This is a genomic window from Treponema sp. UBA6852 (assembly GCA_002449305.1).
Taxonomy (GTDB): Bacteria; Spirochaetota; Spirochaetia; order Treponematales; family Treponemataceae; genus Treponema_D.
This window is the reverse complement of record DKDI01000042.1, coordinates 1-57,671: the sequence shown is the minus strand read 5'-3', so window position 1 is coordinate 57,671 and position 57,671 is coordinate 1. Positions and strand designations below refer to the sequence as shown.

At 39.5% G+C, this 57,671-nt stretch carries 52 protein-coding genes (1 of these 52 running past the window's edge); 25 read left to right on the top strand and 27 right to left on the bottom strand.

The annotated features are described in order from the left end of the window. The 5 genes from B3209_RS09570 to B3209_RS09550 form a co-directional block, all read right to left on the bottom strand. On the bottom strand, window positions 1–25 hold the beginning of the coding sequence (locus B3209_RS09570; protein ID WP_296662098.1) for a polysaccharide deacetylase family protein. Its footprint begins 587 nt before the window's first position; only the first 25 of its 612 coding nucleotides appear in the window; the start codon lies at window positions 23–25; its stop codon lies beyond the left edge, outside the window. Then, window positions 22–798, bottom strand: coding sequence for a Fic family protein (locus B3209_RS09565; RefSeq protein ID WP_296662099.1), 777 nt, complete (start codon window positions 796–798; stop codon window positions 22–24). Before B3209_RS09565 ends, B3209_RS09570 begins: the two co-directional genes overlap by 4 nt. A gap of 28 nt (window positions 799–826) precedes the next feature. Beyond that, on the bottom strand, window positions 827–1,138 hold the full coding sequence (locus tag B3209_RS09560) for a hypothetical protein (protein WP_296662100.1): 312 nt from the start codon (window positions 1,136–1,138) through the stop codon (window positions 827–829). Further along, the gene (locus B3209_RS09555; RefSeq protein ID WP_296662101.1) at window positions 1,107–1,391 is read right to left on the bottom strand and encodes a BrnT family toxin; all 285 of its coding nucleotides are present in this window, start codon (window positions 1,389–1,391) and stop codon (window positions 1,107–1,109) included. The genes B3209_RS09560 and B3209_RS09555 overlap by 32 nt, the downstream gene beginning before the upstream one ends. Window positions 1,392–1,470: 79 nt before the next feature. After that, complete coding sequence (locus tag B3209_RS09550; protein ID WP_296662102.1) at window positions 1,471–2,193, bottom strand: hypothetical protein; 723 nt, start codon at window positions 2,191–2,193, stop codon at window positions 1,471–1,473. Window positions 2,194–2,352: 159 nt separating this feature from the next. On the opposite strand from B3209_RS09550, the gene B3209_RS09545 reads away from it, so the two are divergent. The 3 genes from B3209_RS09545 to B3209_RS09535 are packed head-to-tail and all read left to right on the top strand — an operon-like array spanning window position 2,353 to window position 5,260. Further along, entirely contained in the window at window positions 2,353–3,504 is a 1,152-nt protein-coding gene (locus B3209_RS09545) for an AAA family ATPase (RefSeq protein WP_295798921.1), read from the top strand. Window positions 3,505–3,510: 6 nt separating this feature from the next. Beyond that, window positions 3,511–4,512: a prolipoprotein diacylglyceryl transferase gene (gene lgt, locus B3209_RS09540; protein ID WP_296662103.1), complete on the top strand. Its 1,002-nt coding sequence runs from the start codon at window positions 3,511–3,513 to the stop codon at window positions 4,510–4,512. Beyond that, a complete protein-coding gene (locus B3209_RS09535) occupies window positions 4,484–5,260 on the top strand; it encodes a class I SAM-dependent methyltransferase (protein WP_296662104.1) in 777 nt (258 codons plus the stop codon). Before lgt ends, B3209_RS09535 begins: the two co-directional genes overlap by 29 nt. Window positions 5,261–5,407: 147 nt before the next feature. Here the strand turns inward: B3209_RS09535 and B3209_RS09530 are convergent, their stop codons facing one another. The 5 genes from B3209_RS09530 to B3209_RS09510 form a co-directional block, all read right to left on the bottom strand. After that, window positions 5,408–6,580 carry a phosphoribosylaminoimidazolecarboxamide formyltransferase gene (locus tag B3209_RS09530; RefSeq protein ID WP_296662105.1) on the bottom strand — a complete coding sequence of 391 codons (1,173 nt, stop codon included), beginning with the start codon at window positions 6,578–6,580 and terminating at the stop codon, window positions 5,408–5,410. A 14-nt stretch (window positions 6,581–6,594) separates the two neighbouring features. Beyond that, a complete protein-coding gene (gene hisIE, locus B3209_RS09525; RefSeq protein WP_296662106.1) occupies window positions 6,595–7,890 on the bottom strand; it encodes a bifunctional phosphoribosyl-AMP cyclohydrolase/phosphoribosyl-ATP diphosphatase HisIE in 1,296 nt (431 codons plus the stop codon). A gap of 29 nt (window positions 7,891–7,919) precedes the next feature. Next, window positions 7,920–9,257 (bottom strand): dihydroorotase, encoded by a 1,338-nt coding sequence (locus B3209_RS09520; RefSeq protein ID WP_296662107.1) that lies wholly within the window; start codon window positions 9,255–9,257, stop codon window positions 7,920–7,922. A 196-nt stretch (window positions 9,258–9,453) separates the two neighbouring features. Beyond that, window positions 9,454–11,919 (bottom strand): EAL domain-containing protein, encoded by a 2,466-nt coding sequence (locus B3209_RS09515; protein ID WP_296662108.1) that lies wholly within the window; start codon window positions 11,917–11,919, stop codon window positions 9,454–9,456. Between the two features lie 254 nt (window positions 11,920–12,173). Beyond that, a complete protein-coding gene (locus B3209_RS09510; protein WP_296662109.1) occupies window positions 12,174–14,021 on the bottom strand; it encodes a YgiQ family radical SAM protein in 1,848 nt (615 codons plus the stop codon). Window positions 14,022–14,290: 269 nt separating this feature from the next. Between B3209_RS09510 and B3209_RS09505 the strand changes: the two genes are divergently transcribed. The 8 genes from B3209_RS09505 to B3209_RS09470 all read left to right on the top strand — a co-directional run bounded on the left by B3209_RS09505 (window position 14,291) and on the right by B3209_RS09470 (window position 21,689). Next, window positions 14,291–15,280 carry a uroporphyrinogen decarboxylase family protein gene (locus tag B3209_RS09505; protein WP_296662110.1) on the top strand — a complete coding sequence of 330 codons (990 nt, stop codon included), beginning with the start codon at window positions 14,291–14,293 and terminating at the stop codon, window positions 15,278–15,280. Between the two features lie 71 nt (window positions 15,281–15,351). Beyond that, window positions 15,352–16,176: a transporter substrate-binding domain-containing protein gene (locus B3209_RS09500; protein WP_296662111.1), complete on the top strand. Its 825-nt coding sequence runs from the start codon at window positions 15,352–15,354 to the stop codon at window positions 16,174–16,176. A gap of 30 nt (window positions 16,177–16,206) precedes the next feature. Next, on the top strand, window positions 16,207–16,908 hold the full coding sequence (locus B3209_RS09495; protein ID WP_296662112.1) for an amino acid ABC transporter permease: 702 nt from the start codon (window positions 16,207–16,209) through the stop codon (window positions 16,906–16,908). Between the two features lie 12 nt (window positions 16,909–16,920). Then, a complete protein-coding gene (locus B3209_RS09490) occupies window positions 16,921–17,652 on the top strand; it encodes an amino acid ABC transporter permease (RefSeq protein ID WP_296662113.1) in 732 nt (243 codons plus the stop codon). Further along, window positions 17,646–18,398: an amino acid ABC transporter ATP-binding protein gene (locus tag B3209_RS09485; RefSeq protein WP_296662114.1), complete on the top strand. Its 753-nt coding sequence runs from the start codon at window positions 17,646–17,648 to the stop codon at window positions 18,396–18,398. The genes B3209_RS09490 and B3209_RS09485 overlap by 7 nt, the downstream gene beginning before the upstream one ends. A 109-nt stretch (window positions 18,399–18,507) precedes the next feature. Continuing rightward, entirely contained in the window at window positions 18,508–19,680 is a 1,173-nt protein-coding gene (locus tag B3209_RS09480) for a trans-sulfuration enzyme family protein (protein WP_296662115.1), read from the top strand. Between the two features lie 6 nt (window positions 19,681–19,686). Next, on the top strand, window positions 19,687–20,862 hold the full coding sequence (locus B3209_RS09475) for a MalY/PatB family protein (RefSeq protein WP_296662116.1): 1,176 nt from the start codon (window positions 19,687–19,689) through the stop codon (window positions 20,860–20,862). A gap of 41 nt (window positions 20,863–20,903) precedes the next feature. After that, the gene (locus B3209_RS09470; RefSeq protein WP_296690562.1) at window positions 20,904–21,689 is read left to right on the top strand and encodes an RlpA-like double-psi beta-barrel domain-containing protein; all 786 of its coding nucleotides are present in this window, start codon (window positions 20,904–20,906) and stop codon (window positions 21,687–21,689) included. 45 nt (window positions 21,690–21,734) lie between these two features. Here the strand turns inward: B3209_RS09470 and B3209_RS09465 are convergent, their stop codons facing one another. The 5 genes from B3209_RS09465 to B3209_RS09445 are packed head-to-tail and all read right to left on the bottom strand — an operon-like array spanning window position 21,735 to window position 25,879. Then, window positions 21,735–22,160 (bottom strand): DUF3021 family protein, encoded by a 426-nt coding sequence (locus tag B3209_RS09465; protein WP_296662118.1) that lies wholly within the window; start codon window positions 22,158–22,160, stop codon window positions 21,735–21,737. Between the two features lie 13 nt (window positions 22,161–22,173). After that, a complete protein-coding gene (locus tag B3209_RS09460) occupies window positions 22,174–22,611 on the bottom strand; it encodes a LytTR family DNA-binding domain-containing protein (protein WP_296662119.1) in 438 nt (145 codons plus the stop codon). Window positions 22,612–22,621: 10 nt separating this feature from the next. Further along, window positions 22,622–24,034: a glucodextranase DOMON-like domain-containing protein gene (locus B3209_RS09455; protein WP_296662120.1), complete on the bottom strand. Its 1,413-nt coding sequence runs from the start codon at window positions 24,032–24,034 to the stop codon at window positions 22,622–22,624. Window positions 24,035–24,062: 28 nt separating this feature from the next. Continuing rightward, entirely contained in the window at window positions 24,063–25,226 is a 1,164-nt protein-coding gene (locus B3209_RS09450; RefSeq protein ID WP_296662121.1) for a 4Fe-4S binding protein, read from the bottom strand. A gap of 20 nt (window positions 25,227–25,246) precedes the next feature. After that, on the bottom strand, window positions 25,247–25,879 hold the full coding sequence (locus B3209_RS09445; RefSeq protein WP_296662122.1) for a sulfite exporter TauE/SafE family protein: 633 nt from the start codon (window positions 25,877–25,879) through the stop codon (window positions 25,247–25,249). Between the two features lie 277 nt (window positions 25,880–26,156). Between B3209_RS09445 and B3209_RS09440 the strand changes: the two genes are divergently transcribed. Beyond that, a complete protein-coding gene (locus B3209_RS09440) occupies window positions 26,157–26,462 on the top strand; it encodes a type II toxin-antitoxin system Phd/YefM family antitoxin (RefSeq protein ID WP_295796421.1) in 306 nt (101 codons plus the stop codon). A 13-nt stretch (window positions 26,463–26,475) separates the two neighbouring features. Next, the gene (locus B3209_RS09435) at window positions 26,476–26,907 is read left to right on the top strand and encodes a PIN domain-containing protein (protein WP_296662123.1); all 432 of its coding nucleotides are present in this window, start codon (window positions 26,476–26,478) and stop codon (window positions 26,905–26,907) included. 188 nt (window positions 26,908–27,095) lie between these two features. On the opposite strand, the gene aspS is transcribed toward B3209_RS09435, so the two are convergent. The 8 genes from aspS to B3209_RS09395 form a co-directional block, all read right to left on the bottom strand. Beyond that, window positions 27,096–28,928, bottom strand: a complete 1,833-nt coding sequence (gene aspS / locus B3209_RS09430) for an aspartate--tRNA ligase (RefSeq protein ID WP_296690561.1) — start codon at window positions 28,926–28,928, stop codon at window positions 27,096–27,098. Window positions 28,929–29,048: 120 nt separating this feature from the next. Further along, complete coding sequence (locus B3209_RS09425) at window positions 29,049–30,374, bottom strand: HD-GYP domain-containing protein (RefSeq protein ID WP_296662061.1); 1,326 nt, start codon at window positions 30,372–30,374, stop codon at window positions 29,049–29,051. 63 nt (window positions 30,375–30,437) lie between these two features. Beyond that, complete coding sequence (locus B3209_RS09420; protein ID WP_296662062.1) at window positions 30,438–32,597, bottom strand: glycoside hydrolase family 9 protein; 2,160 nt, start codon at window positions 32,595–32,597, stop codon at window positions 30,438–30,440. 193 nt (window positions 32,598–32,790) lie between these two features. Then, window positions 32,791–34,275, bottom strand: a complete 1,485-nt coding sequence (malQ, locus tag B3209_RS09415; RefSeq protein WP_296662063.1) for a 4-alpha-glucanotransferase — start codon at window positions 34,273–34,275, stop codon at window positions 32,791–32,793. Between the two features lie 23 nt (window positions 34,276–34,298). Further along, entirely contained in the window at window positions 34,299–35,336 is a 1,038-nt protein-coding gene (locus B3209_RS09410) for a LacI family DNA-binding transcriptional regulator (RefSeq protein WP_296662064.1), read from the bottom strand. Window positions 35,337–35,433: 97 nt separating this feature from the next. Continuing rightward, window positions 35,434–36,279: a carbohydrate ABC transporter permease gene (locus B3209_RS09405; RefSeq protein ID WP_296662065.1), complete on the bottom strand. Its 846-nt coding sequence runs from the start codon at window positions 36,277–36,279 to the stop codon at window positions 35,434–35,436. Further along, window positions 36,276–37,124: a carbohydrate ABC transporter permease gene (locus B3209_RS09400; RefSeq protein ID WP_296662066.1), complete on the bottom strand. Its 849-nt coding sequence runs from the start codon at window positions 37,122–37,124 to the stop codon at window positions 36,276–36,278. Before B3209_RS09400 ends, B3209_RS09405 begins: the two co-directional genes overlap by 4 nt. Window positions 37,125–37,264: 140 nt before the next feature. Then, window positions 37,265–38,596 (bottom strand): ABC transporter substrate-binding protein, encoded by a 1,332-nt coding sequence (locus B3209_RS09395; RefSeq protein ID WP_296662067.1) that lies wholly within the window; start codon window positions 38,594–38,596, stop codon window positions 37,265–37,267. A gap of 470 nt (window positions 38,597–39,066) precedes the next feature. On the opposite strand from B3209_RS09395, the gene putP reads away from it, so the two are divergent. From putP to B3209_RS09360, 7 genes are all read left to right on the top strand, one after another. Continuing rightward, the gene (putP, locus tag B3209_RS09390; RefSeq protein ID WP_296663749.1) at window positions 39,067–40,584 is read left to right on the top strand and encodes a sodium/proline symporter PutP; all 1,518 of its coding nucleotides are present in this window, start codon (window positions 39,067–39,069) and stop codon (window positions 40,582–40,584) included. A 341-nt stretch (window positions 40,585–40,925) separates the two neighbouring features. After that, entirely contained in the window at window positions 40,926–41,900 is a 975-nt protein-coding gene (locus tag B3209_RS09385) for an ABC transporter substrate-binding protein (RefSeq protein WP_296690560.1), read from the top strand. A 6-nt stretch (window positions 41,901–41,906) separates the two neighbouring features. Then, entirely contained in the window at window positions 41,907–42,824 is a 918-nt protein-coding gene (locus B3209_RS09380) for an ABC transporter permease (protein WP_296663752.1), read from the top strand. After that, window positions 42,821–43,624, top strand: coding sequence for an ABC transporter ATP-binding protein (locus tag B3209_RS09375; RefSeq protein ID WP_296690559.1), 804 nt, complete (start codon window positions 42,821–42,823; stop codon window positions 43,622–43,624). The genes B3209_RS09380 and B3209_RS09375 overlap by 4 nt, the downstream gene beginning before the upstream one ends. Window positions 43,625–43,682: 58 nt before the next feature. Beyond that, a complete protein-coding gene (locus B3209_RS09370; RefSeq protein WP_296690558.1) occupies window positions 43,683–44,912 on the top strand; it encodes a dicarboxylate/amino acid:cation symporter in 1,230 nt (409 codons plus the stop codon). 1 nt (window position 44,913) lies between these two features. Beyond that, window positions 44,914–45,678 carry an RsmE family RNA methyltransferase gene (locus B3209_RS09365; protein ID WP_296663756.1) on the top strand — a complete coding sequence of 255 codons (765 nt, stop codon included), beginning with the start codon at window positions 44,914–44,916 and terminating at the stop codon, window positions 45,676–45,678. Window position 45,679: 1 nt separating this feature from the next. After that, the gene (locus B3209_RS09360) at window positions 45,680–46,924 is read left to right on the top strand and encodes a DUF763 domain-containing protein (protein WP_296663758.1); all 1,245 of its coding nucleotides are present in this window, start codon (window positions 45,680–45,682) and stop codon (window positions 46,922–46,924) included. Here B3209_RS09360 and B3209_RS09355 read toward each other — a convergent pair. The 3 genes from B3209_RS09355 to B3209_RS09345 all read right to left on the bottom strand — a co-directional run bounded on the left by B3209_RS09355 (window position 46,921) and on the right by B3209_RS09345 (window position 49,613). After that, complete coding sequence (locus B3209_RS09355; protein ID WP_295796760.1) at window positions 46,921–47,574, bottom strand: methionine ABC transporter permease; 654 nt, start codon at window positions 47,572–47,574, stop codon at window positions 46,921–46,923. The genes B3209_RS09360 and B3209_RS09355 overlap by 4 nt on opposite strands. Beyond that, entirely contained in the window at window positions 47,571–48,590 is a 1,020-nt protein-coding gene (locus B3209_RS09350) for a methionine ABC transporter ATP-binding protein (protein WP_296663760.1), read from the bottom strand. The genes B3209_RS09355 and B3209_RS09350 overlap by 4 nt, the downstream gene beginning before the upstream one ends. Window positions 48,591–48,695: 105 nt before the next feature. Further along, entirely contained in the window at window positions 48,696–49,613 is a 918-nt protein-coding gene (locus tag B3209_RS09345) for an RluA family pseudouridine synthase (RefSeq protein ID WP_296663762.1), read from the bottom strand. A 121-nt stretch (window positions 49,614–49,734) separates the two neighbouring features. Between B3209_RS09345 and B3209_RS09340 the strand changes: the two genes are divergently transcribed. Together B3209_RS09340 and B3209_RS09335 are read left to right on the top strand one after the other, a co-directional pair. Continuing rightward, the gene (locus tag B3209_RS09340) at window positions 49,735–50,535 is read left to right on the top strand and encodes a leucine-rich repeat domain-containing protein (protein ID WP_296663764.1); all 801 of its coding nucleotides are present in this window, start codon (window positions 49,735–49,737) and stop codon (window positions 50,533–50,535) included. Window positions 50,536–50,603: 68 nt separating this feature from the next. Then, complete coding sequence (locus B3209_RS09335; protein ID WP_296690557.1) at window positions 50,604–52,337, top strand: flavocytochrome c; 1,734 nt, start codon at window positions 50,604–50,606, stop codon at window positions 52,335–52,337. Between the two features lie 194 nt (window positions 52,338–52,531). Here B3209_RS09335 and B3209_RS09330 read toward each other — a convergent pair whose 3' ends face one another. After that, complete coding sequence (locus B3209_RS09330; protein WP_296690556.1) at window positions 52,532–53,056, bottom strand: hypothetical protein; 525 nt, start codon at window positions 53,054–53,056, stop codon at window positions 52,532–52,534. A gap of 292 nt (window positions 53,057–53,348) precedes the next feature. On the opposite strand from B3209_RS09330, the gene B3209_RS09325 reads away from it, so the two are divergent. From B3209_RS09325 to B3209_RS09315, 3 genes are all read left to right on the top strand, one after another. Then, complete coding sequence (locus tag B3209_RS09325; RefSeq protein ID WP_296690555.1) at window positions 53,349–54,710, top strand: PFL family protein; 1,362 nt, start codon at window positions 53,349–53,351, stop codon at window positions 54,708–54,710. Window positions 54,711–54,874: 164 nt separating this feature from the next. Further along, the gene (gene pyrF / locus B3209_RS09320; protein WP_296690554.1) at window positions 54,875–55,783 is read left to right on the top strand and encodes an orotidine-5'-phosphate decarboxylase; all 909 of its coding nucleotides are present in this window, start codon (window positions 54,875–54,877) and stop codon (window positions 55,781–55,783) included. 43 nt (window positions 55,784–55,826) lie between these two features. Continuing rightward, window positions 55,827–57,602, top strand: a complete 1,776-nt coding sequence (locus B3209_RS09315) for a dihydroorotate dehydrogenase (RefSeq protein ID WP_296690553.1) — start codon at window positions 55,827–55,829, stop codon at window positions 57,600–57,602. Window positions 57,603–57,671 lie beyond the last annotated feature (69 nt).

The following is a 57,671-nucleotide window of genomic DNA, read 5'->3' as shown; positions in this document are numbered from 1 at the left end:
CAAACGAAAGCGTTATATGCTTCATAAACTTCTTTTGTATTCTTCAATTTGCTGCTTTAGATTTTGAATATGCTGATTAAACATAAAGTCAATGAAGCTTGCAGAATCTTCGGCGTCTTGGCTTTCGGAAATTGCCTTTATATATTCAGCACGTCTTTCTTTTTTTACAATCGATGGAACAAGATTTTTTTCATATTGAACCATATTCATAAGCAAACGGCTCATTCTTCCGTTTCCGTCTGCCCAAGGATGAATTGAAGCAAGCCTAAAATGAGATTCAAAACTTAATTTATATGCGTTTTCAATGTCATCTGAATAAGTTTCTTCAAGTTCTTCATTGAGCCAGCCGCAGAATTCTTGAAGCTTGTCAGGAACTTTTTGCCAAGCAAGATAAGATTTTCCGCCGCGCCCAGCACTTACATTCAAAAGCCTTAATTCTCCTTTTGCAGAAGAAAAAGAACCTGCAACTGTATTATAAGAGGAGCCTGTATTTTTCATTAAAGTTTCAGAAAGAGAACAAAGAAAACCAACTGTTATTTTTTCGTGTTTTTTTGCAAAATCAAAGCTCTGCTCATACGCTTTTTTTAGGTCAAGATTCATAAGCTGCTCTGAAATAGGCTTTGAACAAGAAATTCCGTTGTCAAACAAAACCTGATTTTCAATTTCCGTAATCGTAGAGCCTTCAATCGCTGTTGAATGTGTAATTATCGAATATAAATAAAACTTATCGTAATCAAGTTGCTGATTTATTCCAAGAGAATTATATTCATTCAAGACCGTTATTATTTCATTTTTCATTTTCGCCGTACAATAAAATTATTTAACATTATGCAAAAACAGGACGCTTCTTTTCTTTTGCGCACTGAACAAGATAAAGGTTTATAAGATTCTGGTAAGAAATACCTGTCTCTTCCGCAAGCTCCTTGAAATAAGAAATCGCCCCCGAATCAAGATTTATAGTAACTGTTTTTTTTATTTTTTTATACCACGGCTGAAATTCCTTTAATTCTTCTTTTGTCATCGCAGGGCAATCTTCAGCAGGTGTCGCACGAGCATTTCTTATAATCGCTTTTTCAGCCTCTGTAAGTGGCGGAAGTTTTTTCAACTCATCTAAGGTCATAGTCGTCATAGTATTCATCTGTTTCCTCCTTTGTCGCTTTTCTAGCAGAAATAATACGAGTCCTGTCATTGCGTTCCGTGTACACAACAAAAAGAATGTCGTCAACCATTCCGATTACATTCCAACGATCTTCTGTATCTGTTGAATGGCTACTGTCGTATTTTTCAATACGTTTTTCATCAAGAAAAACACGGACAGCAAATTCAAAACTGATTCCATCATGATTTTTCTTGTTATATTCATTCTTTTTATTGTCCCATTCATAAATCATATTTACATACTACATACGCTATAAATATCTGTCAAGTTTTTAAATGCGTTCTTCTATTTTAGTGGCAGAAATGAATGCGCTAATTTCTTACAAATATAACAAGGTCGCCTTTTTGTTTTCTTGCTTCAAAATTGTAGTCTTTTCCGTTTTTTGAGACAATTGCAAAGTATCTAAAATTACGAAGTGTTTTTTCAATAGGAGATTCCAAGTCTTCTGAATCATTATATTCTTGCAGAGTAACACCGCCGGCTTTTTTCCAGCCTTTATCTTTATAATCTGAAGCATAGACAACAAATGAAATTCCATAATCATCAGTAAGATTTACAAATTCTATTTCGTCATAAAATCTTCCTTTTATATTGTCTGAATCAATTACAAAGGCAGATTCAAGCTCCTTTTCAAAATCAAATTCGGAATCCGGCATTACAAAAATGCAAAGGTCATTGTCAATTTTTTGCGCACGGTAGTTGTAAACTTTGTTATTTTTAGGAACTACAGCAAAATACTGTATTTGAGCAATGCGGTCTTCCATGCGGGAATCAACATCTTCTGAATCGTAAAAACCCTTTAAGAATGCTCTTCCGTAAAACTGCCAGGAATTATTTTTATTGTCATAATAGTAAACTTCAAAGCCAAGCTGCTCGTCTGTTTCGTTTATAAGCTTTACATCTTCTCTTGCTTTTCCAGCTATAGAATTGGCATCAAGGACAAACGCATTTTCAGCATCAAGGTTAAAATCAGGAGCCTGAGCAAAACAAGCAAAACTAAAAACTAGGCAGACAAAAAAAACAATCTTTTTCATATATTCTTCCATAAATGATTCATCTCTCACTGATTGAAATTTAACATTTCTAAAAAAGTTACGCAAGAAAATAGTAAGCAGACTGCGCAACAAGATTTACCAGGTCTATTTTTTAAACTCTGTCTTTAAAATCAAAGTATTCTATGATACAATTGCATTATGCAGATTATTCCAGTAGCAAGCGGCAAAGGCGGCGTTGGAAAAAGCCTTTTAAGCGCAAACCTTGCAATTGCCCTAGGACAGGCAGGCAAAAAAGTTCTTCTCATTGATTTGGATTTGGGAGCTTCAAACCTTCATCTTGTAATAGGCCATCCTAACCCAAAGGCAGGAGTCGGCACATTCCTTACAGGCGAAAGCAAGTTTGAAGACATAATTTGCCCAACAGACTACGACAATGTAAGTTTTATTGCAGGCGATTCTGAAATTCCTGGGCTTACTTCACTAAAAGTCAGCCAGAAAAACGAGCTTATAAAAAGCTTCAATAAACAGGAATCTAAATTCGACTATCTGATTTTGGACTTGGGAGCAGGAACCCATCTTACAATTCTTGATATGTTTCTTCTTTCTCCGCAGGGAATTGTTGTTACAGCTCCGACTGTTACCGCCACATTGAACGGCTATCTTTTTCTTAAGAATGTAATGTTCCGCATGATGTACAATACTTTTAAGAAAGGAAGCGCAGGCTACAAATATCTTGAGTCGCTAAAAAAAGATTCGCTTTCGCTCCAGAGGCTTTATATTCCAAAGCTTGTTGAAATTCTTGAAAAAGAAGACCCGGAAGGAACTGCATTGTTCAAAAAGCGTATAAATGAATTTCATCCGCGGCTCGTGCTTAATATGATAGATGACCCAAAAGACGCAGACAGAGCGCAAAGAATCCGCCGTTCATGCCAGCAGTATTTGGACTTGGACTTGGATCATCTTGGCGTAATCTACCGCGACACTTTGCAGGACAAGGCTCTTTCTTCAAGACTGCCAGTCATTGCTTACAAGCCGCAGTCAATTATAGGCCAGGCAATCTACAGAATTGCAGAAAAAATAATTCAGTCCGAAACTTTAAAGTTTGACGACAGCTATGACATAACCCAGGCTTCAGACACTTCATTTGAAATTGCCACAGAAGAAGCCAATGACGACTTTGGGCAAAAAATGGCTTACATAGAAGAGCTTGCAGGAACTGGCGCGCTTACTGCCGGGGAACTTGCAGAAACTTTAAAGCAGCAGCAATACGAGCTTACAAGGTTAAAAAACGAAAACAATCTATTAAAGAAAAAACTTCTGGAAGCAGCGGCAAAAGGCTTCAAGGTGTAAGACAAAATGCTAAATTCTCTTTTATATATAAAATATCCGTCTTGGATTCATCCGGAGCTTTTTCCCGGAGTTCCGCTTTTGGGACTTGTGCGCTGGTACGGTCTTATGTACATAATCGCATTTGGAACAGCTTTTTATATTCTGCGGAAAATTCAGCGTGAAGGCGCATTGGACACGCCAGATTCAAAAACTACGGAAGATGATATTTTCAGCTTTATTGCATTCGGAATTATTTTTCTTTTGGCAGGCGCGCGGATTTTTTCAACGCTTGTGTATGATACTTCCGGGCTTTACTGGAAAAAGCCTTGGCTAATTTTCTGGCCGTTCGACACAGTAACAAAAAGATTCACAGGTCTTGCGGGAATGTCCTATCACGGCGGATTCCTCGGCGGACTTGTGGGAATGCTAATCTGGTGCAAAAAACACAAAAAGCCTGCGCTCAAATGGATTGATGCAATGGCAGTTGCAATTCCGCTTGGCTACACTTTTGGACGAGTCGGAAACTTTATGAATGGAGAACTTTACGGCAGAATAACAAAAGCTCCTTGGGGAATTGTCTTTCCACGCGCAGAAACTTTTTCTTCAAGCTTAGACTGGGTAAAAGAATTTGCTTCTTCAATAGGAATGTCTCTTGGCGGCGCAAAGCTTGTAAATCTTCCGCGGCATCCAAGCCAGCTTTACGAAGCTCTTTTTGAAGGACTTTTGCTTTTTCTTCTTATTTGGTGCCTAAGAAAGAAAAAACCGTTCGACGGATTTCTTACAGCGTGCTACACGGTTGGCTACGGCTTTGTAAGATTTTTTATAGAATATTTCCGCGAGCCTGACGCAGACATTGGCTACAGAATTTCTGCAACAAAAGACGCTGCAATCTACACAAACACTTCGCTTTTAAATCTTAGCACAGGACAAATTTTCTGTCTTATGATGATTGCAGGCGGAATTCTTATGATTTTTATTCTTGCAATGCTTAACAAAAAAAATGACAGAAATAGAAAAACATTACAATAAGCACAAGGAAGAAAACAGGCTTTTAACGCGGCACGGCAAAGTTGAATTCGCCGTCGCAATGAAATACATCCATGATTTTCTTCCTACGCAAGACAAACGGCTTTTTAAGATTGCGGACATTGGAGCCGGAACAGGAAGGTATTCAGTTGCCCTTGCAAAAGAAGGCTTTGATGTTACGGCGGTTGAGCTTGTAAAACATAATCTTGAAATACTTGAGTCCAAGCACGAGCGCGTAAAATGCTGGCCGGGAAACGCTCTTGACCTTAGTTTTTTGCCAGATGAAACTTTTGATGCGACAATTGTTTTTGGTCCTCTTTATCATCTTCATAAAGAAAAAGAAAAACTTACAGCTTTAAAAGAAGCGCGCAGAATAACAAAAAAAGGCGGAACAATTTTTGCCGCGTATCTTTTAAACGAATACAGCATTCTTTCATATTGCTTTGCGCAAAATAGAATTACTGATCTTATAAAAAGCAAAAATATTTCTAACGACTTTCACATAATTCCAAAAGAAAATGAACTTTACGACTATGTGCGCCTAGAAGATATTGACCGGCTGAACAAACTAAGCGAATTAAAGAGGATAAAAATATTTTCTCCGGACGGACCTGCAGACTTTATGCGCAAACAACTGAACGCAATGACAGAAGAAACTTTTAAAAAATTCATTGAATATCAGATTTGCAACGCTGAACGCCCCGAACTTTTAGGCGCAGGCTCCCATCTTGTAGATATTCTGGAAAATTGAAAGGTTGAATACTGAATTCCTGTAAAAAAGTTATTTTACTTTCATTGTCAAAACTCAATATTAAACCTAAAAATAGATTTAGCAAGAGATTACCCAGTCAAACTGGGCAATGACACTCGCCCCGCCACGAAAATGACAAAAAAAGCATTAGTGATGGAAAAGTCTGATTCCTGTAAACGCCATAACCATGTTGTATTTGTCGCAAGTTTCAATAACATTATCATCGCGGATTGAGCCGCCCGGCTGAGCTATAACTTTTACTCCGCTTCTGTGCGCACGCTCAATGTTGTCTCCAAATGGGAAGAATGCATCGCTGCCCACTGCGACATCTGTATTTTTTGCAATCCAAGCCTTGCGCTCTTCACGTGTAAACACTGCTGGCTTTTCCGCAAAGAAATTCTGCCATGTTCCTTCAGCAAGAACATCATCATAATCATCGCTTGTATAAACATCGATTGTGTTGTCGCGATCTGCTCTTTTTATGTCTGCTTTGAATTTTAAATTTAAAACCTGCGGACTCTGTCTAAGCCACCATTTGTCTGCCTTGTCGCCTGCAAGACGTGTGCAGTGAATGCGGCTCTGCTGCCCGGCTCCAATTCCAATTGCCTGGCCATCCTTTACATAGCAGACGCTGTTGGACTGGGTGTATTTTAAGATAATCAGGGAAATCAAAAGGTTGTCGCGTTCTTCTTTTGTGAGAGCCTTGTTTTTTGTTACAATATTTTTTAAGCAATTATCATCAAGTTTTATAAAATTGTGTCCCTGTTCAAAAGTTACGCCAAACACTTGCTTCTTTTCTATTTCGGAAGGAACATAGTTTTCATCAATTTGAAGAACGCAATATCCGCCTTTTTTCTTTGCCTTTAGAATTTCAAGAGCATCATCATCATAGCCCGGAGCAATTATTCCGTCGGAAACTTCTTTCTTTATTAAAAGAGCAGTTGCCTTGTCGCATTTGTCGCTAAGAGCAATAAAGTCTCCAAAAGAAGACATTCTGTCTGCACCGCGAGCTCTTGCATAAGCACACGCCAAAGGAGTAAGCTCAACATCATCAGTGTAATAAATCTGCTTAAGTGTGCTGCTCAAAGGGCGACCAACCGCAGCTCCGGCAGGAGAAACATGCTTAAAAGATGTTGCAGCAGGAAGGCCGGTTGCTTCTTTTAATTCCTTTACAAGCTGCCAGCCATTAAGCGCGTCAAGCAAATTTATATAGCCAGGCTTTCCATTTACAACAGTTACAGGAAGCTCTCCGTTTTCCATGTAAACTCTAGCCGGCTTTTGATTCGGATTGCAGCCATATTTCAATTCAAGTTCTTTCATATTAAACTCCAAAATTATTTTTTATGTCTTCTGTCAAGCTCGTTGTAAACATCCTGCCAAGTTACGCCTTCCTTGTACATAAGGACGCTCGCAAAATAAAGCAAGTCGGCGGCTTCCCAGATTACTTCGTCTTTTCCTTCAGCCTCTGTAAGTTCTTCTGCTTCTTCTAGGATTTTTTCGCGGACACGCTTGTCATTTAAAGTCGCAGTATAGCTTCCCGGACGCGGATTTGCAAAACGTTCTGCAATTGTTCCGTAAAGACGCTCCATGCTGCTTTTTTCATCAGCCTCGCTAGAAAAACAATTAAAGCTTCCTGTGTGGCAAACTCCTCCATGCGGAATAACAGTCGCAAGAATTGTGTCCCTGTCGCAGTCAGCACGAAGTTTTACAAGCTCAAGACAATGGCCGGAAGTTTCACCTTTTGTCCAAAGAGTATTTCTTGTGCGGCTAAAGAAAGTAAGTTTTCCAAGCTCAAAAGTTTTTTCCAAGGCTTCTTTATTTGAATAGCCCATCATTAGAACTTCGCCAGCAGGACTTTGGGCAATAACCGGAACCATTCCGTTTGTCTTTTCCCAGTCAATGCAATTTATAAAGCTTTCCTTAAGATTTACAGCTCCAGTATACAATGCCATTCCAAGCTGAACATCGCAATGAAGTTTTTCAAGCTGAACAATCTGCTCAAGGGAATTTACTCCTCCAGCCGCAACAACACGGCATTTTACAGAATCACGGAGCTGCTTTACCATCTCCATATCCGTTCCCTGCATACAGCCTTCTTTTTCCACGCAAGTAAACAAAAGCTCGGAGGCGTATTTTTCAGCTTCTCGCGCGCCTTCAATCAAAGAAATGTCTGCGGTTTCTGTCCAGCCTTTTACTGCGATTTTTCCATTAATTGCGTCTACTGAAATTATAATGCGCTGTTTTCCAATTGAAGATGCAAGCTCGTCAAGGAACTGTGTATTAAGAATTGATCCGCCGTTTTTTCTATCAAGATTCCAAGCCGCAGAGCCAATTATAATTTTTTCAGCTCCAAGCGAAACAAGCTCGCGTGCTTTTTTTACAGTTCTGATTCCGCCGCCAACACGAACATTTCCCTTGCGCAAAAGAGACTTTAAAAGCTCAGTGTTCGCTGTGTTCCCTTTTTCGTCAATATTTCCCAAAGCCGCATCCAAATCTATAACTGCAACTTCGCCATATTTATTGAATTCTGAAATCAATGAGTCGGCATCATCACGCTGAAGAACAAGATCTTTTCCGTTTTTCAGCTGAACAACATGGCCGCCTTTTAAATCTATAGAAGAAATTACCATGCGCTGATTTTACCAAAAAAAAATAACTGTTACAATGATGAAAAAACAATGTTGCCGTTAAAGAATGTCGCCTTTATAAAGCCCAAAAGTTTTTTTCCTTCAAGCGGCGTAAATTTTCCTTTGCTTGCAAATTTCTGACCGCGCACAGTCCATTGCTTTTCCAAGTCAACAAGAACAAGATTAGCTGCAAATCCTTCCTTTAAAAGTCCTTCGTTTTTTAAGCCAAGAATTTTTGCTGGGTTTGCGCTCATAAGCTCTGAAAGTTTTTTTAAACTCATGCCGTGTTCTTTTACAAGCATTGTATGGCAGGCGGAAAATGCAGTTTCAAGTCCGCTGAATCCAGGACTGCCGTTTTTTTTGTCCAAAGCAGTGTGCGGCGCATGGTCGGTTGCAATGCAGTCCGCAGTTCCGTCTTTTAAGGCCTTAATCAAAGCGAGCCTGTCGTTTTCTGAGCGTAGCGGCGGATTTACAATATTAAAAATGCCTGGAGCTTTTTCTCCGTTCATAAAAATATGATGCGGCGTAATTTCAAAAGTTACGTCAACTCCTTCTTGACGCGCTTTTTTTGCAGCCTCTACACAAGCGGCAGTGCTCACGTGGCAAAGATGAATATGGCAGCCGGCATCTTTTGCAAGCCTAAGGTTTCTAAAAGTCGCAGTATCTTCAGCACAAGCCAAAAGCGAATCGGCTTTTCTTAAATTATTTGCAGCATCTTTTTTTTCAGCAGGCGAAACATTTTCTTTTGAAAGAACTTCCAATGCTGCTTTTCTAAACGGACGCGCGTTTTCTGCCAAAAAAGGATCTTCGCAATGGCACGAAACAACAATTTTCTTTTTAGCGGCAATTTTCATCGCTTCAAGCATAACAAAACTGTTGCAAACTTCCTTTCCGTCTTCGCTTATAACCGGAACTTTTTTTTGATCAAGAGATTCAAGGTGGCTTATAGTTTTTCCGTCAAAATCTTTGGTAATTGAAACAGCCTGAATTGTCCTGCATTTTCCAAATTCAAAAGCCTTTTTATTATTAAGCTCTGCCTGCACTGGACTTGAAACAACAGGATTTGTATTCGGCATAAGAACACAAGTGGAAAAACCACCAGCTGCGGCCGCACAAGAACCAGTTTCAATGTCTTCTTTTTGAGTAAGACCAGGATCTCTAAAATGCGAGTGCATATCAATGAATGAAGGCAAAACGCAAAGTCCTTTGGCATCAAGTTTAAAAATTGAGTCGTCATTTAAAAGTTTTTTTAGAGAATCTTTGTCTGGAAATGATTTAATTTTTCCGCAAGCTAAAAGAACTGCGGATTTTTTTTTATCGGTATTAGCATCAACAAGCCGGGCATTAAAAATCAAAACTGCATTTTGCATAGACCCATTATAAAATGAATCCATGCAAACTACAAGATTGAATTATTGATTGCCGCATCAAGTGCGGCAATGACAGAGTTTGTACAAATTATAAAATTAAACATTAAGGTCATTATCGGGCTTGATACTGCGATATTTCTGAACAATTGTAATTTTGATTATCAAGTCAAGCCGGATAATGACAGCAATAAATTTATTATCCAATGCTGCGGAATTTTCTGTTAAAGTCTTCTATTTCTGCCCCGGAAATCGGCTTTGAATAATAGTAGCCCTGAATATAGTCGCAATGGAAAGTCTTAAGCTTTTCATTCTGCCACTGATGCTCAACGCCTTCAACAGTAAGCTTCATTGCAAGCGAATGAACAAGACGCACAATGTTCTTTATAAAGTCGCCTTTTTCATTGGAAAGATAATTGTCCACAAGCGATTTGTCGATTTTCACAACATTAATCGGCAGGAACGTAAGATAGCTAAGAGAAGAGTATCCAGTTCCAAAGTCGTCCAAGGCAAGAGAAATTCCGCGCTTTACAAATTCATTCAAAAGTTTGGAAACCGCTTCCTTGTTTGAAATAAAGAGGCTTTCTGTAATTTCAATGCAGATAAGTTCCGGCGGAATATTATAACGCTTTAAAAGCTCTTCAAGGAAATCAACATAATGAACGTCCGAAACCTGGCTGTAAGAATAATTTATAGAAACCTTGTACAAAGGAATTCCGTGCTCGCGCCATTCCGCCATCTGCCTTACAACTTTTTCTGTAAGGATTCTGTCAATTTTTATAATCTGCCCGGTTTCTTCTGCAATCGGAATAAACTGCGCCGGCGAAACTTTGCTGTTCTTTAGTCTCATAAGCGCTTCGTATCCGTGGATTTCTCCAGTTTCAACATCAATCTGCGGCTGATACGCAACCCAAATTCCGTCGTTTGCAATAGCATCGTCAAGGATTCTTGAAATGCGGTTGTTTTCAAATATTCGGTCGCGCATTTTCTCGTTAAAGAAAACAGTCTTGTTCTTGCCTGAATTTTTTGCACGGTAAAGCGCAATGTCCGCATTTTGAATCATGTTTTCCATTTCATCGTCATTGGAATTTACAATTCCAAAACTAGACTGAATATGGATATTGTTTTCTTCATATTTTATCGGGCTTTCAAAAACAGTTCTAAGCTCTTGAATTTCAATGGAATCCTCATTCAGCTGCTTTTCAAGATAAAGAACAAGGAATTCATCTCCGCCGAACCGCGAAACAAAAATATCTTTTCCGGCAGAATAAGCCTTGAGCCTTGAAGAAATTGTCTTTAAAACAATGTCGCCACAAGCATGGGAATAAAAGTCGTTTATATTTTTAAAGTCGTCAATGTCAAAGAGTATAAGAGAAAACTTTTTTCCGGATTCCTGAATGTCATTGAACACAGCCTGAGCCTTGAATCTGTTCGGCAAATCTGTAAGCGAATCGTGTCCAAGCATATATTCCATTTTTAAGTTTGAACAACGAAGCTCATGGGAATTTCTTACTTCCGTGATTATCAAAACCAAAGAAACAGCAATAAAAATAAGAAGTGAAACTACAATTCCGATTATTCCAAACAAAATTCCGTGGCTGTTTTTTTGCATTTGATCCTGAATATTTACAAATACTGAATTCAGCGGAAATGCGGAAGGCTTTAACTTGTGCTCTTCGATTGCCTTGTAGTCAAAAATAAATTTTCCGTCTTTTATTCTTTGAAACGGAACATATTTTTCACCGTCAATAATATCAAGAGCCATTTTTGCGGCAAGAGCACCGGCTTTTTCGTAGTCAACCATTTTTCCGCCAAGAAAGCCGAATCCTACGCCGTTCGCATTGTGGCTGAATACAGGCGCGGATGTGTTCTTTACAATAAAGTCCGACTGCTCTTCCATGGAATACTTTTTGCCATTGACATCTTGCGAAGCTCCCAGATAAAACACAACAGTCTTGTCATCCAGCGCAGAAAGTTTTTGTCCAATTTGTTCTTTTGTAAGTTCAGAAGTGTCTATTCCTGAAAGCTCTACATCAGGAATTTTTTCACCGGCGTTTATAAAAACATTGTAGTTTTCATAGCCAGCGTCGGTTTTGTCGTAAATGGCAACATAATGTTCCGCAGAAGGAAAAAGTTTTCTTGCAACTGAAATTGTGTCCGCCAAAAACCTTGTTGTGGCAATTCCCCAGAAATTCTTTTTTTCGTAAAGACGTTCTGCTCTAATATTGCTTTCTATGCAAAAGAACACAATAGGAATTCCTGAAAAAAGAGTGTCGCTATTGCGCTCAACAAAATTGCACGCATTATTTCCGCTTACAAGAACGGCATTATATTTTGTGTCTTGTTGCAAAAACTTAATGCGTTCCTTTAAAAATTCAGGAAGCTTTTTATCATAGAAATCATCAGGCTCAAAATATTCAATATCAACATTTACATTGTTCTTTAGGAAAACATTTCTTATTCCTTTTTTCTGAAGCTCAACGACATAAGAGTTTGGCATTGAGCTTACAAATAGTACATTCGCCCTTGGATTTTTTAGCTTGGTATTTACAAGCGCAGAAGACAAACGGTTTTTATATAGAAAGAAACAAAGGGAAAAAACACTGCTCAAAAGAAGAAAAGACGCAATGCCCATCAGAATAGAAAAAGATCTTTTTTTTGCCATAACACTGCCTCCATAAAAAGCCAATTAAAGTCTCGCTTTATGATTAAGCTTTTTAAGCCGTTTTTACGATTTAAATAAATCCTAAATGAAAACGGCAGCCGATATGCAATTTTGCAATGCAAATTTGCAATCTATATTTGGTTATACATGGCTAAATTATATCCCACAAAAATTATTTTTACAACAGTTGCCCCCCCCCCCACGGAAATTTTTTTCACAAAAACAACTGAATTTTTGCATTTTTAAGCGGAATTTTATAATAAAATTCTTATTAAATCCGCTCTTCCCGTCTGAATCAATGCTTCTTTTACAAGCTGGGCATTTTCTTTTTTGTTAAACTGAAGCAAAGCGCGCTGAAGCCTTCGTTCGTGTCCGCCGCGGGCAACATAGACTTCTTTAAATTTTCCGTCTGAATTTTTTTCATGCGGATTAAGACCTGTGTAATACATGCAAGTGGCAAGGCTTCCCGGAGTTGGATAAAAATCCTGTACTTGGTCTGGAACAAAACCTGTTTTCTTTAAATAAAGAGCTGTTTCAATTGCTTCTGGAATTCCGGCTCCAGGATGCCCCGCAATATAATATGGAACTAAATATTGTTTAAGCCCAAGCTCTTTGTTCGCCTTTGCATATTCTGCAGAAAATTTTTCATAGACAGCGTGCGTGCTTTTTCTCATAAGGGCAAGGACTTTGTCGCTAACGTGTTCGGGAGCAACTTTAAGCTGCCCGGAAACATGGTGCTTGCAAAGCTCGTACAAGAATGTTTTGTCTTTATCAAGCATAAGATAGTCAAACCTTATTCCGCTTCTTATAAAAACTTTTTTTACATTTGGAAGTGAACGAAGTTTTTTTAAAAGCTCTATGTAATCTTTGTGGTCGGCTTTCACATTCGGGCACGGAGAAACTCCAAGGCAATCACGGTTTTTGCACGCTCCGTTTTTCTTTTGAAACTCGCAGGCATCACTTCTAAAATTCGCAGTAGGCCCGCCAACATCATGAATATATCCTTTAAAGTCTGAGTCTTGCGTCATTTTTTTAGCTTCGGACAAAAGGCTTTCGTGGCTTCTGGACTGAATGCGCCGCCCCTGATGAAAAGTTATTGCGCAAAAACTGCAAGCTCCAAAACATCCGCGGCAGCTTGTAAGACTGAATTTTACTTCGGAAAGAGCAGGAATTCCTTTTTTGCCATTTGAAGCAGCCACATCATACATCGGATGCCACTTACGTTCAAAAGGAAGCTCATAAATCGAATCAAATTCAGCCTGTGAAAGAGGAAATGAGGCTTTTTCCTGAATGACAAAACGGCTTTCAGAAGGCTCTGCAAGAACGCTTCCGTTTATTGCATCTGTGTTTTCCTCTTGAATTTTATAAGACAGGGCAAATTTTTCTTTGCTTTCTTTAGTGTTTTTGCTTACATCTTCAAATGAAGGAAGAACTACAGCATCAGATGGAACTTCATCTTTTTTGCCAGTGAACCAGCAAGTTCCTCTTACGCCGCGAATTTTCCGCGCAGGAATTCCTTTGCTAAGCTGAGATGCAATTTCAAGAAGAGCTTTTTCGCCCATTCCGTAAATAAGAAGGTCGGCTTTTGAATCTAAAAGAACAGAATGCTTTACTGTGTTTGACCAGTAGTCATAGTGGGCTGTGCGGCGCAGGCTTGCTTCTATTCCACCGATAATAACATTTGCGCCTTTATATGCTTCGCGGATTTTTGCCACATACTGAATTACAGCTCTGTCCGGACGATGACCTTTCTCGCTGCCGTGAGAATAAGAATCTTCCGAGCGCGGCTTATTATTCGCAGTATAATTTGAAACCATGCTGTCCATTGCGCCCGATGTTACAAGAAACGCAAGACGAGGCTGTCCAAGAACTTTAAAACTTTCCGCAGATTTCCAGTCAGGCTGGCACAAAATTCCTACAGTGTATCCGCGGGATTCCAAAAGCCGCCCCAAAAGAGCCGCTGCAAAAGACGGATGGTCAACATAAGCGTCCCCGGAAACAAAAACAAAATCAAGCTGGTCTATTCCCCGTTCTTCAAGGTCTTTTCTGCAAACTGGCAAAAACATTGTTTCAATATACTTTAGTTTTTGGTTAAAATCCATATTTTAAAGTAAAAATACTTCACCATTATTAATTTCCATAACGAAGTACTATCAAAAAGTTCTATATTTTGCCGATTATCGGGTCTAACCAGATAATGACATTAGTCGAATTTTCAAGTTAATTAACATTAATCAGTTATAGGTTTCTTCTATAGCTCAATATAAAAAAACAGTATAAATAAACCTATTGAACCAATAGGAAATAATCTGTATTGTTTCTTCATCGCGCGGAAAAATTCACTCTTACTTACAGAGGATTGGAGGAAAATATGCCAAACAAAAAGCAACTTGTGCTTGACGCACTGAACAATAAACCAACAGAGCGTGTTCCTGTGGGATTTTGGTTTCATTATACAAAAAACGAAATGCTTCCTGTTTCAGAAAATCCAGAGATGAGAAAGGAAAACTTGGACGGGCACAAAAAATTCGTTCAGGAATTCAAGCCGGACTTTGTAAAACTTATGAGCGACGGATATTTTTTTGAACCAAAGACAGCAAAGTTTTTGAGCAATGTAAAATCCGCAAAAGAACTTTATGAATTAAACTCAGTTTCCAAAGACGACAGCTGGATAACAGAGCAAGTTTCGCTTGTAAAGGAGCTTACTTCTTCGTTCGGAAATGAAGTTCTTACTTTTTACAACATTTTTGCTCCGGCAACAGCATTTAAATGGAGCGTTGAAGGCGCAGACAAAAAACTTGCGCAGTTCATAAAAGAAGACAAATACGCAGTTCTTTATGCGCTGAGCGTAATTGCAAAAAACACACAGGCAGTTGCAGAAGCCGTAATAAGCGAAGGCAAGGCGGACGGAATTTACCTTAGCGTGCAGACAATTCAAGACGCTTTTGTAGGACCTGATTTGTATGCGGAAATAATTTCTCCGTCGGAACTTTCTGTGCTGAATGCCGCAATTGGCGCAGGCGGAATAAATATTTTGCACGTTTGCGGCTACGAGGGAGCAAGAAACAATCTTTCGCTGTTCAAAAATTATCCTGCAAACGCTGTAAACTTTGCTTCTGTTGTTGAAGGAGTTTCGCTTGCAGAAGCAAAAAAAATTTTCGGCGGAAAAACAATAATCGGCGGATTCGCAAACACAACAGACGGAATTCTTTTTAGCGGAACAAAAGAAAAAATTCAAGCTGAAACAAAACAGATTTTAAAAGATTCTGGACGCACTGGAATAATTCTTGGAGCGGACTGCACAATTCCGCGCAACACAGATTTGCAGCATCTTGAGTGGATTCGAGAAGCCGCAGAGTAAAAAATATACAATTCAAATTGTCATTGCTGGAACAAGTGCGGCAATGACAGAAAAAATAAACGAGGTGAATTATGAAAAAAACAATTTTAGCTTTTATTGCATTGGCAGCGATTATTCCGCTTTCTGCAAAACCCAAAAAATCGGGCGGAAAAATTCAGAAAATCCGCGTGGCTCACACAAACTATTATGTTCCTTATGATTTTGTAAACGACAAAGGTGAATCTGACGGATTTGAAGTTGCTGTTCTAAAAGAAGTTGACAAGCTTCTTCCGCAGTACGAATTTGAATATTTTCCGACTTCCGACGATGACCTTTTGATTGGAGTTCTTCAGGGAAAATATGATGTTGGAACAAAAGGCGTTTGGATTACAGAAGAGCGAAAGAAAAAATATATTTTTCCGCAGACTCCAATTGGAGCCAGCATCATTGGAATTGTAATCAGAAAAGACACAGCGGATAAAATAACAGACATGAAATCGTTTGCAAAGTTTTCAGGAAAACTTGTTCCAATCGGACCTTCGAATGCGCAGTACAACATTATCGATGAATACAACAAGCAAAATCCAAATGCAAAGGTAAAACTTGTGGCAGGCGATCAGTTCGAAGCGGCAGACGGATATGTTTGGGTTGTTGAAGGCAGATACGATGCCCGGGTAGACATAAAGCTTTCGTTCCAGAACAACATTGAAAAAGAAGGCGCGCCTTACGCAAAATACAAAGACAAGCTTTCTTATGTTCCATACAAGGCGATTCCAACCTGGCCGCTTTTCAATAGAAAAAATCAGGCTCTTGCAAACGCTTATGACGAAGCAATAAAAACGCTCAAGGAAAACGGCACGCTCGAAAAACTTTCACAGAAGTATTTTGGCGAGGACATTTTTTCCTCTGTAGAATAAAAACGTTAACTTTGGGAGCACCGTAAAACCATGGACAGACCATTTTATCCTGAAAAAATTCTTGAGCTTATTCCAGTTCTTTTGCCTTATCTTTTGGTAACTTTTAGGATTATCGCAGGAACAATTTTGACTGGGCTTTTTATAGGATTTTTTCTTGCAAAAGGAATGCTTTCTTCACGCAATGCACCAAGGAAAATTTCTTCCTTTATAATAAACGCATTCAGATGCACGCCTTCTATTGTAATGCTGTTTGTAGTTTTTTATGGGCTTCCAAATTTGTTTTGGGCAATATTCAAAGTTGACATAAACAGCTGGGCAAAATCATTTTTTGTTATTCTTGCGCTGGGACTTTTGTTTTCAGCAAGCGCGGCGGAAATAATGAGAGCAAGCTATCTAAGCGTCCCAAAAGGCCAAAGAGAAGCTGCATTAACTTCCGGGCTTACAGAGTTCCAAAGCTTTTGGCGGATAATTTTTCCGCAGGCATTTGCAGTGTCGCTTCCGAATCTTGGAAACAGTTTGATTGCTCTTTTAAAGGAAGGCTCGCTTGCATATACAATCGGACTTGTGGACGTAATGGGAAAAGGAAATCTCTTTATAAGCATGAATTTTGGAGCTTATGCTGTGGAAACTTATACAGCTCTTGCGCTCATTTACTGGACGCTCACAATTTCTATTGAGCAGATTTTCGGCAAGCTGGAAAAATATTTTTCACGCGGAAGAAAAACTTTTTAACTGGGAGAACTTATGTTTGACGTGGAATTTTTCTTTAGAACATTCTGGCTTTCTTTTAAAGCTCTTCCTGTTACTTTAAAAATAACCGCCGTGGCTTTTGCAGGTGGAATTGCGATTGGATTTTTGATTGCGCTTTGCAGAATACACAAATTAAAAGTTCTTTCGCAACTTTGCGCATTTTTTGTTTCATTTATAAGAGGAACTCCGATTGTTCTTCAGATTCTTGTTGTGTATTCAATAATTCCGTCGCTTTTAAATTCAGTTTTTAAAAATGCCGGAAGCTCAATAGATGTGTTCAAAATAAATCCGATTGTCTACGCTTACATTGTATTTTCATTGAACAACACGGCGATTCTTTCTGAAGTATTCCGTTCAGCCCTGCTCACTGTAAGCAAAGGCCAGTTTGAAGCCGGAATTACTTGCGGACTTACAAGCTATCAAACCTACAGAAGAATTATAATTCCACAGGCACTGGAAAGCGCGCTCCCAAATATCTGCAATGCCACCGTAAATCTTATAAAAAATACTTCGCTTGCATTTATGATGACTGTAAAAGACATTACAGCAGTTGCAAGAATTGAAGCTTCTTACGGCTACAACTATATTGAGTCCTATCTTGATATTTTTGTAATTTACATAATTGTGTGTTCTATAGTTCAGCAAATTTTCAGGCTGGCAGAAAAGAAAGTTTCAGTTTATAGAACAGGAAGACCCACGTTAAAATTGGAAGGTGAAAAATGCTGAAAGTAAAAAATGTGCACAAGTCTTTTGGTGAAAATGAAATATTAAAAGGCGTTGACTTGACAGTTGAAAAAGGAGACGTTGTTGTAATTCTTGGACCTTCCGGCTCTGGAAAAACAACATTCCTGCGCTGCCTTGATTTTCTTGAAACTGCGGACGAAGGCGAAATGGAATTTGATGAAATACATACAAGCCTTTCTCATCCGCATAAAAAAACTGTTCTTCAAGTGAGGAGGAAAACCGGTTTTGTTTTTCAAAACTACAATCTTTTTACTAACAAAACTGCGCTTGAAAATGTAATGGAAGGTCTTGTTACCGCAAGAAAAATTCCAAAGGAAGATGCAAAAAAAACTGCGGAAGAAGCTCTTTTAAAAGTCGGACTTTTGGAACGCAAGGATTTTTATCCGTCGCAGCTTTCTGGAGGGCAGCAGCAGCGTGTTGGAATTGCGCGTGCTATTGCGGCGAATCCTGATGTTGTGCTTTTTGACGAGCCTACATCCGCGCTTGACCCGGAGCTTGTTGGAGAAGTTCTTGGCGTTATAAAAAAACTTGCAAAGGAAGGAACTACAATGATTGTTGTTACGCACGAAATGAGTTTTGCAGAAGACGTGGCGACTCAAGTAGTTTTTATGGACGGCGGAGTTGTTGTAGAAAAAGGCACAAGCGCACAGATTTTTCAGCATCCAAAAGAAGAGCGCACAAAGAAATTTCTTCAGCGTGTGTTAAAGCCAATTGAATATATAATTTAAATGTCATTCCCCCCCAGGAGAATCGGGAAATCCATTCAAGATTGTCGTATCAACTATGACAATGACATTAGATTCGAAATTTAGACAATAAAAAAATTAGGCGGAAAAAATGGCGTTATCAATAGAAACAAAATGCATTCACTTGGAAGACGAGGACAACTGTAAAAATCACTACGGCGCGGTAAGCTTCCCGATTTATCAGACAGCAACTTACGCGCATCCGGGAGCCGGAAAAAGCACAGGCTTTGATTATTCGCGGTTGCAAAATCCAACTCGTGAGCAGCTTGAAAAAATTGTTGCTTCACTTGAAAACGGAATCGATGCGTTTGCGCTTTCAAGCGGAATGGCTGCAATAAGTCTTTTGATGGAACTTTTTTCTCCAGGCGACAATCTGATTGTGGATTCCGATCTTTACGGCGGAAGCATAAGGCTGTTCGACAACGTTTCAGCAAAAAACGGAATAAAATTTATCCGCACAGAATTCAGCAAAGTTTCTGACGAAAATGGAATTGAAAATTTAATCACAAAAAGTACAAAGGCGCTTTACGTGGAAACTCCCACAAATCCGATGATGAACGTTTCTGATATTTCGCTTCTTTCTAAAATTGCAAAAAAGCACGGACTTCTTTTGATTGTGGACAATACATTTCTTTCGCCGTATTTTCAAAATCCGCTTAACCTTGGCGCAGACATCGTAGTTCACAGCGGAACAAAATATCTTGGCGGGCATAACGATACGCTCGCAGGATTTATTGTTACAAATAAAACTGAAATTCAGGAAAAACTTAGATTTCTTATAAAAACAACAGGAGCTGGACTTGCGCCATTTGACTGCTGGCTCATTTTGCGTGGAATAAAAACATTGGCTGTAAGAATGGAACGCGCGCAGGAAAACGCATTTAAAATTGCAAACTGGCTAAAAGAAAATCCGCTTGTTAACCGCGTAATTTATCCTGGTTTTTCAGAGCATCCGGGACACAAAATAATGAAAAGGCAGGCAAGAGGATTCGGCGCAATGATTACATTCCAAGTAAAGTCGCAAAAACTCGCGCTTTCGATTCTGGAAAAAGTTTCGCTTATCCGTTATGCTGAAAGTCTTGGTGGCGTTGAAACTTTAATAACTTACCCTACAACCCAGACGCACGCTGATGTCCCTGAAGAACTTAGAATAAAAAACGGAATCACAAACGCAACATTGAGGCTTTCTGTTGGAATTGAAAACTGCGATGATCTTATAAAAGAATTTGAGCGGGTATTTTCACAGGCGCAAAAAGAGGAATAGAATTTTATGGAACGGAATCTTGACTTTGACACAATCGTAGACAGAAAAAATACAGACTGCTTAAAATACGATTTTGCAGTTCGGCGCGGACTTCCAGAAGATGTGCTTCCGCTTTGGGTTGCCGACATGGACTTTAAAACTTCAAGCTATGTAACCGATGAACTTAAAAAAGTCTGCGAGCATGGAATTTTTGGATATACAGAAACTCAAGGTGAATACTTTAACGCAGTTTCTAGCTGGATGAAAAATCAGCACAACTGGAAAGTTCAGGAAAAGTGGCTTATAAAAACTCCGGGCGTTGTGTTCGCACTTGCAATGACGGTAAAAGCCTTTACACAAAAAAATGATTCCGTTATTTTGCAACTGCCGGTTTACTATCCGTTTATGGAAGTAATCCGCGACAACGAAAGAAAAGTTGTAAGCAGCGATCTTGTTTTAGGCGACGACAATCGCTACCACATTGACTTTGCTGACTTTGAAAATAAAATTATTCAGAACAACGTAAAGCTGTTTTTTTTGTGTAGTCCGCATAATCCTGTGGGAAGAGTCTGGAACAAGGAAGAACTTTTGCACCTTGGGAAAATTTGTCTGCGTCACAAAGTCATTGTTGTAAGCGACGAAATTCATAACGACTTTATTTTTGAAGGGCAGCACAACGTGTTTGCTTCGTTAAATGAAGAGCTTGCAAATATAACTGTAACTTGTACTTCGCCAAGCAAAACCTTCAATCTTGCAGGAACGCTTATTTCAAATATTTTTATTTCAAATCCTGGGCTTAGAAAAAAATTTAAAAGACAAGTTGACGCTGCAGGAATAAGCCAGCTGAGCGTGTTCGGAATAAAAGCTTGCCAAGCAGCGTATCAAAACGGAATTGAATGGTTCACTTCTGTAAAAAAGTACATAAAGGCAAATATTGATTTTATTGAAGAGTTCACGCAGAAAAATCTTTCCAGCGTAAAAATGATTCACCACGAAGGAACTTATCTTGCTTGGCTTGACTTCCGTGGAACTGGACTTAATGCGCAGGAACTTGAAGACGTGATTATCAACAAAGCAAAACTTTGGCTTGACAGCGGAAAAATTTTCGGAACATCGGGAAACGGATTCCAGAGGATAAATGCCGCCTGCCCTCGAAAAACTCTTGAAGAAGCAATGCAAAGAATTCAAAAGGCACTTCAATAAATTTTGTTGAAAAAGTTAAACAGTGCTTTTATAATCTTTGCATGAAACATTTTAAATTATTTTCTTTATTCAAAGCCATTGTTTGCATTGCCGCCTTATGGGGGGGGCTTTGTAGCTGCTCAGGTTTAGACGGAATTTTTTCAGATGACAAAGATGACAATAGCTCAAAAGAATCTTCATTTACAGGAAAATATACAGAACCAACAACAGGAACTGTCACTTTTTATGAAGGGTACGATGCGGCTTCTGTGGCATATTATGTTCCGCAGATTGAAAACGGATTTTATAAATGCGCAGTTTCTGAACCAAAACTTGCAGAGCTTCCGCCGGGAACTGCCCTTGAAATAACTTACAATGGAACAACAATTCATGCTCTTATAACTGACCTCTGCCCTTCTTCATTAAACAGCAACTGGACAAGCAAAAGTTCATATTTCTTTGACCTTGCAAAAGACGCATTCACAAAACTTGCGGATGAAAGCCTAGGGGTCATTGACGTTACATTCAAAACAACTCCATACCCAACAAAGTCAAATATTTTCTTTCAGGCAAAAGACGGAATCAATGAAAATTGGCTTGCCGGAAGATTTTACAATATGCGCTATCCGCTGCAAAAAGTTGAAATCAGCATTAACGGTTCTGCGTACAAACAGATGACACGACTCTCTTCGCAAAACAACTGGTACAAAGTTGACGGGCAAAACTTAATTTCTGGGAAAAAGAAATTCCGCCTAACAGACGTTTACGGACAAGTCATAGAAACAAACGAAATTTCTTATGTTGCGGCAATGGGAACATACAACTGCGGAAAAAATTTCGGGTATTAGGCTAGCATTGAAAATGGAAAAAAATATAAACATCTGTAAATAAAGTTATTCCTTTTGACGGTTAGCAATCTGCAGGTTCATTTTTTTTGCTTCCTGCAGACTTCTTAAATATTCAACAAGAAATACAATAGAAAAAACTGCAACAACTGCCAATTCCATTCCCACAAGCATTTTAATATTTCCGAATATGAACCAATCAAGTTTATAACCAACAACTAGAACTAAAATGTTTATAATCAAAAAATATAAAATCCGCAAGGCAATAAGTTTTCCTTTTGAAAACTCATCTTCCTTTAAAAACGGAATGTATAAAACAGAAGAAATAAAGGCAATCAAAAAAACTCCAAAGATGTATGACAAATGCAGCTCAACATCTGCGCCACAGCAAGCATAGCAGTATATTCCAGAGCAAAGAAAAATTCCTGTTGAAATAACACAAAACATATTTACAATTCTTGCAACTGAATTCATTTTTAACCTCCGCTTACATTCCAAGTTTTTCTTTTAGCAATGGAACATACATTCTTGAAATTATAACTTTGTAGCCGTTTTTCAAGACAGCTTCAAATCTTCCGCCGAACGCAGGAACAAGCTTTGCAATTTTATTTATGTTCAGGACAACAGCTTTGTTCACTCTAATAAAATCCTTGGAAAGAAGCTCTTCTTCCAGCTGATAAAGCTTGCTCTTTGACTCGTATACATTTTCTTTTGTGTACGCAAAAACATTGTTGTCCACGGATTCAAAATAAAAAATTTCCTTTGGTTCAATAACGACAATCTGCGAATCTTTAAAAATCGCAAGTTTGTCTTTTCCGCTTTTAAAAGAATTCAAAAGCCGGATTATTTCAGGACTCAAGTTTGAGCACTTTACAATTATTTCGTCCTCACTTCCTGAATCATTGTCTAAAATCGTAATTTTCATTTTCTGTATTCTACTGCTTTTGAAAAATTTTTTCTGCATACCAGGCATTTCGCTTGGCGTCTGTTTCACGTCCTGCCTTCCTGAAATTTTCCGCGGCGCAAACATAGTAATATGCAAGCGTTGTTTTCTTTTCATCTGAATCTTTGTCAAAATCCGCGCAAGATTTATAAAGCTCTGCAATGCGCTCAAAGTCAGCTCCAGCCACTGCGGATTTTTTAAATACACTTTCTGGAACTGAAGAAGCGACATTGGCACGGTTTAAAAGAACTTCCATTTCGTCATCACTTCCGGCGCAAAGAGAAACAGCTTTGTCCAGATAAACGAAAGACTGCTTTACAAGTTTCATTGCCGCAAACACATTTGAATTTCCACCGCGGATTGCAAGGCACGAACCATAGTACGCATTTGCAAGCGCAGAATTTTCGTTTTCATCCACAAGTTCTGAAAAAAGTTTTTCAGCTTTTTTATATTCCCCATGCTCAAAAAGACAAATTGCATATTCAAGTTTTTCAGAAAATGAAACAGGCTCATCTTTTGTTTCATCAAGCGGAATTATTTTTTGCTCCTGAAATTCCTTGTAGCGTTTCTTGACTGCATTTTCAAATGTTGTGTCTTGCAAAGAAGATTCATCTTTCATTTTTACTTCAACTGGAAAAAGTGTTCTGGAAGAAAGCTGCTGGCTCTGCGGAATTTTCAAAGAATATCCGTCTAGCAAATCATAAATTTTTTCATCAGAATCTGAAGGCAAAAACCCGCCTTTGTCCCACTCAGAAAATCCTCCAGCAACAACATAGTGCCAAGTAATTTTTGAAGTATAAAATTTCTGAAGTTCTTTTTGTGCAAGCGGAATTCTTACAAAAACTTCTTTGCCGTTACTTATAAAATAGTTTTCAGTTTCGCAGATAAAGTCGCGCCTTGAATTATAGACAGTTCCATTTTCCTTGTTTACCCATACTGCAAAATTCCATGGATGAAAAATATCAAACTTTACATTTTCTGCATCTGCAAACAAAGGTTCTGTTGAACCGCCGCTCATATTTTCTGCGCCAATGTAAACCATAATGTTTCGCACATCTGGAATTCCGCACTTAAACTCAAGGTCAAGCTGCCAGTATTCCGGATGCTGCTGCCAAACAGCTTCATAAACAGGCTTGTGCACAGTGTAGCGAATCAAGTCCAGCGAGCCTTTTTCAAACTGCTCATAATGCGGATAATTTAATTTTCCGCTTCCGTTGTCATCACAAACTTCATCAAAAAAATCCGCAACAATTTTTCCGCCGTTAAGCCAAGGAGAATTTTTCAGCTTCAGCGATTTTACCATAAAATTTTGAACAGAATCTTCATTTATAAAAAACAATGAAATGCCGGCGAAACACATAAAAGCACACAAAAAAGTCATAAAGTAATAAACAAGTTTTTTCATTTAAATCTCCAATTTAATAAGCTGATGTTTAATGCGCAAAAAATTTCAAAATTATTTCGATTGAATTAATTGTAAAAGTTTGGGACATAATCGCACCGAACGTAAAGGCCGCAAACCTGAACAAATTTTCAGGCTCAAAGAATTTTTGAATTCCTTTTGCAAATTTTGTTTTTGGCTCAGGGGAACAGCAGGCTTTATTAAATCTAAATTGATAAGAAATTGCTTTTTCAGGACAAACTGCAATGCATTCTCCGCATTTTGCACAAGTAATTTCCGGCGAAGCTTTTTTCTGCTGAATTGTTGCAACATCGATTGCTCCAAACGGACAGACCTGCGCACATTTCATGCAGCCTTTGCATTTTGCACTGTCAATGCGCATTTTAAACGGACTTAATTTGTCGGTCAAAGAAGCAAATGCGCCAAACGGACAAAGCAAACTGCACTGTGTTCTGCGCTTAGTCAAAATCGGAAGCACAACAACAAGTCCCAAAAAAAGTCCTATAAAAATAATGCCAGCAATAAGTCCAGGAATTGTCGTCATAGGAAAAAATTCCGTTACAATTTTATATGGGCAGAACCAGTCGCAATAAAGAGCCGACATAGTTCCAAAGCAGGCAAGAGCTAAAAAGAACAAAAAGCCAAACTGAAACTCTCGGATTTCCTTGTTATGCGCCAAAAGATTAATCCGCCTTTTTTTTGCGACGTGAGAAAAACCTTCATCCCAGCCGCCGTAAAAACAAACCCAGGCACACCAGCCGCGTCCAAGAACAAGCGTAAACACAAGCCAGATTGCAAGCATACTCGCAATTGAAGCAAAATGCCCTGAAACTCTTGCCGGAAAAATTACAGTTTGCGTTGCAAGATAAGACAAAAGTCCCTGCGGAATTACAATGTGGCAAAACGGAAGCTCGCAGGTTGCAAGAGCCTCGTTGGTAATTGCCATGCTTCCCCTTTCTGCAAAAAGATTCGCAATAAATCCAATGCAAAAAAACACCGCGTAAGTTGTCAAAAAAATTCTGCGGTATACAGTTCCGCTTCCTTTCTTTTTATTTTCTGCGAATGTCATTCCTCCGTAAAGAAACATAAGAAACAAACCGTAAAAAATAGATACTGCGGAAAATCCATTGTTGGCAATGACAAAAAATAAAATTACAATCGACATCAAGCCGCAAAGAATAACTGGAACAATCATTTTACCCTCTGTAAAAAAAACTAAAAAAACAGTTTTATCAAGCCTTCAAAAATAAGGAAATAAAATCCGATTAAAAGTTGCGCAATCCGTGAAATTCTTTTCATCACAGGAAATATTTTCTGAACAAACGGAATTCCAAGAAGCGGAAGAAAAAACGGAAGTGTCCCAGTATAAAAGAAAACAAGATAAAAAATTCCTTTCATGCCGGTCAAAAAGACAGAACGGGCAATGGCAGTCCACAAAGGAGCGCAAATATGAAGCCCTACTGCAAGCCCCGCAAAAACCGCAGTTACATAATCGTTTCCCAGTTTTTTTAAGCCAGCACATTTGCAGCCATCTTTTTTCCAGGGAAACTTTGCGCCGAATGAATTTAAAAGCAACGCGGTCCCACAAAAAATGTAAGCGCATACAGAAAGACGCCTTGCAAAATACGGATCAAAAAATTCACTTGCAAGAAGACCTGCCACACTTAAAGCAACTCCAAGAACAAAATACATCGCAAGCCTTGAAGCCAAAAATAATCCAATCAATCCCGTATTCCGCCTGCAAGAAATTTTTTCTGTCCCGAATAAAAACGGAATCAGCACAGGACCGCAGTACATTACGCAGTAAGTTCCTGTTGAAAGCCCCAAAAGCACAGCCTCTAAAATCATTTTCAACCTCCAGCTTTTTGCAGAACTTTACAGGCTAACAAAAAAATAAAAAAGATGATTTTAAGCGACTTGCAAAAACAAGAATGTAAGCTGCAAAATTTGAAAGGTGAAAATGAAAAATAAAAGTGGAATATAATTCAAAACAAATTATTGAAAAATTATAAAACTACAATCAATCAAGATTTTAGCCACAAATTTGACATTTTAGCTAAATAATATTATTCTATTAAAGGTCTTGAAAAAATCAATTTTTGCTTTAGTTTTTACCGGAGGTTTTATGATTTCAATATCAGTTGGTATCGCAAAAAACAAATTACCATATTACCTTCACCTTGTTGAAGAAAAAGGCGAAAGCATCCAAGTTACAAGGCACGGAAAAACTGTAGCCGTTATCAACAATCAAGAAACTTCCAATGCCTTAGACAAGAAACAACTGTTTATGACTTCATTAAAAAACTGGCGAAAAAAATTCTATTCTGAAAAACTTTCTGAACCTCAAATTACAAATGAAGAAATTGATTCAATCTTTGCAAGAAAAAAAGATACAGATCCGTTCATAAGACATCCAGAAGATTTTGAATAACTTTGAGGCAAGCATGAAACCGATATATCTGTTGGACACGAATATAATTTCAGAACCTTCAAAACCCATGCCGAACAAAAATGTTGTAAATAAAATTTTAGCAAACATTGAACATTCGTGCATTTCTTCAGTTGTCTGGGCAGAAATATTGTCTGGCATAAAATCACTTCCAGAAGGCAAAAGAAAGGATTATCTTTTTGATTATGCCATAAATCAAATCCGGAAATTTTTTGCTATTCTTCCTTTTGATGATTTTGCCGCCAGCGTTTATTCAGATATGTTTTCCAGACTAAAACAAAAAGGAAAACTGCCAACAAAAATGGATTTACTGATTGCTTCAACTGCCATATCCAACAACCTGATTTTAGTAACAAGGAACACAAGAGATTTTAAAGACATAAAGCAAGTTTCAAATCTGATAATTGAAAACTGGTTTGAAGAATAAAAAAATCCGCCCATGCCTCACAAAAGCATGAAGCATAAACAGATTAAAAAAAACTGACATTGAAATTTTCATCGCCAACAAAGACCAATGCCACCTATTTCTTTTTCGACACACTGAATATGTAGCTCTTAGCGCAATCCGCTTTGCGTCTTGCTTACCGAGTTTTCCCTGCGGAAAACTCGCGCATATTATTTCTCAACCTCAGTACATTTTAGATGCAAGTCGTCCAATTGGCTTTGGTCAACTGCGCTTGGACACTCGTCCATAGGAGAAGCCGCCAGATTGTTCTTCGGGAAGGCGATTACCTCGTGGATGCTTTCCTCGTGGCACATGAGCATTATAAGGCGGTCAAGTCCCGGTGCGATTCCTCCGTGCGGCGGCGCGCCGAACTTGAATGCCTGCACCAAGAAGCCGAACGCTTTTTCCGCGCGCTCGCGGCTGTAGCCTACGATTTCAAAAATGCGCTCCTGCAATGCCGGGTCGTTGATACGCATTGAGCCTGAAGCAAGCTCGTAGCCGTTCAGGACAAGGTCGTAAAGGTCGCCTTTTACAGCTCCCGGGTCGCTTTCCAAAGTGTCCCAGTATTTTTTCTGCGGAAGAGTAAACATATGGTGCTCTGTTTCCCACTTGTTTTCTTCCTCGTTCCAAGCAAAGTATGGGAAGTCTATAATCCAGGCAAAGTGGAATTCGTCTTTCGGGTTGTAAAGGTTCAAGTCTTTTCCGAGCTGCTTGCGCACTGCTCCGAGCGCAACGCACGCTGTCTGCCATTTTTCATCGCTTACAAACAGAAGAAGGTCGTTCTTTTCTGCTCCGAGTTTTGAGCAGATTTCCGCTTCTTTTCCGGCAAAGAACTTAGAGATTCCGCCTTCAAATTTTCCTTCTACGTCAACCTTCATCCAGGCAAGACCTTTCGCGTGGTTGATTTTTGCGACCGCTTCCAAAGCTTCAATGTGCTTTCTTGAATATTTGTCCGCCGCGTTCTTTACAACAAGAACTTTGAGTCCGCTTCTCTTGTGGCGCTCAATGTTCTTGTCTGCGTTTGCGGCTCCTGCCTTGAATGCGTTAAAGTCGCTCAAATCTGCCATAAATGCCGCGTCCTGCATCTTCATGTCAAAACGCAAGTCCGGCTTGTCGCTTCCGTAAAGGTCAAAAGCGTCGTCCCAGCTGATTCTGTCAAAATGAACTGGAAGTTCGTAGTTCAAGGTTTTCTGGAAAATATGGCGCATAAGCTCTTCGGTTGTCTCAAGAACTTCCTCGCGGTTTGTGAATGACATTTCCATATCAATCTGGGTGAATTCCGGCTGGCGGTCTCCGCGGGCATCCTCGTCGCGGTAGCAGCGCGCAATCTGGAAATACTTGTCAAAGCCCGAAACCATCAGAAGCTGCTTGTAAAGCTGTGGCGACTGCGGCAAGGAATAGAATTTTCCCGGGTGAACACGGCTCGGAACAAGGTAGTCGCGCGCGCCTTCCGGAGTTGATTTAATAAAAGTAGGGGTTTCGATTTCCAAAAAACCCTTTGAAGTCAAAAATTCGCGTGTGGCAAAAGTTACCGCTGAGCGCAGAATAATGTTGTGCTGCATAGGCTCGCGGCGAAGGTCAAGGTAGCGGTATTTTAGGCGCAAATCCTCGTTCGGAAGAACAACTGTTCCGTCCTTCTGGCGAACTTCCTCAATAGAAAAAGGTAGTTCCTGCGATGTTGTGAAGATTTCGATGTCGCTCGCCTCAACTTCAATCTCGCCGGTCGCCATGTCCTTGTTCACGTCTTTTTCCGCGCGGGCCGCAACAATTCCTTCCACAGCGATACAATATTCTGACTTTAATGAAGCGGCAATTTTTTTAACCTCGTCCGAAGCATTGTCGCCGACCATCACCTGTGTGATTCCATAGCGGTCGCGAAGACGGATAAAAACAAGTCCGCCCAAGTCGCGCGTGCGGCTGACCCAGCCGTTCAATACAACTTTCTTGCCAACGTCAGCCTTTGTAAGCTCGCCGCAAGTTACAGTTCGTTTAGAATTTTCCATAAGATATTCCTTTTTGCCACGGAATGAATCCGTATTGATTTTTTTATAAAAAGTTTGCAGAAAAATATTTTAATGTTTCACACTTTTTTTTACAACAACCTTGAAGTTGTACAAATGGATTCAGACTTTGAACGCGCCTTTTTCTGCAAGACTTAGGAAAGCTTTTACAACTTCAGGATCAAACTGCTTGCCGCTGTTCATTTTAAAATCCTCGATAATTTTTTCCAGTGGAAAAGCTTTTCTATAACAACGGTCTTGGCTCATGCAGTCAAAAACATCAGCAACAGAAATAATGCGCACAATTTCAGGAATTTCATTTCCTTTGAGACCTTTCGGATAACCAGTGCCGTCAATCCGCTCATGGTGATAAAGGGCGGCAAGGCAAGCATCTGGAATCAATGTAAGTTCTTTTAGCAGGTTATAGCCAGTTGTTGTGTGGCTCTGCATAAGCTTGTATTCAGCATCGGTAAGTTTTTCAGGCTTTCTTATAATTTCGTCAGGAATAGCAATTTTTCCGCAGTCATGGAAAAGTCCGCAGTAATAGGCATTAAGGCACTCATCGCTAGACTTGCCCATTTCCTTTGCAAGCAAATACGAATATTTTGCAACGCGCTCTGAATGTCCGCCTGTATAAATGTCCTTGGCATCGATAAATTTTGTAAAAGCCTTTATTACCTGCTCAAGCGTAAGCCTATCGTGCTCGCGGTCTCTTTCCTTCGCAAGATTTATAGCATGAAGCCTGATTCTGGAAATTACAAGGCAAAGCCACATTATGTAAAAAAGCATAAAGGCATAGAAAAACGGACGGTAAAACAAATCATTTTCAAACTTGTAGTTTACTTTCCAAGATTTAAATTTCATCAAGTTGTCTGTGTCTTCTGTGTAGAAAACAAAGCCCATGGAAATGCTGTTCACGTCCTGCACTCTGCCAGGAATATATTTTTCTATGCTAGGATAAAAAACAATTTTACTTCCAGGATCAAGCGGAATAAGAATATTATTTAAGTTTTTTATTATACGAACTGAAAAGTCGGATTCCTCTGCTTTTTTTAAATCTATCAAAGGCTGCGACGGTTTTTTTTCTGCACGGCTTTTGTAAATTTCAACAAAACCATTCCAAGCATTGTTCAAATAACAAGGCTGCGTTATGTTTACTTCCACATTCCATTCTTTTATCGCGCGCTTGTTAAGATTTTTTACAACTCCAGTGTAGATTCTGCCAGTAAGAGTTCCTTTTCCCGGATGAGCAGAAGCAATGTAAGGAACATAAGTTGTCCAAGCATCGCCTTTTAACTGGCGTTTCCCTATTGAAAACTGAATATCCGGAGAAATATCATTTTCGGTAATATATTCTTTTGCTGTGGCAAATACAAAAAATCCAACTGTTGCAGCCACAAACGAAACTGCGAGAAGAACTATATAAAATTTTTTTAAGAACTTTTTCATAGCAGAATCTTTTCCGTGGAAAACTGCCGCGCATTGAACACAGCAGATATTTTTTGAATTCTTTTAGTCCATACAACCTGAAATCAAATATACAAACGGAGAATTCCAGTAAATTGTAACTTCGTTGCAAGAATAGCTTTGCACGCTGTCTATGTAGCAGGCGGCATAAGGAGCGTCAGAAAGATTTGCACGCGCAAAAGGGTCTTCAAGCTTTGAGTCAGGACCGCCCACAAGCATCCCCGGCATAGGCTTTTTGGCAACTTGCGAAGGCCTGTGATGCGGAAGAATCGGCGAAAGCGTTCCAAAACCAGTCACAAAACAGTATGAGGTTGTGTTTTTTCCAAGCAAATAGTCAATCTGGCATTTTGCTGCTTCCTTGTATTTTTTATTTGGTGAAATTTTGTCCGCAAGCAAGAAAAGCATTCCGTTGTTTGCAACACCCATGTTGCTTCCCCAGACATATTCATACATCGAAAGCGAAACATCATAAGAGTCCATAGCAACATTCTTGAGTTTTTCATTTGCCTTTGAAAGAAACGCTTTTTGCGCTTTTTGATAAAATGAATCCTTTGGAGCGTCGCTTGAAAGATATTCGTAAAGTCCATAAAGGCCAACCTGCTGCCAGCCAAGATCCTGTCCAATTTCAACTGGATTATAAGCCTTTAAAAGCTCAAGATATTTTTCGTCCCCAAAAGTTTTGTAGAGTTCTGCAAGCGCCCAGAATCTTTCGTCTGCATCCTGCGAATCATTGTAAGCTCCAGTTGTAAACAAAATCGGATTTGTAAAGCCTTTTCCATCAAAAGGAGTTTTTTCAAGATATTCCCAAGCTTTTTTTGCAGCTGAAGAATATTTTGCGCTTTCTTCATAATCTTTAAAAATTCTTGAAGCCATTGCCATTGCAGCAGCAAAATCGGCAGTAGCGGCAGTTGAAACAGGACACAAAACGAGCCTGTCTTTTTCGTCCTGAGGCATAACTTCTCCGGGAAATTCCCTGCAAGAAACTTTGTGGAACACAGCTCCGGTTTCTGGAATTTGCATCTTAAGCATCCAGTCAAGCTCGTACTTTATTTCATCAAGAATGTTTTCAGAAGCAAATGCATTTTTATTATGGTCGTAGGCAAGCATCAAGTCGCAGGCAGCTTTTGCAGCAGGAACAACATAGCGTCCGTAGTCGCCGGCATCGTGCCAACCGCCGTTTACATCGTAGGAAGTTTCAACATTGCCGTATACAACTGCGCACGTTGTGTGGCATTCCGGATGTCCAAAATCCGCATCCTGAACTTTTGTTCCGCATCTTTGCAGATAAAAAAATCTTACCGCGCTTTTTAAAATTCCATCATAAATATTAGTTGCAATTTTGAACTCAAATGACTCGCCGTATTTTCCAGCTTTAATTTTGTAAGTTCCTTCTGCGGAAAGCTTTGAAAAATCCGCAATCGCGGTTTGCTCACCAGAAGCTCCGTTGAACTTTGCATTTTTCAGTTTGCCGGAAAAAACAACATTTTCAGTTTTTGTATCTACAACTTCAAAAGCTCCAGAAATTTTCGCGCTCTTCTTTGAGCGGACTACAGCAATTTTTTTTGCGGAAGGCAAATATCCAAGCTGGTTCAAGTTTACATTTGAAGTCGTTGTTGAAGTAACAATTTCTGTAATTCCAGAAGCGTCAACAAGCTCAAGGTTAAAGTTGTCAAAGAAAATTGAATGTCCCTTCATGTCTTCCGGGCAGCCTTTTCCCATGCCAACGTTCAAAACAAGCCGCGGAGAAAAATCTGTAGGCTCGCGCATTGTAAATGTAGCTTCAATATGCTTGGTTTCTTTTCCCACGGAATCCCAGCCGCCAACATAAGCGTGGTAATCTCTTCCGTTCACCTGAAGCCGCCATTCAAAAGTTCTTTCTATAGAAGAATGCACATCAAAAGAATATTTGTAAACGCCGCCTTTGTACAAAAAAAATCCATCGAAATACGGCTGAATTGCATATTCATAAGGTCCGGGATTTTTTATGCGGATTTCCATTTCTCCGTTTTCGGTTACAAGCTGATCCGCGCTTCCATTTGAAAGAAACATATCCCAAAATTTTTTTCCTTTGCTGAAATCTCCGTTTTTTATAAGATTTGAAGTTTTTTCAGGCTCTTCTGTTTCTTCATTTTTTACAGATTTTCCAAAAGCAAACGAAACAAACAAAGCCGATGCCACCAAAAGAGAAAAAATCAGTTTTTTCATAAAAACTCCTATGAAATATAAGCTGATTTGACACTCGAAATAGATTATAATCCGCTTTTTGCAAATTAGAAAGGTCTGAAATATAAATTTAATAAAATTTATATAAATGCTTAATAAAATTTTGACATTATGTGTAAAAAAATCCCCATGCAAAATTTAAGTTCTGCACAGGGAATATCTACATTTTACCAAGCTAAGCTCTTCCGTATAGATGTGTAAAATGCGCAAGGAAATTCTTGGCATCTTCTGAAAACTGCTCTTTTGTTGCGCGCCATTTCCAGTTGTTTCCAACTGTTGACGGAATATTCATGCGGGCTTCTTTGCCAAGTCCAATCAAATCCTGCATAGTAAGAATGCAAGTATTTGCAACGCTCGACATTGCCGCAATCATCATTTCTTTTACAACTTCACGGTTTTCTTTTACACGAAGATACTCCTTGGCATTTTCCACGTCTTTTTTAGAAGCTGTTTCTGTCCAGCCAAGAATTGTGTCGTTGTCGTGAGTTCCTGTGTAAACAACGCAGTTCTGTGTGTAGCGGTAAGGAATATAGTCGCTTGTTTCGCGCGAATCAAATGCAAACTGAAGAACTTTCATTCCAGGGAACCCTGAATCCTTTAAAAGCTGCTTTACGCTGTCTGTAAGAAATCCGAGGTCTTCAGCAATAACAGGCATTTCGCCAAATTGCTTTTTAAGCGAATTGAACAAATCCATTCCAGGTCCCTGACGCCAAACGCCAACTTTTGCATTTGTAGAGCCATAAGGAATACAATAGAAAGAATCGAATCCGCGGAAATGGTCAATTCTGATAACATCATAAATCGCCATGCTTTTTTCAAGACGCTTTTTCCACCAGGCATAATCAGTCTGCTTCATGTATTCCCAGTTGTATACAGGATTTCCCCAAAGCTGACCATCCGCAGAAAATCCATCTGGAGGACAGCCTGCAACTTCAACCGGTTTGTAGTTTTCGTCAAGCATAAACTGGCTTGGATTTGACCAGACATCGGAACTGTCCGCCGCAACATAAATCGGAATGTCGCCTATAATCTTTATTCCTTTTTCATTCGCATATTTTTTAAGGGCATACCACTGCTTAAAAAAGAAATACTGAAGCATTTTATAATATTGCATACGTTCTGCGGATTTCTTTTTCCAAGAATCAAGAGCATCTGGCTTTCTGCATCGAATGTCTTCTTCCCAAAAATCAAATGCAATTCCGCCGTGAGCATCTTTTATCGCCATAAAAAGGGAATAGTCTTCAAGCCAAAACGCATTTTCAGCGCAGAAAGAATCAAAGTCAGATGGAATATTTTTATTGAAATTTTTCTGAATTATTGAAAAAACTTTATGCCGCTCAATGTAAAGCGTTCCGTAGTCCACATAGCGCTCATTGCCGCCCCAGTTTACATTTTCATAGTCGGATTTCTGCAAAAATCCCTGTTCCGCCAAAAAATCAAAATCAATAAAATAAGGATTTCCGGCAAAAGTAGAAAAGCTTTGGTAAGGTGAATCTCCATAGCTTGTAGGGCAAACCGGAAGAATCTGCCAGTACTTTTGGTCTGCGCTTTTTAAGTAATCAACAAAGTCATAGGCATTTTTGCCCATTGTTCCAATTCCTGTTTTTCCAGGCAAAGATGAAATGTGCATCAGCACACCGCAAGCACGTTTGTTCAACATATATTTCCTCGTAAATATTGAAGTTATTTATTTACAATTGATTTCACTGTTTCGCCTTCGACAAATTCAAAAGGAATAATCTTATGAACTGCCGGAGCTTTCTTTTCAACGCAGTCTATAAAAGTTTTAAGACCTTGTATAGCCAGATCTTCGTTCGACTGCTTTATAGTTGTAATTCTAGGACAATAAAAATCCGCAATGGAAAGTCCGTCAAATCCAATTATAGAAATATCTTCGGGAATTGAATAGCCAAGCTGCTTAAGTTTTCTGCACGCGCCAATCGCCATAACATCGGACATACAAAAAACCGCAGTTAAGTCAGGAAACTTTTTTATAAGCTCTTCCGCCGCAGAAGCTCCGCCTTCAAAACTGTAGCGTGTTGTAACGTAAGATTTTTCAAAGTCAAAATCAAGTCCGGCAAGTTCAAGGCCTTCAATAAATCCGTCGTAGCGGTTTTTAGAAGTTTCAGAACTTTCAAAGTCGCCGCCAATTACTCCGATTTTTGTGTGTCCGTGCTTTACAAAATACCGGGCAACATAAAGCGAAGCCTGAAATTCGTCTGTGCTTACACTTGAAAGATTTTCAAACCCTTCTCTTTTTGGCTTGGTCGTAATAAGAATGCAAGGAACTTTTATTTTTTTAAAGTCCTCGCTGAACCGTTCTGGGTTTCCGCCTAAAAAGACAAAGCCAAGCGGTTTTTTTTCATAGTAAATGTTCAAGGCGCACTGGGCTTCGTTGCTGTATTCACCGACAATCTTATTGTCATATTCATCAAGAATAACAACGCTTGCATTATATGGAAGTTTTTCAATCCGCTTTTGCATAAGCTCAAGGATATTGTAAAAAAGCATATTGTTTGTTCCTTTTACAATAATCACAATTGTCTTGCTTCCGCGGGATTTAAGCTCCTTTGCATTTTTGTTAAGAACAAAATCATGCTTGTTTACAACTTCCAGAACTTTTTTGCGCATTTCATCGCTTACATAAGCCTGATTATTTAAAACGCGCGAAACAGTTCCAACGGCGCAGCCACATTCTCTAGCAATATCCTTGATTGTCATATAAAACCTTCCTGCATTTTTTAAATAAACTGTTTTACCTTAAAACAAACAATACGGCAAAAGAGCGGAAAATCCGCCCTTAAGATTGAATGTGTCCTTAGCCTTTTACCGCCCCGGAAATTACGCCTTTTATAATGTATTTCTGCGAAGCAATGTAGAAAATTACAATCGGAATAATCGCAAGAACAAGCATCGCCATGAATCCGCCGTAGTCAGTTGCGCCGTAAGCTCCCTGCATTGCAATTTGAATGGCAACAGGAACAGTTTTGTGGTCAGTTCCTAAAATAAGATAAGGAAGCAAATAGTCGTTCCAAACCCACATCGAATTCAAAATTGAAACCGTAATAATAGTAGGCTTTAGAATCGGGAAAACAACAAGGAAGAATGTCTGAAGAGGATTACAGCCGTCAATTTCAGCAGCTTCCTCAATTTCAAGCGGAACAGCCTTTACAAATCCTGTAAACATAAACACAGAAAGTCCGGCTCCAAATCCAAGGTAAACGAAGACAATTCCAAAAACGTTGTCAAAGCTGATTCTGTTTACAACGAAAGTCATTGTGTACATAACCATCTGGAACGGAACAATCATGCTGAATGCAAACAGGAAATAAATTGCCTTTGTGAATTTATTTTTTACACGGACAATGAACCAGGAAGCCATCGACGTGCAGACAATAATCACAAGGACAGAAGCAATTGAAACCCACACAGAACGGACAAACGAAATAAAGAATCCCGAAGACGAAAGCCCGTTCAGGTAATTTTCAAAACCAACAAAAGTCTCTGAGTTCGGCATTGCAAACGGCGAACTTGAAATATAAAGGCGAGACTTAAAGGAGTTGAGCAAAACAAGCAAAATCGGAATTAAAAATATAGCCGAAAGCAAGCAAAGAAAAACAAAAGCTATTGTATTGCTGCAGGTCTTCTGCTTTGAAAGTGTCATTGTTCAACCTCCTTCTGGTTTGTAAGTTTAAGCTGAATAAATGCAATAGCCGCAACGATGATAAAGAAAACAACAGCCTTAGCCTGTCCTACTCCGTGCCAGTGCATATTGCGTCCGTAGAAAGCGTTATATATATTCAAAGCGAGCATCTCCGTTGTTTTTTCTGGAGCGCCAGCTGTCAATGCCAAGTTCTGGTCAAACATTTTGAAAGTGTTTGTAAGCGTAAGGAATGTACAAATTGTAATTGAAGGCATTACCATAGGAATTTTTATCTTAAAAAGAACAGTCATTGGAGAAGCTCCGTCAATCTGGGCGGCCTCAATCAAATCATTCGGAATATTCTGAAGTCCGGCAATATAAATTACCATCATGTATCCGATAAGCTGCCAGTTTGTAAGAATTACAAGTCCCCAAAAACCAAACTGTGTCTTAAAAGTTATGTCCATTCCAAAATTCGAAAGAACACCGTTTATAAGAAGATTCCAAATATATCCCAAAACGATTCCGCCAATTAAGTTCGGCATAAAGAAAATCGAGCGGAAAATCGCAACTCCCTTAAGTTCCCTTGTAAGAAGAACCGCAAGACTGAATGCAAAAACATTTACAGTTACAATTGAAACAACAGTGAATAATGAAGTAAATCCCAAGGCGTGAATAAATTCATTGTCTGCGGTAAAAGCCTTGACATAGTTCGCAAAGCCAACCCAAGTAGCATCTGTAACAGTAGGAAAGTCCGTGAAAGAAAGTCCGATTCCCATTAAAAAAGGAATCACGAAAAACATTGCAAATGCCAGCAAAGTTGGCAAAAGAAATATAGGGAAATACCCCGCCAATGGTTTTTTCATTTTTCACCTCTGAAGAATTGAAAGGCATTCCTGCGGCAAAACCAATTGCATGATAAGCTCCACCGCAGGAACAAATATATTTTTAACTAATGAAGGACTGTGAAAGACACGCGGAATCTTTTTCAGAGTCCGCGAAAATTCTACATATTAGATTCTTTTTCCCATGTAGAAACAACATCAGCTGCAACATCGTCCCAGCTCTTTGAGCCCTGTGCATATCTAAGCAAAGAAGCTCCGAAGTTGTCTTTGAATGTCTGTGAAGGGAACAATGTGAAGTTCCATGCAACAGATGTAATTCCAGGCTTGCTCATCCATTTGCTGATTTCAACTGCAAGTGGGTCTGTTGGGCGTTCGCTGTCAGAGAATGTGTCAAACGGAGCAATGAATCCGAGTTTGTTTGTTACATAGTCCTTTCCAAAGTCGCTTGAATAGAGCCAGTAAACGAAATCTGCTGTAGCTTTCTGCTCTTCTGCTGAAGCTTTTGCGTTGATACAATAGAAGTTTTCTGTTCCAATGCACAAGCCCTGTGATTCTTCGCCTTCAACACCTGTGTAGATTGGAAGATATTTTACATTTTCTGGAAGAACTTTGTTTCCTGAAACACCGGCAACCTGTCCCCAAGCCCAGTTTCCGTTCTGAACCATTGCGCATTTTTCAAGAGCAAATTCAGACATAGAATCTGTAACTGTTTTTGTTCCAACAGCCTTGCGGTCAACAGTAGAATCGTTCAAGTAAAGGTCAAGAATGTTCTGGAATTCTTTTCCGTACTGGAACTTGATTTTCTTTGTTGCATCAGAAGCAAGATCAATGTTGTTGTTCTTGAATTCATAGTAAACTGGAAGGTTTGCAAGGTGAGTCTGCCATCTCCAGTCTTCGCCGGCTTTCAATGATGTAGAAGCAAAAACACCGTCAATTCCAAGAACTTTTGCGTTCTTCTGCATATCGTCAGCAACAGCCTTGAGTTTTGCAAAGTTGTTTACTTCTTCCATGCTTGAATATGGAACTGCCTTGTTTGAAAGAGCAAAGTATTTGTCTGTGATAGCCTTGTTGTAAATGATTCCGTAGCCTTCTACAACATAAGGAACACCGTAAACACCTTTTCCAGAAGTTACAGCCAAAGATTTGTCTGAAAGATGCTTGTAGATTTCTGTGTTTGAAAGATCTGCGCAATATGATTTCCAGTTTGCGTATCCGCGTGGTCCGTTAATCTGGAAAAGAGTTGGAGCTTCTTTTGTTGACATTTTTGACATAAGAGTTTGTTCATAGGAATTGTTGGCCGCTGTCTCAACAACAACTTTTACACCAGTTTCTTTCTCATACTCGTCTGCAAGTTCCTGGTAAACACCTGCAACTTCCGGCTTAAAGTTCAAGTAGCGAACTGTAAGCTGTTTTTTTCCACCGCATGAAGCAAGCATAAAAGCAGAAGATGCCGCCATAGCAACAGCTGCTGCAACTTTAATAAATTTTTTCATTTTTTCCTCCTAAAAAAATCCAAAACAATGAAATACATAGCATGGAACGTGGAAACGTTTCCATAATTTCAGTATACACATTATAAAAATATTGTCAATTTTTTTTTCAAAACTTTTATTTGAATGAATTTCATTTTATTTTCCATGGCGTTTTATTATATTTTCATGGAAACGTTTTTAGAATTTAGCGTGTTTTTTATCGCATAAAATAAAAGGCTCAATTTCGAGTTTTAAATTTTAGTGTCATTATCGGGCTTGACCCGATAATCTCTTGCTCTTTTTTTAGCAAGATTGCCGTGTCAAGCACGGCAATTACAGCCTTGTTAGCATAGGAATAATTGTTTAGTAGCTGTTTTATTAAAACTCGACATTCGACCTTATAACAAAAGCGTTGCAATGCCGGCGAATCTTCCTGTTGAAAACATCATATTTATGCACTAAAATTGCATATATTTAAATTTGGAGCACTTATGACATCACAAATGATTGCAAAAATCATAGCCTTTGCATTGTACCTTGGCTTTATGGTTTACATTGGACTTAGGAACGCAAAGAAAAACAACAGTTCTTCTGACTTCTTTTTGGGCGGAAGAAAACTCGGGCCTTGGGTTACGGCATTAAGCGCAGAAGCCTCTGACTCTTCAGCATGGCTTTTAATGGGACTTCCCGGACTTTGCTATCTTGGAGGAATCAAGGAAACATTCTGGACTGCAATTGGACTTATTGCAGGAACTTACTTGAACTGGCTTTTTGTTGCAAAACCGCTTCGCCGCTGCACAATAGCTTTTGGAGATTCCATAACGATTCCAGAATTTTTTACAAATCGCTTTAAAGACAAGACTCACCTTCTTTCACTTGTTTCTGTTATTTTCATTGTTCTTTTCTTTACTATTTACACAGCTTCAGGATTTGTAGCCTGCGCAAAACTTTTCAATTCTGTATTCAATCTTCCTTATCATGCAGGGCTTGTAATCGGACTTGTCGTAATCCTTTCATATACGATTATGGGCGGATACTTTGCGGTCTGCACAACAGATTTTATACAGGGACTTTTGATTTTTGTGGCGTTTGTTGTTTCTTCACTGATTGCAGTTTTTGCGCTCGGAGGACCGGCAGAAGCATTTGCAAAAGCAGCGGATTTCAGTGAAAAAGCCATGAACGGAGAATTCGGCGCGGAAATGCTTGCAAAATTCACAGCAAACAAAAACTACAGCGCAAGTTCCATTGTTTCAGCTCTTGCCTGGGGACTTGGATATTTTGGAATGCCTCACATAATTGTACGCTTTATGGGAATCCGTTCAGAAGAAGAACTTACAAAAGCCCGCAGAATCGGAACAGTCTGGATGATAATTTCATACATCGGAACTTTTATAATCGGAACGCTTGGAACTGCATATCTTATGCCAAAGCTTCTTTCTGGAGCCGCAGCCGAAACAGTTTTCAGCGAAACAATGCTTAAAATGTATCCGGCATTTATAGCAGGAATTTTCCTTTGCGCAATTCTTGCAGCTTCAATGAGCACAGCAGACAGCCAGCTTCTTTCAGCAGCAAGCGCAGTAAGCCGAGATTTCTTCAAAGGAATTATAAAAAAAGATGCGGATGAAAAATCTGTGCTGAATGTCGGACGCATAACGGTTTTTGCAATAGCGGCAGTTGCATTTTTCCTTTCCTTGAATCCAGAAAGCTCAATCTTCGGACTTGTAAGCTATGCCTGGGCTGGATTCGGCGCAACATTCGGACCGCTTGTTCTGCTTGCGTTGTTCTGGCGCGGAATGACAAATAAAGGCGCAATAGCAGGACTTGTTGCAGGCGGAATCACGGTTGTCCTTTGGCACAATATGTCCGGCGGAATTTTCAACATCTATGAAATTCTTCCTGGCTTTATAATCTGCCTTTTCGTTTCTGTTGTAGTAAGCCTTCTTGATAAAAACAAAGATGCAGAAATGCTTGCAGAATTCGATGAGTACAAAACACTAAGTAAAAAATAAATTCTGATTGACTATCATTTTCATACTTGAAATTTCATGTCATTGCCCGGCTAAAGGTTAAACTTTGTCGGGCAGTTTTTTTTTGAATAAATCTATTTACAAACGTTTCTTTTAGTAGTAACATAAAGATGCTGAAACTTTTTCAAAGCAAACAAAAATTCATTCTTACATTAGGAGAGTGCAATAAAAACTTCGTCTGAAATAGCGTCAAAGTTTTTATTCACAAGTTTGCGTTGCAAACTTCCTTATCAACTGCATATTCTCATTTCATTGCGAATATGCTCAAAAAAGCCAAATCGGAAATTGAAATTTCCTCATTGACTTTTTATAGGAGAAACAATATGAAAAAACTTATTTTTATTGCAGCCCTTTTTTCTGCATTTTCAGTTTATGCCAAGCCAGCAAAAAAAGTTAAAATAGGAATTGCAAAAATTGTTCAGCACGTTGCCTTGGACGACATTGAGCGTGGCGTAATTGATGCAATAAAAGACGCTGGAATCGATGCGGATTACGACTTGCAAAACGCAAACGGAGATGTTGGAACCGCAGCCCAAATTGCAAATCAGTTTAAAGCGGAAAAAGTGAACGTCGCGGTTGGAATAGCAACACCAGTAGCGGTCGCGCTTGCCACAGCAATAAAAACTACGCCAGTTGTCTTTGGAACAGTTACAGATCCAGTTGGAGCCGGACTTGTCTCAACTGTAGAACATGGTCAGCGCAATGTAACTGGAATGAGCGATGCGATTCCGACAGAGCAGCACATAAAGCTTTTTAAGGAAGTCGCCAAAATAAAAACTCTTGGATATATTTACACAAGCAACGAAGACAATTCTGCAAGCGCGCTTTCACTTGTGGAAAAAGGATGCAAAGAAGCAGGAATAAATCTTGTAACTCAAAGCATTACAAAATCAGATGAAGTAAAACAAGCTGCACAAGCAATTGTAAGCAGAGTGGACGGAATTTATCTTTCCACAGACAACACAGTTTTCAGTGCAATTGCAAGCCTTGTAAATGTTTTTGGAAAAGCAAAAAAGCCGATTTTTTCAGGAGACGTTACAGCAGCAAAAGAAGGCGGAATTTTTATGGCAAGCGGATTCAACTATTATAAAGCAGGCCGCGCGACTGGCGAAATGGTTGTGAAAATTCTTAACGGAGCAAAACCTGCAAGCCTTCCTGTAAGATTTATGACAGATCCTTCTGATTCAGATTTTCTGATTGATTTGGATTCAGCCAAAAACTGCGGAATTTCAATAGACCAAAAATATATTGATTCGGCAAACTTCATATATCAAAACGGAAAACTTTCAGAAAAATAAAAGCTTATGATTTCATCAATAATAATTGAAGGACTTATTTACGGAATCATGGTTCTGGGTGTTTTTTCAACATTCAGAATCTTGAATTTCTGCGACATGACAGTTGATGGCTCTTTTCCTTTGGGAGCTTGCGTTCTTGCAGCTTGTCTTTTAAAAGGCATAAATCCGGCGGCATCGATTTTTATTTCATTTTGCTCAGGACTTGCAGCAGGCCTTATAACAAGCGCGGTTTACACAAAACTAAAAATTCCAGATTTGCTCGCAGGAATTCTAACAATGACAATGCTTTATTCCGTGAATCTTAGAATTATGTCAAACAAAGCGAATGTTTCTTTTTTAAAGATTCCGACATTGTTTTCAAAGATTTCTGATTCAATGTACGAATATTTTCCTTCAGTTGATCCGCAGTGGGGAATTGTTGTTTTTCTGATTATTTTTGTTTTTGCACTAAAGGCTCTTCTCGATCTTTTTTATCATACTGACCTTGGACTCACAATGGGCGCGCTCGGAGCAAATCCGCAGCTTATAGTTTCGCAGGGAATAAATCCAAGCATTTTAAGAGGAATTGGAATTTGCTTTGGAAACGGGCTTGCAGCTTTGGCAGGAGCTTTTGCGGCAATGTACAATGGCTTTGCTGACGTTGGAATGGGAACTGGAATTGTAGTTTCAGGGCTTGCTTCTTTAATGCTCGGAGAATTTGCAATCCGCTCAAATAAAATTTCAGTGCAGACATTCCGTGTAATAGCAGGCTCTTTTATTTACAGAGCGCTTATGATGCTTGCCCGCAGCTACGGATACAAAATCCACATAACGCCGAACGACTTAAAACTTGCAACAGGAATTTTAATTATAATCTGCCTTATTATTTCCCGCACAAATTTAAAAGAAAAATTCAAATCGTCTAAAAACGGAGCTTCAAAATGATTGAGCTAAAAAACATTGGAATTACATTTAACAAAAATACTCCAGACGAAAACACCGCGCTTAAAAACATAAATCTTTCAATTAATAAAGGCGACTTTATAACTGTAATCGGAAGCAACGGAGCCGGAAAATCAACTTTGTACAATGTTATTTCCGGAACATATTCACCAACTGAAGGCTCGATTTTTCTTGAAACAGAAAACGGAATAAAGGACATAACAAAAGACAAAGAATACAAACGCGCAAAATACATCGGACGAATTTTTCAAAATCCGCTTTTAGGAACAGCCGGAAAAATGTCGCTTGAAGACAACATGATCATTGCATCAAAAAAAGGATTCAAAGGACTAAAAATCAGCCTGAACAATAAAACACGCAGTTTTTTTAGAGAAGAGCTTTCTAAGCTGAACATGGGTCTTGAAAACCGGCTCGGCGACAATGTTGAGCTTTTTTCAGGCGGACAAAGACAAGCTCTAACACTTCTTATGGCTGTAATGTCAAAGCCATCTCTTCTTTTGCTTGACGAACACACGGCCGCCCTTGACCCTTCAAACGCTGCGATTGTAATGGAGCTTACACGGAAATTTGCAAAGGAATACAATCTCACAGTTATGATGGTAACTCACAATATGCAGCACGCTCTTGACTATGGTTCTCGGCTTTTGATGATGGATTCAGGCGAAATTATAATGGACATAGGAAAAGAAGAAAAGCAAAAACTTACAATGGATTCAATAATTGAAAAATTCCGCGCCATAAAAAAGCATTCGCTTCAAAACGACCAGATGCTGCTTCAATAATCCTGCGGAAACTTTGCTTAATTGTATTTTTCCTTGAGCCTTGCTATAATCCGTTGCTATGAGAATTTGGCTTAAATATTTAATTGGCATTGCAATCGGTTTAATTTCCGCCCTTGTTTTTTCACCTTCAACAGTTCAGGGACAAGCGGCTCTTGATTTTATTGTGGAAATTGCAGTCCGCTTTGGAAGATACGCGCTTCTTCCAGTTTTGTTTTTTTCTGTTTCAATTTCATTTTTTAAGCTTCGGGATGAAAAACTTTTAACAAAAGCTTCAGCCTGGACTTTCGGCGTAATATTTTCATCATCATTCGCGCTTATGCTTTTAGGACTTGTTTCCGCGCTTGCAATAAAACTTCCGCGCATTCCAATCACAACTGAAAAAGCTTCCGAAGTTTCTTCATTTGCATGGCAGACTTTGATAACCAAACTTTTTCCTTTTTCCGGGTTTGAATCTTTGATGGACGGCGCATATCTTTTGCCTTGCTTTATCTTTGCAGGACTTGCAGGAGCTGGAGCCGCCAGTGATAAAAACGCTTCAAAAGCCGCAGTCGGACTTTTTGATTCCCTTAGCAAAGTATTTTACATTGTATTGAGTTTTTTCATTGAAATTTTCGCAGTCGGAATGATTGCCGTAATGTGCCGCTGGACAATAGATTTTATTTCGGCAATAAGCAGCGGAGTTTACAACGGACTTATAATAATGCTCACTGCTGATTTACTCATCGTAGCCTTTATTATCTATCCGCTAATATTAAGATTTCTTTGCCATGAAATGCATCCTTACAGGGTCTTGTATGCTTCCATTTGTCCTTTTTTGGTCGCATTTTTCAGCGGAGACACAAACCTTGCGCTTGCATTAAATCTTCGCCACGGAAAAGAAAGCCTCGGAATAAAAAGAAGAATCAACGCATTTTCGTTTCCGCTTTTTTCTATTTTTGGACGCGGAGGAGCAGCTTTAGTCCAGGCAGCTGGCTTTGTTCTTATTTTGCGCTCTTACTCAAGCCTTGGAATTCCAGTGCTAGACGTTTTGTGGATTGCAGGAGTTTCTTTCTTGCTTTCATTTGCTTTGGCAGAAATTCCTTTGGGCGGACCGTTTGCCGCAATAACTTCGATGTGCCTTTTGTACGGACGTGGATTTGAATCCGGCTATCTTCTTTTAAAAAATGCAGTTCCCGTTATCTGCGCCTATGCAGCCGGAATCGACGCTCTTACCGCAATGTTCGGAAGTTACATAATCGCCGTAAAAACAAAAATGATTCAGCATCAGGAGCTTAGAAAATTCATTTAAAATGAACATCTGCCTTTTTTCCCCGGAAGAAATTTTAAATCCGCTTGACATTCAAGATGAGCGCGCCCAGCACATTCTGAAAATTCTGCATAAAAAAGAAGGTGAAAGCTTTTCAGCAGGAATCATAGGAGGTCAGGCCGGAACTGCCATAATAAAAAAAATTTCTGTTGAAGAAAAAAAATCTTCCGACGGAAAAAAAACATTCAAAGGCGGAAAAATTTATTTTGACTTCACACCAGAATCCGACGGAAAAAAACTTTATCCTCTTAAAATGATTATTGGATTTCCCCGGCCGATTCAGCTCAAGAGACTTTTGCGCGACATGGCTTCTTTGGGAGTGCAGGAAGTTCATCTTACAGGAACAGAGCTTGGTGAAAAATCGTATTTAAAATCAGATATTGCAACAAAAGGCGAAGCAAAAAAATTTCTTTTGGACGGAAGTGTTCAAGCAGGCTCTACTCAAATCCCTAAACTTTTTATTCACCAAACGCTAGAAAACTGCCTTGAACAAATTGACCTTGAAGGAAAACTTTTTGCGCTTGACAACATTGAGCCTTCACAAAGCCTTTCATGCGCATTAAAAGAAAAACCGCAAAAAGCAGTAGCCGCAATTGGAAGCGAGCGCGGCTGGACAAATTCCGAACGTCAGCTTTTTAAGCAAAACGGCTTTGAGCTTTTAAGCATGGGAAAAAGAATTCTACGGACTGAAACAGCATCAACTGTCGCAGCTTCACTTATCTTGGATTCAATGGGAGTTTTGGACTAAAATGATAAAGAGAACAGGACACGCTGACTTGCCGCTTCATGTTGGAACAGTTCCCAAATGGCTTGCAGACAGAATGCGCGACCTTGGAACTTTGATTGTAGAATCGCTTTTAATTCAATATGGAAAAAAAGAGGTTTTGCGCAGGCTAAGCGATCCTTTATGGTTTCAGTCATTTGGAGCAGTTCTGGGAATGGACTGGCATTCTTCCGGAATAACAACAAGCGTAATGTACGCCTTGAAGCGTGGAATAAATCCGCGGGCTAGAGAATTCGGACTTTGCGTTTGCGGCGGAAGAGGAAAATATTCGCGCAGAACACCGCAAGAACTTTTATATTTAAGCGAAGCGACAGGTTTAGACGGAACTTCTCTTGTAAACGCAAGCAGGCTTTCAGCAAAAGTAGACGGGGCCGCAGTTCAAGACGGATTTCAGCTTTATCAGCACAATTTTATTTTAAGCGACCAAGGCGACTGGGCAATTGTTCAGCAAGGAATGAACACTCAAACCAAAACAGCACGCCGCTACCATTGGTGCTCGCAAAATTTAAATTCATTTATTGAAGAGCCGCATTCAGGAATTACAGGAGAAAACAAAGGCCTGATTTTAAATCTCACGGATTCTTCTGCAGCCAGCACAAGAAATTCAATTCTTGCACTTTCAAAAGAAAAGCCTGAAAAAATAATCGCCGAAATAAAATCCGTGCAAGAACTTGGACTTCCACAAAAAATTCAGCAAGAGCTTTTTGAAGACAAAACTGAAATCCAAATTCAAAATGAAAGGAGCATAACACTTCCTTCTCATCATAATGTTACAGAAAAAGATGTGGACTTAAAAAGGCTTGGCGCAGTTCTTGCAACCGCCTATGAAAGTCCTGCAAAAAATTTTGAAAGTCTTCTTTTAACTCCGGGGCTTGGTCCTAGAACATTGCAATCCTTGACTTTAATCAGCGAAGTAATAAATGGAACTCCAAGCAGATTCAAAGATCCGGCAAGATTCAGTTTTGCCCACGGCGGAAAAGACGGACATCCATTTCCTGTTCCGCTTAGAATTTACGATGAAAGCATAAGAGTTCTAGGAGACGCAATAGAAAAATCAAAGCTCGGCTACAATGACAAAAGCCAATGCATAAACAGGCTTCATGCGGCCGCTCTTCAGATAGAAAAAAACTGCGATCCAAAAGCTGACTTTGACAAAGCAATCAGCTATGAAAAGCAGAATTCAGTTCGCTGGGGCGGAAAAACAGTCTAGCGTTTGCTAAGCATTTTATTTACAAGAACAGTTCCAATAAACTGAATCAGCTCAACAAGCACAAGAATAACAACAACAGCCGCAATCATTACATCAGTGCGAAATCTTTGGTAACCGTATCGAATTGCCAAGTCTCCAAGTCCGCCACCGCCAATTGTTCCAGCCATCGCAGAATATCCAATCAAGTTTATAATTGTAAGCGTTATTCCTGAAATCACAGACGGAAAAGCTTCCGGAATAACAACTTTATAAATAATCTGCCAGTTTGTTGAGCCCATTGCTCTTGCAGCCTGAATCATTCCAGAATCAACTTCGCTTAAAGCAGTTTCTATTACACGAGCAACAAAAGGAGCAGCGGCAATGCTAAGCGGAATAATCGTAGCTTCTGTTCCAATACTTGTTCCCAGCATAAGACGTGAAAGCGGAAAAAGCACAATCATCAAAATGATAAACGGAAAAGAACGCAAGACGTTTACAATCCGGCTTAAAATCTGATTCAAAATTGGACGCGGAGAAATTCCAGTCGGATTTGTAATGTAAAGCAAAACGCCCACAGGAAAACCAAGCACAAGAGAAAATAATGTAGAAAAGAAAACCATTTCCAAAGTCTGCAAAGACGACTGTCCAACTAAAGCAAAAATCTGACTCATTTTTTTCCTCCAGAAATGTCTTCAACAAGAATGCCCTGCTCCCTTAAAAAATCAAGAGCCTTTTTTATTTCAGTTTTTTTGCCGGAAAAATCAACAAACAAAGCTCCAATGTCTTCATTCTTTATACGCTGAATTCCACCTGCCCTGATATTGAATTCCACATCGAACAGCTTTGCCATGCGGCTCAAAACAGGCTCTCCGGTTTTTTCTCCAATAAAATGAAGCTCAAACTGCCCGCCTTCATCAGACCAGCGCACAATTTCATCTTTTGAATTCGAAGAAATTCCTCTCATAAATTCTTTTGTAACTTCTGACTTAGGACAGCTGAAAATTTCCTTTACGCTTCCCTGCTCCACAATTTTTCCAGAATCAACAACCGCAACCTGCTCACAAGCATCGCGCACAACTTCCATCTGATGAGTAATCATTACAACTGTCAAATTCATTTTCTTTTGAATGTCGCGGATTAAATTCAAAATTGAAGTTGTTGTCTGCGGATCAAGAGCGCTCGTAGCTTCATCGCAAAAAAGAATATCAGGCTGAGTTGCAAGCGCACGGGCAATCGCAATTCTCTGTTTTTGTCCGCCGGAAAGTGTGCTTATAGGAGAAGCGGCTCTGTCTTCAAGTCCAACAAGCTTTAGCATTTCCTGAACACGCGGCTTTATAACTTCTTTTGGAGTTCCGCAAATTTCAAGAGGATAAGCAACATTTTTTTCAGCAGTCCTTGAACTGAACAGATTAAAATTCTGAAAAATCATGCCAATCTTTCTGCGGCGCAAAATAAGCTCGCGTTTTCCAAGGTTATCAACTCTGTCGTTGTCATAAAAAATTTCACCTTTGTCCGGCTTTTCAAGAAGGCTTATCAAACGCACAAGACTGCTTTTTCCAGCTCCGCTTTTTCCGATTATTCCAAAAATTGTATTTTCTGGAATATCCAGTGAAATTCCATTTACAGCGGCAATTTTTCCGTTTGGACCTGAATATGTTTTTTTCAAATTGTTAAGTTTAATCTGCATAATAAAATAATAGTGAAATTCAAGTTGTGCTACAAGAAGATTTTCTTTATAGCCAGCTATAGTTTTTTCTAATAAATCAGTATAACAATAAACTATCGTTAGTTTTTATTTAATTCCTGATTTTCCGCGCGCAATAAAATCCATTTTTCTAGCTTGGCGACGTAACGAATGGTCGGGAGTTTTTATATTTTCAATCTGCGCATTATACTGAATTCGCTCCTTACGTTCGTTAGCCCAAACTGGAATTTGAGGATGCAAATCGCCTTTTTTAACGTACTGCTCCCATTCTTCTGGCTCTGGAATTTCAAAGCTCATTTTTTCTCCCGTAACAGGATGAATAAACGCCAATGTTCTTGCATGAAGAGCAAGCCTATGAAAGGGGTCAGTTCTGGCCCTATAATTTTCGTCTCCGGCAAGCGGATAATGCCTTGAAGCCAAATGCGCCCTTATCTGATTTTTCTTGCCTGTATCCAAAGAAAGCTCAAAAAGCGTATGGGTTCTGCCCCGTAACACAACACTGAAATTTGTGCGTGCCTCGCAAGTTTCAGCCTTGTCATCAAGTTTTTTTGGAACATAGCCTTGATGGCACGCATTTTTTGCAAGCGGTTCATCTATAAGGCCAAAGTCCGGCAATTCAGGATGATTTCTTCTAGGATTTTCCGCAACAGCCCTGTAAAGCCTATCTGTAACCATAGTTTTCCAAGTGGACATTATTTTTTTCTGTACCCTTTCATTCAAGGCAAACATCATAACTCCGCTTGTGTCTCTGTCCAAACGATGCACAACAAAAGGCCGGTGACTTTCAGAAAAAGTTCCTTTTTTACGCATAATTTTTTCCAGAAGCTCAATCGCAGTGCGAGATTTGCTTCCCGGATAAGGAACAGAAAGAAGCCCAGAAGCTTTGTTTATAACAACAATATCCTTGTCCTCGTATAGAATTTCTATGCGTTCCTTTCCATAGTCGCTTTTATGCTCTCTCTTATATCTTGTGCTGGCTTTTACAAAATGCAAAGTTTCTTTCATATCTCTACTATATAAATAATCTGAATAAAGTTCAAACGTTGCGCACAAAGATAAAAAAACATTAGACATCAAATGCTAAGAATGATAATATTAGTACAACTAATTTTTATCGGAGCTAAAAATGGATTTGCCTTTAATCGATGTTGAAATTCCAGAGGGAACAACAGAAATAACAGGAACAACTTTTCACAACCACCGCATGGTTTCTTCTATAAAAATTCCAGAAAGCGTCCTTGTAATCGGAGAAAACGCTTTTGCTGACTGTGTAAATTTAAAGTCGGTTGTGCTTCCTCCAAATTTAATGGCAATCGGAAAACGTGCATTTTACAACTGCGCATCCCTTGAGTCCGTGGACATTCCGTCAAACATCACTACAATTGAAGAAGGAACTTTCGAAGACTGCACAGGGCTTCAGTCAATCGTCTTGCATGAAAACATTACTTCCATAAATGAAAAAGCATTCGCAAACTGCACCGGAATAAAAAACCTTGTTCTTCCAGACAACTTGATTTCATGCGCAAAATCAGCATTTCCAAACAGCGAAAAATATCTTCCAATCAACAAAAACTACAAATACGAAGACGGAATGATGTTCAACACATTTAACAGTATGCTTTTATTTTACAGCGGAAGCAAAAAAAATGTGGCGACTCCTAAAGGAATAAAAGGAATCGGAAGAAGAGCCTTTTTTGGAACAGACATGGAATCTGTAAGAATCAGGGAAGGCGTTATAAGCATCGGAGAAGAATCTTTTGTAAACTGCGGAAGCGAAACAAAAGTTATAATTCCAGAATCAGTAGATTTTATTGAAAACAGCGCATTCGGAACTTCTGTAAAAATATTCTGCAAAAAAGCTTCATACTCGGAAAACTGGTGCCGCAACAATCCAAACTGCGTTCAGCTTGAAGACGAAGAATTTTAATATTAGCCTACACTAACTTGTGTTTTTAATGTATATTTTAACCGGCAAAAAATTTTTCGGAGGAATATATGAAACACAAGAATCTACGGAATTCACTGGCAGCGGCAATTTTTATAGTTGCGTCAGGAATTTCAATAGCTGTAATGGCAGCCTGTTCAAAGCCAAAAGCTCTGCCAGACGGAACATTTTCTGGCAAAGCGGACGGAAGAAACGGCGCAATTGAAATCGCATTTTCTGTAAAAGACGGAAAAATCACTTCAACAGAAATCCTGAAAGAAGAAGAAACAGACTTTGCAAAACCCGCAATAAAGTCAATTCTTGAAAAATTCGCTTCCACAGGAAAAGCAGCCGGAATCGATACAGTTTCAGGCGCAACGATAACTTCCAAGGCAACTTTAGCGGCTTTGGAAAACGCAATAAATTCAGCCCACGGAAAAAAATCAGAGCAAGCAGAATACAAGGACACTTCCTGCGACATTGTTATAATCGGAGCTGGCGGAGCTGGACTTTCTGCGGCAACAGAAGCTGCAAGCAAAGGCGCAAAAGTAATTGTCCTTGAAAAAATGGGAAACGCAGGCGGAAACACAATTTCTGCGACAGGCGGACTTAACGCAAGTGAAACTTCAATTCAAAAGAAACTTGGAATTCAAGACACAAACGAGCAGTTTTTTGAAGACACAATGAAAGGCGGACACTACAAGAACAATCCAGAGCTTGTACGCAACATGACTGAAAAATCTGCGGAAACTGTAGACTGGCTTATTTCAATTGGTGCAGATTTGACTGATGTTGGAAAAATGGCAGGCTCAACAAACAAACGCACTCACCGGCCGCAAGGAGGAGCTGCTGTTGGCTCAAATTTGATTCCTGCTCTTGAAAAAGCCGCATTGAACGCTGGAGCAGAAATCCGCTATTCAAACAAAGTTCTTGACATAATCGAAAAAGACGGAAAAGCAGCCGGCGTAAAAGTTTTTGCAGGAAGCAATGAATACACAATCAGCGCAAAAGCCGTGATAGTTGCAACAGGAGGATTCGGCGCAAATCCGCAGATGGTCGTTTCCTACAAACCTGAACTTGAAGGATTTGGAACTACAAACCATAAAGGCGCAACTGGAGACGCATTCAGCTGGATAAAAAAATTCAATGCCGGTCTTACTCAGATGGAAGAAATTCAAACTCACCCGACAGTTGTTCCGGGAAACGGCACAATGATAACAGAAGCTGTCCGCGGAAACGGAGCAATTCTTGTAAACCGCGACGGAAAAAGATTCTGCACAGAAATGGCAACCCGCGATGTAATGTCAAAGGCCATTCTTGCGCAAAAAGGAAAAACTGCATTTCTTGTATTTGACCAGGATGTTCGTGAATCTTTAAAGGCAATTGAAACTTATATAAAGAATGCCCTTATTACCCAAGGCGAAACCGCAAAAGAGCTTGCAGAAAAACTTGAAATTCCAGCGGATGAATTTGAAAAGACAATGGCAGATTATGCGCAGATTCAAAAATCAGGAAATGACCCGCTTGGCAGGAAAGCTTCAGAAATGCCGCGGCCGCTTACAAAAGCTCCGTTCTATGCTGTTGAAGTAGGGCCTGCTGTTCATCATACAATGGGCGGAATCACAATAAACACAAAGGCGCAAGTTTTGGACACAGACAAAAATCCAGTTCCAGGACTTTATGCGGCTGGTGAAGTTACAGGCGGAATCCACGGCGCAAACCGTCTTGGAGGAAACGCAGTAGCAGATATTTGCATCTACGGAAAAATCGCTGCCGACACCGCGCTTGAAGAAATTAAAAAATAAAACGCAAGATTATCCGCTCTAGCAGGGTAATGACAAATAGGCAAAATCTTAACTGCCATTTCCAGACCTTGCATCATTCCCGTGTCCTAGACCTTGTGTCATTCCCGTACTTGATACGGGAATCTTCTATAAAAACAAAAATGCTCCAGATATTTTACCTGGAGCATTCTTTTTAACTTGAATATGTTAAGAAACTACTCTTTATATGGTTCTGTTGGCTTTTCAGTAACTTTTATATACTTAGTTGTTTCGGTTTCTTTTTCATCCTTAAATGTGTCAGTCAATTCTGAGCCAGAAATTGTGTAAGTTTCTGACCAGCCTTCAGCTTCAAACTTTTCAGAATCCCATTTACCATTTTTATATTCATATACAGTAAAACCAGTTAAAGTCAATGTATTTCCGCTACTTGTAAAAGTAGCTTCAGTTTCTACGAAATATCCAACAGAAGAAGCCTTCCCTTTATCAACATCATCCTGGTCAAAATATTTGTATGTTTTCCCAGTTGTGTCGCTAGTAAATTCGATGTAGGTTTTAGCGTATTTAGTAAAACCATCTTTTTCTTCTTCTACAGAAATCCAGTACGCTTTTTCTGTTCCGCTAATACCCAATGTTGAGCTAGACACATCATCATCGTCATCATCATCAGACTTGCAGCCTACAAATGCAAGCGCAAGAACCATAGCTGCCAATACAGCTGAAATTTTAGCAAACTTTCTCATAAGTTCACTCCTTATAAATTGAATTTGCCAAACAAGAACTCTGTAATGCAGAATCGCTTTTATTTGGTTCTCCAAGTATACCCCCCCCCAGGAATTGTCAAGTACTTTGAGGAATTTTTATGATTTTTTTTGAAAATAAATTTTCTGCCATTCCAGTGTTTGCCCTTGTGTCATTTTCATGCTCCGACGCGGGAATCTCTCATTAAAACCCAAAATCCGCCTTCGCCCTATCAATTGCAACAATCCACACAATAAAGTAAAATAAAGTTCAACTTAGAACTTTGAGGGATTTATGATTTTTTCACCTATAGAAATCGAAGAAACAGTAAATATGTTTATGCGCCAAAAACTCGACGTAAGATGCATAACAATGGGAATATCTCTTTTAGACTGCGCGGATTCAGATGCAAAAAAAGCAAATCAAAAAATCTATGACAAAATAATGCGCTATGCCGGAAACCTTGTGCGTGTAGGCCAGGACATAGAAAAAGAATTCGGAGTTCCAATCATCAACAAAAGAATTTCTGTAACTCCAATCGCACTGATCGCTGGAGCAAGCGGAGAAAAATCCTACGTTGAATACTGCCGCACGCTGGACAAATGCGCAAAGGAACTCGGCGTAAATTTCATTGGTGGATTCAGCGCGCTTGTTCAAAAAGGAATCACATCGGCAGATAGAATTTTAATTGATTCAATTCCAGAAGCTCTTGCAACAACAAATTTTGTCTGTTCAAGCGTAAACGTGGGAACAACAAAAAACGGAATCAACATGGATGCCGTAAAGCTCATGGGAGAAACAATAAAGAAGACTGCCGAAGTCTCCCGCAACTGTGAAATCAATGGCTGCGCAAAGCTTGTAGTCTTTACAAATGCGCCGGAAGACAATCCGTTTATGGCAGGAGCATTTCACGGACCTGGAGAAGGAGACGCTGTAATCAACGTTGGTGTTTCAGGACCTGGAGTTATTCTTGCAGCCGCCCGCGAATACAAAGGCCGCCCAATAAACGAACTTGCAGACGGAATCAAAAAAATGGCATTTAAAATTACACGCATGGGACAAATGGTCGGAACAGAAGCCGCCAAACGCCTTGGTGTAAATTTCGGAATCCTAGACCTTTCCCTTGCTCCTACACCGGAAGTTGGAGACAGTGTTGCCCGCATTCTTGAAGAAATCGGACTTGAAGGAGCAGGCGCGCCGGGAACAACAGCAGCTCTTGCAATGCTTACCGACATGGTAAAAAAAGGCGGTGTAATGGCTTCAACAAACGTAGGAGGATTAAGCGGCGCATTTATTCCTGTAAGCGAAGACGAAGGCATGATTAACGCCGTAAAGCAGCATTCCATTACTCTTGAAAAACTTGAAGCAATGACTTGTGTTTGCTCTGTAGGACTTGACATGATTGCGATCCCAGGCGACACGCCTGCAACAACAATCAGCGGAATCATGGCAGATGAAATGGCAATTGGAATGGTAAACAATAAAACAACCGCAGTGCGCCTTATTCCAGCTCCAGGGAAAAAAGCCGGTGAATGGGTTGAATTCGGAGGACTTTTGGGAGGCTGTCCTGTAATCGATGTAAACAAATTCGGCTGCGCAGACTTTATAAACCGCGGCGGAAGAATCCCAGCTCCAATTCATAGCTTCAGAAACTAACTATTAAAAAAATATTCAGTCAAGCCGGATAATGCATCTTTACTTTATCTGTCATTATCGGGTAAGTTGTATATTTTCTGTCATTCCCCAGCTTGACTGGGGAATCTCTTTTCATCTTTACGCAGCAATAGACTTTTAAAACTAGCTCATGGTATAATCAGCGCATGAAACACAATATGCAAATTTTACAAGAGCTAGCCGCAAAAAACGGACCTCTTTGCGTTGGACTAGACACAGATCCGTCTTATATTCCACAGAATTTAGTTGAAAAATTTTCTCCGGCGCAAGCTGTTCTTGAATACAATAAACTTTTAATAAAGAAAATCACAGAAGACAAAAGCGCCTGCTGCTTTAAAGTCCAGATTGCTTACTACGAGGCAATGGGAATTGAAGGACTTAAAGTTTATGCCGAGACTTTAAAAGCTGTAAAAGACTCCGGGCTAATCTGCATTTCCGATATAAAAAGAGGAGACATTGCAGCCACAGCAAGCGCGTATGCAAAAGCCCATTTTTCAGGCGATTTTGAATCAGATATAATCACAATAAATCCTTACATGGGATTCGACACATTAAAGCCTTTTACAGAATTCTGCGCTTCCAAAGGAAAAGGAATTTTCGTTCTGCTTAGAACAAGCAACCCGGGAATGATAGATATTGAACAAAAAGAATTGAAATCGGGCGGCCGTGTGCTCGATGAAGTCGGAAAAGAACTGGAACGTCTCAGCAATCAGATGAAGGAAACTTTTTCGGAGCAAACCTGCAGCCCTGTTGGAGCAGTTGTAGGATGCACAGAAGAAAGTGATGCAAATTATCTTAGAAAAACCTATAAAGATATTTTCTTTTTAATTCCAGGATACGGCGCACAAGGTGGAGCCGCAAGCATTTGCGCATCCCTTTTAAAAAATGCAGGCGGAACAGTAAATTCTTCCCGCGGAATTCTATGTGCTTGGAAAAAAGATTCAACTTGCATAAAAAAACAGCAAGACGGAAAACTTCTTTCATTTGATGACATAGTAGAAGCCGCCGCAAAAGCCGCTATAACTTCAAAGAATGAATTAACTAACATTCGGTAATACTAATAAACACAAAACTAACGGTCATTAACAAGGGGTTTTTATGGATAAACCAGAAATTGACAAAGACGGAAACGGACTTCTTTTTTCAGGAAATGCAAAAGTTACAGAATGCAAACAAATTCACAGCAATGTGTTTCTTTTAGAAACAGAACTTGAACTTGAACGAAAAACCCAAGTTTCACCTTTGCCAGGCCAGTTTTATCTTATAAAAAGCGCAAGAAGCAATGTTCAGTTTGGCCGCCCAATAAGTGTTTATCATGCCGAACGAAAATCTGATACCATTTTAAGGGTACAGTTTTTAATCTTGCAAAAAGGTGAAGGTACAGTTGAGCTTTGCCACCTTTTTAAAAACGACTTAGTAGAACTGTCTGGCCCCTTAGGTAACAGTTTTGAAAAAGCAGAAGGAAAACTTTGTATTTGCGGAGGCGGAATTGGAGTTGCTCCGGTTGCAAATTTTGCTTCATCGCTTTCACCAAAAAGCTATGACTTCTACGCAAGCTTTAAAAGTGGCTCTTATGGCTTGGAAAATGTAGACCCGGAAAAACTTGTAATAACAACCGATGACGGTTCTGTCGGAATCCACGGAATGGTAACAGCCGCACTGACATCTGACACCATAAAAAACGAAGGGTACAGCGCAATATATGCCTGCGGTCCTGCACCAATGCTAGCCTATATACAAAAAATTGCAAAAGAAGCAGGCGTAAAATGCTTTTTAAGCATAGAAAAAAAGATGCTTTGCGGAGCCGGAGCTTGCCTTGGATGCACAGTACACACAAAAGAAGGAAACCGCAGGGTATGCAAGGACGGCCCTGTTTTTAACGCTGAAATCCTCGAATTTGAAAAACCAGTTTGTGCAAAGAAAAATCCATTGCCGCAAGACATAGAGCCAAACTTAACTGTTGAAATTGCAGGAATAAAATTTAAAAATCCAGTAATCGCAGCAAGCGGAACATTCGGCTTTGGACAAAACTACCGCGGATTTTTCAATGTTTCAAAGTTAGGCGGAATAAGTTCAAAAGGTCTTACACTAGATCCAAAGAAAGGAAATTCCGGTGAGCGTGTTATCGAAGTTTCATCTGGCGACATAAATTCAATAGGACTTGAAAATCCTGGAGTTCCGCATTTTATTCAAAACGAGCTTCCGGAAATGCTAAAGCTGGACACGGTTTCAATTGCAAACCTCGCAGGCCACGACCTTGATTCCTACGTAAAAGGCGCAGAACTTTTAGAGAAAACTTCAGTTCCGGCAATTGAACTGAACATAAGCTGTCCAAATGTAAAGGCAGGCGGAATGGCATGGGGAATAGCTCCAGAAGCAGCTTTTACTTGTGTCAGCGCAGTTAGAAAAGCAACATCAAAGCCTTTGATTGTAAAACTATCTCCGAACGCACCGGATTTAGTTTCTGTAGCACTTGCCTGCATAAAAGCCGGAGCAAACGCATTAAGTCTAATAAACACAATTCAAGCAGTGGCAATTGATATTGAAAGTGGACGCCCAGTGTTTGACAACATAAAAGCCGGACTTTGCGGACCTGCCGTAAAACCAATTGCGCTCCGCATGGTCTATGACGTTGTAAAAGCAATAAATTCACTTCCAAAGGAACAGCAAATTCCTGTAATCGGCTTGGGCGGAATTTCAAAATGGCAAGACGCAGTTGAATTTATAATGGCAGGAGCAGCTGCAGTTCAAGTCGGAACGGCAACTTTTTCAAATCCAAAGACAATGATAGAAATCATCGAAGGGCTAAAAAAATTTATGCAATCCCACGGATACAAAAAGATTGACGACTTGCGCGGAATTGCACAACAATAGCAAAAACACTGCTGCTCTAATCATTAAGCTTATAAAAACTAAAGTAATAGGTCGAATTTCGAGTTATAA

What these genes read in the sequence shown, in the direction of transcription:
- B3209_RS09465 (WP_296662118.1), bottom strand. Translation starts at nt 22,160, where the DNA reads ATGAATTCAGTTGCAAGAATTGTAAATATGTTTTGTGTTATTTCAACA.
- B3209_RS09555 (WP_296662101.1), bottom strand. Translation starts at nt 1,391, where the DNA reads ATGATTTATGAATGGGACAATAAAAAGAATGAATATAACAAGAAAAAT.
- B3209_RS09330 (WP_296690556.1), bottom strand. Translation starts at nt 53,056, where the DNA reads ATGAGAAAGTTTGCTAAAATTTCAGCTGTATTGGCAGCTATGGTTCTT.
- B3209_RS09520 (WP_296662107.1), bottom strand. Translation starts at nt 9,257, where the DNA reads ATGCAAAATGCAGTTTTGATTTTTAATGCCCGGCTTGTTGATGCTAAT.
- B3209_RS09400 (WP_296662066.1), bottom strand. Translation starts at nt 37,124, where the DNA reads ATGAAAAAACCATTGGCGGGGTATTTCCCTATATTTCTTTTGCCAACT.
- B3209_RS09500 (WP_296662111.1), top strand. Translation starts at nt 15,352, where the DNA reads ATGAAAAAAACAATTTTAGCTTTTATTGCATTGGCAGCGATTATTCCG.
- B3209_RS09450 (WP_296662121.1), bottom strand. Translation starts at nt 25,226, where the DNA reads ATGATTGTTCCAGTTATTCTTTGCGGCTTGATGTCGATTGTAATTTTA.
- B3209_RS09365 (WP_296663756.1), top strand. Translation starts at nt 44,914, where the DNA reads ATGAACATCTGCCTTTTTTCCCCGGAAGAAATTTTAAATCCGCTTGAC.
- B3209_RS09530 (WP_296662105.1), bottom strand. Translation starts at nt 6,580, where the DNA reads ATGAAAGAACTTGAATTGAAATATGGCTGCAATCCGAATCAAAAGCCG.
- B3209_RS09405 (WP_296662065.1), bottom strand. Translation starts at nt 36,279, where the DNA reads ATGACACTTTCAAAGCAGAAGACCTGCAGCAATACAATAGCTTTTGTT.
- B3209_RS09360 (WP_296663758.1), top strand. Translation starts at nt 45,680, where the DNA reads ATGATAAAGAGAACAGGACACGCTGACTTGCCGCTTCATGTTGGAACA.
- B3209_RS09345 (WP_296663762.1), bottom strand. Translation starts at nt 49,613, where the DNA reads ATGAAAGAAACTTTGCATTTTGTAAAAGCCAGCACAAGATATAAGAGA.
- lgt (WP_296662103.1), top strand. Translation starts at nt 3,511, where the DNA reads ATGCTAAATTCTCTTTTATATATAAAATATCCGTCTTGGATTCATCCG.
- B3209_RS09485 (WP_296662114.1), top strand. Translation starts at nt 17,646, where the DNA reads ATGCTGAAAGTAAAAAATGTGCACAAGTCTTTTGGTGAAAATGAAATA.
- B3209_RS09505 (WP_296662110.1), top strand. Translation starts at nt 14,291, where the DNA reads ATGCCAAACAAAAAGCAACTTGTGCTTGACGCACTGAACAATAAACCA.
- B3209_RS09385 (WP_296690560.1), top strand. Translation starts at nt 40,926, where the DNA reads ATGAAAAAACTTATTTTTATTGCAGCCCTTTTTTCTGCATTTTCAGTT.
- B3209_RS09460 (WP_296662119.1), bottom strand. Translation starts at nt 22,611, where the DNA reads ATGAAAATTACGATTTTAGACAATGATTCAGGAAGTGAGGACGAAATA.
- B3209_RS09475 (WP_296662116.1), top strand. Translation starts at nt 19,687, where the DNA reads ATGGAACGGAATCTTGACTTTGACACAATCGTAGACAGAAAAAATACA.
- B3209_RS09565 (WP_296662099.1), bottom strand. Translation starts at nt 798, where the DNA reads ATGAAAAATGAAATAATAACGGTCTTGAATGAATATAATTCTCTTGGA.
- B3209_RS09515 (WP_296662108.1), bottom strand. Translation starts at nt 11,919, where the DNA reads ATGGCAAAAAAAAGATCTTTTTCTATTCTGATGGGCATTGCGTCTTTT.
- B3209_RS09480 (WP_296662115.1), top strand. Translation starts at nt 18,508, where the DNA reads ATGGCGTTATCAATAGAAACAAAATGCATTCACTTGGAAGACGAGGAC.
- B3209_RS09370 (WP_296690558.1), top strand. Translation starts at nt 43,683, where the DNA reads ATGAGAATTTGGCTTAAATATTTAATTGGCATTGCAATCGGTTTAATT.
- B3209_RS09355 (WP_295796760.1), bottom strand. Translation starts at nt 47,574, where the DNA reads ATGAGTCAGATTTTTGCTTTAGTTGGACAGTCGTCTTTGCAGACTTTG.
- B3209_RS09410 (WP_296662064.1), bottom strand. Translation starts at nt 35,336, where the DNA reads ATGACAATCAAGGATATTGCTAGAGAATGTGGCTGCGCCGTTGGAACT.
- B3209_RS09545 (WP_295798921.1), top strand. Translation starts at nt 2,353, where the DNA reads ATGCAGATTATTCCAGTAGCAAGCGGCAAAGGCGGCGTTGGAAAAAGC.
- B3209_RS09420 (WP_296662062.1), bottom strand. Translation starts at nt 32,597, where the DNA reads ATGAAAAAACTGATTTTTTCTCTTTTGGTGGCATCGGCTTTGTTTGTT.
- putP (WP_296663749.1), top strand. Translation starts at nt 39,067, where the DNA reads ATGACATCACAAATGATTGCAAAAATCATAGCCTTTGCATTGTACCTT.
- malQ (WP_296662063.1), bottom strand. Translation starts at nt 34,275, where the DNA reads ATGTTGAACAAACGTGCTTGCGGTGTGCTGATGCACATTTCATCTTTG.
- B3209_RS09510 (WP_296662109.1), bottom strand. Translation starts at nt 14,021, where the DNA reads ATGGATTTTAACCAAAAACTAAAGTATATTGAAACAATGTTTTTGCCA.
- pyrF (WP_296690554.1), top strand. Translation starts at nt 54,875, where the DNA reads ATGAAACACAATATGCAAATTTTACAAGAGCTAGCCGCAAAAAACGGA.
- B3209_RS09440 (WP_295796421.1), top strand. Translation starts at nt 26,157, where the DNA reads ATGATTTCAATATCAGTTGGTATCGCAAAAAACAAATTACCATATTAC.
- B3209_RS09535 (WP_296662104.1), top strand. Translation starts at nt 4,484, where the DNA reads ATGACAGAAATAGAAAAACATTACAATAAGCACAAGGAAGAAAACAGG.
- aspS (WP_296690561.1), bottom strand. Translation starts at nt 28,928, where the DNA reads ATGGAAAATTCTAAACGAACTGTAACTTGCGGCGAGCTTACAAAGGCT.
- B3209_RS09560 (WP_296662100.1), bottom strand. Translation starts at nt 1,138, where the DNA reads ATGAATACTATGACGACTATGACCTTAGATGAGTTGAAAAAACTTCCG.
- B3209_RS09325 (WP_296690555.1), top strand. Translation starts at nt 53,349, where the DNA reads ATGATTTTTTCACCTATAGAAATCGAAGAAACAGTAAATATGTTTATG.
- B3209_RS09470 (WP_296690562.1), top strand. Translation starts at nt 20,904, where the DNA reads ATGAAACATTTTAAATTATTTTCTTTATTCAAAGCCATTGTTTGCATT.
- B3209_RS09495 (WP_296662112.1), top strand. Translation starts at nt 16,207, where the DNA reads ATGGACAGACCATTTTATCCTGAAAAAATTCTTGAGCTTATTCCAGTT.
- B3209_RS09395 (WP_296662067.1), bottom strand. Translation starts at nt 38,596, where the DNA reads ATGAAAAAATTTATTAAAGTTGCAGCAGCTGTTGCTATGGCGGCATCT.
- B3209_RS09375 (WP_296690559.1), top strand. Translation starts at nt 42,821, where the DNA reads ATGATTGAGCTAAAAAACATTGGAATTACATTTAACAAAAATACTCCA.
- B3209_RS09380 (WP_296663752.1), top strand. Translation starts at nt 41,907, where the DNA reads ATGATTTCATCAATAATAATTGAAGGACTTATTTACGGAATCATGGTT.
- B3209_RS09445 (WP_296662122.1), bottom strand. Translation starts at nt 25,879, where the DNA reads ATGATTTTAGAGGCTGTGCTTTTGGGGCTTTCAACAGGAACTTACTGC.
- B3209_RS09335 (WP_296690557.1), top strand. Translation starts at nt 50,604, where the DNA reads ATGAAACACAAGAATCTACGGAATTCACTGGCAGCGGCAATTTTTATA.
- B3209_RS09455 (WP_296662120.1), bottom strand. Translation starts at nt 24,034, where the DNA reads ATGAAAAAACTTGTTTATTACTTTATGACTTTTTTGTGTGCTTTTATG.
- B3209_RS09350 (WP_296663760.1), bottom strand. Translation starts at nt 48,590, where the DNA reads ATGCAGATTAAACTTAACAATTTGAAAAAAACATATTCAGGTCCAAAC.
- B3209_RS09550 (WP_296662102.1), bottom strand. Translation starts at nt 2,193, where the DNA reads ATGAAAAAGATTGTTTTTTTTGTCTGCCTAGTTTTTAGTTTTGCTTGT.
- B3209_RS09340 (WP_296663764.1), top strand. Translation starts at nt 49,735, where the DNA reads ATGGATTTGCCTTTAATCGATGTTGAAATTCCAGAGGGAACAACAGAA.
- B3209_RS09435 (WP_296662123.1), top strand. Translation starts at nt 26,476, where the DNA reads ATGAAACCGATATATCTGTTGGACACGAATATAATTTCAGAACCTTCA.
- B3209_RS09490 (WP_296662113.1), top strand. Translation starts at nt 16,921, where the DNA reads ATGTTTGACGTGGAATTTTTCTTTAGAACATTCTGGCTTTCTTTTAAA.
- hisIE (WP_296662106.1), bottom strand. Translation starts at nt 7,890, where the DNA reads ATGGTAATTTCTTCTATAGATTTAAAAGGCGGCCATGTTGTTCAGCTG.
- B3209_RS09425 (WP_296662061.1), bottom strand. Translation starts at nt 30,374, where the DNA reads ATGAAAAAGTTCTTAAAAAAATTTTATATAGTTCTTCTCGCAGTTTCG.
- B3209_RS09315 (WP_296690553.1), top strand. Translation starts at nt 55,827, where the DNA reads ATGGATAAACCAGAAATTGACAAAGACGGAAACGGACTTCTTTTTTCA.